A 57,671-nucleotide genomic window follows, 5' to 3' on the forward strand; every position below is an offset into this window, starting at 1 on the left:
GCTTCTATTGAAGATTTGGGCGATGGAATTATCAACTTTGAAATCCGTTCTAAAATGAATTCTCTTGGAGGCGAAGTTTTAGATGGATTAAACAGAGCGATTGATTTAGCTGAAAAAGAATATGACGGATTAGTTATTGGAAATCAAGGTGCCAATTTCTCTGTAGGAGCAAATTTAGCGATGATTTTAATGATGGCCATCGAACAGGATTGGGACGATTTGAATATGGCAATCGCTTATTTCCAAAAATCGATGATGAGGGTTCGTTATTCCTCAATTCCTGTTGTAGTAGCTCCTCACGGAATGACTCTTGGTGGAGGTTGCGAAATGACCATGCACGCTGACAGAGTTGTCGCAGCAGCAGAAACTTATATCGGATTGGTTGAAACCGGAGTTGGTGTCATTCCCGGCGGTGGCGGAACGAAAGAATTTGCTTTGAGAACTTCAAGAGAATTCCACAGTGATGATGTGAAAAACAACAGACTACGTGAAGCATTCATGAATATTGCAATGGGTAAAGTTGCTACGTCAGCGTACGAAGCATACGATATGGGAATTCTTGAAAAAGGAAAAGATGTTATCGTAGTAGATAAAAAACGTCAAATCATGACTGCAAAAATGATGGCGAAAAGTTTGGCAGAACACGGTTACACTCAACCCATCGAACAAACCGTAAAAGTTCTTGGAAAAGATGCTCTAGGAATGTTCTATGTTGGAACGGATCAAATGTTAACCGGAAATTTCATCTCAAAACATGATAAATTAATTGCTGATAAATTAGCTAATGTTTTAGTTGGTGGAAATCTTTCTGAACCTACTGTTGTGACTGAACAATATTTATTGAATCTTGAAAGAGAAACTTTCCTTCAACTATGTGGTGAAAGAAAAACTTTAGAAAGGATTCAGTTTATGTTGCAGAAAGGAAAGCCTCTTAGGAATTAGAATAAATGAAAAAGCGAGATATGACATTTCTAATTTGGGGAAGTCTGTTACTTATTAGTTTCACAACTCTTTTACTCTTCTTAAAATTTAAGGATACCAATGTCTTGGGTTCACTTGGGACAACAGGAGACTTTATTGGAGGTTATTTAGGAACTATTGTTTCAATTTTCGCCACATATCTAATTTTTATAACTTATTCAAGTCAAAAAAAAGAACTAAAGTTACAACGAGATTTATTTTCACAACAAAAATTTGAAACTACCTTTTTCAACATGCTTAATGTTCATAATGAATTAAAAAAGAATTTATTTTTGGATTATAGATTAAAAAGGGTTACTGGGGATTCTGCAGAAGAAGATTCAGAAAATATGCGAAAATTCGGAGTAGTTAAATACGGTTACTTAAACGGATTTGAAATTTTTGAATTCTTGAGAAATGATTTTACAAAATTTTACAGAGAGTTTCATATTCACGATGCAGGAGTATTTGATGATCAAATTAATTCAGAATTAGTAATCAAATCTTTAAAAGAAAAATTTGATGAAGACGATAATTTTTTTAAAAATTTAAATGAAGACAGTTTGAATATTAAACCTTCATTGGCATACATTGATGAATGGGATGAAAACAATAATAAATTAGAAACTCATAAAAATAAAATTCTATATCTGTTCAGTTTATATTTTGATAATTATCAAGAAATAATTAGTCATTATTGTAGAAATGTATATCACATATTAAAATTTATTCGAGAAAATGAAGAATTAGAATCAAAAAATTATAGTGACAAAAAAATGGCTTATAAAAAATACAAACAATATGCAAACATTTTTCAATCCCAACTAAATCTTAATGAACAATTTTTGTTATTCTATAACTTTATTCACTTTAATCAAGAAACACAAAATGAAACATATTGGACTGTTAATTTAGTAAATCATTATAAGTTTTTAGAAAATATTGGAATTAAAAATTTAATATTTAAAAAACATGAAGAGTTTTATAATTTTCAAATTAAGGGCTCAGATAGAATTATTTAAAAATTTTAAAAAATTAAAAAAATGTCAAAACAAGCATACATCATAAAAGGGTTCAGAACCGCCGTTGGAAAAGCACCAAAAGGTTCACTCCGCTTCACGCGTCCCGACGTAATGGCAGCAACAGTGATCGAAAAACTGATGGAAGCCGTTCCGCAGTTAGATAAAGACAGAGTTGACGATTTAATCGTGGGAAATGCAATGCCGGAAGCTGAACAAGGCTTAAACGTTGCCCGTTTGATTTCATTAATGGGATTAAATACCGACAAAGTTCCCGGTGTTACCGTCAACAGATATTGTGCATCAGGAAGTGAAGCGATTGCGATTGCTTCAGCAAAAATTCAGGCAGGAATGGCAGATTGTATCATCGCAGGTGGAACAGAATCCATGTCGTACATTCCGATGGGTGGTTATAAACCTGTTCCGGAAACGGAAATCGCAAAAACCAATCCCGATTATTATTGGGGAATGGGTTACACTGCAGAAGAAGTTGCAAAACAATTTAATATTTCTCGTGAAGAACAGGATCAGTTTGCGTTCGAATCACACCAGAAAGCTTTGAGAGCGAATCAGGAAGGGAAATTTGCCAGTCAAATTGTTCCAATTCCTGTAGAATATAATTTCTTGGATGAAAACCAGAAAATGCAGACTAAAAAGTTTGATTTTTCTGTAGATGAAGGTCCGAGATTAGATACCTCTTTGGATGGTTTAGCTAAATTAAAACCTGTTTTCGCCAACGGAGGAAGCGTAACTGCAGGAAACTCTTCTCAAATGAGTGACGGAGCAGCTTTTGTTATCGTAATGTCTGAAGAAATGGTAAAAGAATTGGGTCTTGAACCTGAAGCAAGATTAGTAGCTTATGCTGCAGCAGGTCTTGAACCAAGAATCATGGGAATGGGACCAATTTATGCAATTCCAAAAGCTTTAAAACAGGCAGGTTTAGAATTAAAAGATATAGAATTGATTGAATTAAACGAAGCTTTCGCATCACAATCAGTTGCAATTAAAAAAGAATTAAACTTAAATCCTGATATTCTGAATGTGAATGGAGGTGCAATTGCTTTGGGTCATCCACTTGGCTGTACCGGAACAAAACTTACCGTTCAACTTCTTGACGAAATGAGAAAACGCGGAAACAAATACGGAATGGTTTCAATGTGCGTTGGAACTGGGCAGGGTGCAGCTTCAATCTTTGAACTTCTATAAAATAATTTTGAATTTTGAATTTTAAATTTTGGATTAATGCAAAAGGAAAATTTAATTAAAGAAAAGACATTCAATTTTGCATTATCAATTATTGAGTTATATAAAATATGTAAATCTCAAAATGAATTTATTCTTTCAAAGCAATTATTGAGAAGTGGGACTTCTATTGGTGCAAATGTTCAGGAAGCTTTAGCTGGATTTTCAGAAAAGGATTTTCTTCATAAAATGTCCATAGCTAGTAAAGAGGCAAGAGAAACTCAGTATTGGATTGATTTATTATCACAGTCTCAATTAGTAAAATTTGATGAATCAAAATATAAAACAGATATACAAAGTATTGTAAATATTTTAACATCAATTGTTAAAACACTTCAAGTAAAATTGAGACCGAATGTATAATTCAAAATCCATAATCTAAAATTCAAAATTATATAACTAAATTTTAAAATAACAAATCATGAGTGATACACTTAATAAAACATTAAAAGGTGGTGAATTCCTTATCAAAGAAGTTGCTGCAAACGAAATCTTCACTTTAGAAGAACTTTCAGAAGAACAAAAAATGCTTCGTGATTCTGCGAAAGAATTTATTGACAGAGAAGTAATACCGCATCATGATCGTTTTGAGAAAAAAGATTATGCATTGACTGAAGAAACCATGCGCAAATTAGGCGAAATGGGACTTCTTGGAATCACCGTTCCCGAAGAATATGGCGGCCTTGGAATGGGATTCGTAAGTACAATGCTGGCTTGTGATTACGTTTCAGGAGGAAATGGCTCATTAGCAACGGCTTACGGAGCACACACAGGAATCGGAACACTACCTACTCTTCTTTACGGAAGTGAAGAGTTAAAAAAGAAATATCTTCCGGATCTCGCTACAGGAACAAAATTCGGAGCATATTGTTTGACTGAGCCAGATGCTGGTTCAGACGCAAACTCAGGGAAAACAAGAGCAAAATTGTCAGAAGATGGAAAACATTACATCATCAACGGACAGAAAATGTGGATTTCAAACGCCGGATTTGCTGATACTTTTACATTGTTCGCTAAAATTGATGATGACAAAAATATTACAGGTTTTGTGATCAACCGTTCAGAATTGGAAGATCCAAACAGCTTAACTTTTGGTGAAGAAGAGCATAAATTAGGGATCCGTTCTTCCTCTACCCGTCAGGTTTTCTTTAATGATATGAAAGTTCCGGTAGAAAATCTTTTAGGCGAAAGAAACAACGGTTTCAAAATCGCTTTGAATGCTTTGAATGTTGGAAGAATCAAATTAGCCGCTGCAAATCTTGACGGACAAAGAAGAATTTTAAACCACTCTCTGCAATATTCCAACGAAAGAAAACAATTTGGGGTTTCTATCTCAACTTTTGGTGCCATCAGAAAGAAATTGGCAGAAATGGCAACCGGAGTTTTCGTGAGTGAAGCAGGTTCTTACCGTTTAGCAAAAAATGTTGAAGATAAGATTGAAGAATTGGTTTCCGGAGGAATGAATCATCAACAAGCTGAATTGAAAGGTGTTGAAGAGTTTGCTGTAGAAGCTTCTATTCTTAAAGTTTTTGTTTCAGATCTTACTCAGGTTACCGCCGATGAAGGAATTCAGATTTATGGTGGAATGGGATTCTCGGAAGACACTCCAATGGAAGCTGCATGGAGAGATGCCAGAATTGGACGAATCTATGAAGGAACCAACGAAATCAATCGTCTTTTGGCCGTAGGAATGCTAATTAAAAAAGCAATGAAAGGTGAATTGGATTTACTTTCTCCGGCAATGGCAATTTCTAAAGAATTGATGGGAATTCCTTCATTTGAAGTTCCTGATTATTCTGAATTGATGAGCGAAGAAAAAGCAATTTTGGCAAATCTTAAAAAAGTATTTTTAATGGTTTCCGGAGCTGCACTTCAAAAATACATGATGGATATTGAGAAACAACAGCATTTATTATTAAATGCTTCTGAAATTCTTAACCAGATTTATATGGCGGAATCAGCAGTTTTAAGAGCTGAAAAACATTTTTCAGCAGATTCTGTAGAGGTTGCAATGGCTCAGCTAAATCTTTATAAAGCTATTGAGAAAATTATTTCCGGCGCCAAAGAAGGAATTATTTCTTTCGCTGAAGGTGACGAACAAAGAATGATGCTTTCAGGGTTGAGAAGATTTACAAAATATACAAACAATCCGAATGTAGTGGCTTTAACAGAGAAAGTAGCGGCACATTATATAGAAAAAGGACATTATTAAATCTTAAATTAAATTTGCTTTATTAAAAAAACCTGACAGACTTCCAATCTGTCGGGTTTTTTATTTTAAATATCTTAAGGATCAACTGATCTCTCGTATTGTGCACAAAAATTTTCTAAAAATATTAAAATTAAAACTCCAAAAATTTGCGTAGTTAAATAACTACATTTATATTTGTAGTCAAATAACTACATAAAAGGTTATTTTTAATTTAATTCAAATAAGTTAAACAGATGAATCTTAGAAGAGATGTTTTTCAGGCAATTGCAGATCCTACGAGGAGGGCAATTCTTCTCCTGGTGGCAAGCCAATCGATGACAGCAGGTGCAATAGCTTCCAATTTTGATACCGCAAGACCGACTGTTTCAAAACATTTGCAAATCCTTACTGAATGTGAATTATTAAAAAAAGAACAAAATGGAAGAGAAATCTTGTATCATCTCAATCCGAATAAAATGAAAGAGATTTCCGAATTCATAGAGCCTTTTAGAAAAATGTGGGATGATCGTTTCAATACATTAGAATCTGTAATGAAAAGCCATAAAAATACCAAATAAAATGGAACTAAAAACCAAAATCACAGCCCAAGATGATAAGCAAGAATTGATAATTACAAGAGTGTTTGATCTTCCTGTGGAATTATTATTTAAAGCTTATGAAGAACCTGAAATAGTAGAACAATGGATGGGAACGAGAGTAGATCAACTAGAGAATAAACCGCATGGAAGCTGGCGTTTTGAGACTTCGCATCATGGCAAAGTTGTATTTTCTGCCAATGGAGTTATTCTTGAGTTTGTTCAGAATGAAAAGATCACACGAACTTTTGAGATGGAAAACAGTCATTTTCCCGTTCAGTTAGAATTTTTTGAATTTGAAAAGATTAATGAAGAAACAAGTCAACTTACAATGCAGATTGTTTTTAAATCTGTGGAATTCCGGAATCAGCTATTAAAAATGCCTTTTGCTCAAGGTTTAAGCATGGCTCATGATCGTCTTCAGAATTTAATTTTAGATTTAAAAAAATAATGAATCATGAATCGAAATAAAATAATATATTGGATAACAACCATTTTCCTTTCCATTGGGATGTTGGCAGGCGGTGTACAACAAACTTTACAGGTTGGCGGCTACAATGAGATTGTATCTAAACTTGGTTATCCGTTATATCTTTTAAGCATTCTCGGCGTATGGAAAATTTTGGGAGTCATTGTCATTCTGCTTCCGAAATTGCCTCTAATAAAAGAATGGGCGTATGCAGGATTTTTTTTTGTAATGACAGGAGCGGCCATTTCACATTTTGCCGTTGGGCAACCATCTACGGAAGCTATTCCATCAATTGTTTTATTGACGGCCACTATTATTTCATGGCTTTTCTGACCATTAGAAAGGAAATTAGTTTCTTTAAAATTTTAGAATATGAATACAGACGCAGAAATATTTTTTGAAAATGCTAAAAAATGGAATCATGAATTTGATCTATTGAGAGAAATTATTCTTGAAAATAAATTGCTTGAAGAAGATTTTAAATGGATGCATCCGTGCTACACTTTTCAAGGGAAAAATATAGTTTTGATTCATGGGTTTAAAGAATATTGCGCATTACTTTTTCACAAAGGAGTTTTGTTAAAAGATGCTGCAAATATCCTGATTCAACAGACAGAAAATGTACAATCTGCAAGACAGTTGCGTTTTAAAAATCTTACAGAAATAGAGGAAATAAAATCTTTAATAAAATCTTATATCAGAGAAGCTATTGAGATTGAAAAATCAGGTGAAAAAGTAGCAATGAAGACGGTTAAAGATTATTCAGTTCCCGAAGAATTTAAACAGATTTTAGACAGTGACATAGATTTGAACAAAGCTTTTTATTCCCTAACGCCGGGACGTCAAAAAGCATATTTATTTCATTTTTCTCAAGCCAAACAATCAAAAACCCGGGAAGCAAGAATTAAAAAATATTTTCAGAAAATATTAGACGGGAAAGGAATTGATGATCAAAATTTTAAAATCTTCTGACTCCTGAACCATCTAAAAAAGAAATTAAAAAATATCACTTTTTTAGAAATGAATAATTTTAAAATTGTTGATAAATAATTCTAAAAACCGTTTGTTTTTTTGAACTGTTTTATATTTTTGTAGTCTATTATTGAGTAATGACAAAAGAAGAACTTTTACATAAAGCCATCAGAATTGCTGATAAAGCACATAAAGGTCAAAAAGATAAATATCATGCTCCGTACATCGCTCATGTAATGCGTGTGATGGAATATGGAAAAACAATGGACGAGAAAATCGTAGGAGTTTTGCATGATGTTGTAGAGGATAATCCTCAGGATTTCAGTATTGAATATTTAAGGAATGAGGGATTCCCTGAATATATTTTGTACGCAGTAAGCTGTCTAACAAAATATGATCCTGACGAAGTATATGATGATTTTGTCAAAAGAACCGAAAGATCTCCTTTAGCAGTCGCTGTTAAATTGAATGATCTTCGCGATAATATGGATCTACGAAGAGTGAACCGTGAGCTAAGTCCTAAAGATATAACGCGGTTTAACAAATACCTGAAAGCTTATCGCTATTTATCTGAAAAATATTAATCTGCCCCAGGGAAATGGTAGGTTTTGGTTTCCTGATCTTTCGTGCCGTCAATGTTGATATTCAGGGCTAAATAAATGAAATGGACATTTTTATTTCCTTTTGCATCAAACTCACGCTGCCAAAGATAGCCGCTTACAATTCCAAAATTTTCATCAGCCTGATATCCGAAGCCGCCATAAAGTCTGTTTCTGGCAAACGCAGGTTTTGTAGGTGTTACAAAAAAGACTTCATCGTAAACATTGGCAAATAAGGTTCCGGGTCCAATTTTTTTTGCATTCAGAGGCACCGAAATATTTAGACGGTAACGGTAACGCATTCTCTCAGAATTTTTATCAGCTTGAGGCTCATAAAACCATGATTTTTCTATTCTAAATCTGTTTTCAAATTTTACGATCCCTTTTTTGACATCAATAACATCCTGCAGCCAAACCCTGAATTCTTCTTTGTTGATAGCATGATCTTTATAAGTTGCATATCTCCCCAAACCGACAAAAGGTTTGTGGTTTTGGGTAAGATTATATCCTAAACCACCTTTTATTTCGTAATAATCAGGATAGGTATACTCTTCGATACCTCTCATCTGTCCTTCCGCATACAAGAAAAATTTCGGATGAAACTTATAGTTCACTGTCAACGCATTAAATGAGGATATATGTTCCTGAGCAAAAAAAAGATTCATCATCAAAACAAAAGCAAGACCTGTAATAAGTTTCATCCAAAAATTTTTGCAAAAATAACTGATTTAATGTTTAGTTCATATTAAGTTTACTTAATATTAATATTGTAAGTAAAACCAATGTGAAACCATCTTTGAGGCATCGGAACACCAAAAGTTTCTGTATAATCGGAATTGGTCACATTATTAATTAAAGCATAAATAGAAAAATTATCTTTATTAAAGCTTATTTTTTCATCCAGAAGATTATAGCTTCCTAAATTTACCCGTTCGTTGTATCTGTAAACTAACTCGTTTGTAAAATTTTTCAGAAATTTCGTTTGCAATTTCGCAACGAACTGATGTTTCAGATTATCAAGTACATATCTTGAATAACCTTCATTAAATTGTTTAAATTTATTATCTAAAAAAGTATAACCTAAACTATATTTCACCCAACCAAAAACTTGGTGATCAAATTCAGCTTCAATACCTTTTATTTCAGTATCTCCAACGTTTTTAGCGTACCAAACCGGATCTTGTAAAGAATTTTTCACCCAATCGATCGCATCTTTGGAGCCCCGGTAAAACCCACTGACCTTTGCTAATATATTTTTATTCTGAAACTGATATCCTACCTCTGCATACAATGCGCTTTCAGGAAGAAGTTCAGTATTTCCCTGTTCTGTTTTACTGGTATAATAAAGGTCTGTAAAAGTTGGAACACGGTGTACTTTCGAAATATTTCCGTAAATTTTATTGTTCTCAAAGAAAGAATATCCTACATCTAAACCCGGATAAAAGAAATTTCCTTCATTAGAATAATTTGCCCAGGAAATTCCAGGTGTTATATTTAATTTTTTATCCAACAAAGAAAAATGATGCTCAAAAAAAACCTGAGAAACAAATCGTTCCCTGTGACCCAAATTGTTGCTTGCTAAAAACTCTTTTCTCAACTCAATACCTAAACCGGTGGTACCTAGATTTGAAGTGTAACTTGAATTCACTTCTCCACCCACGTTGTTTCCGATATGCATGTTTCGGTAAATCTCAGGCTTTTCCCTGTTAAAAAGATACATATCCTGTCCTCTTCTCCAGTAAACATTTGAGTTTAATTTAAATTTGTCGAAACTTTGCTGGTAAGCCAAACTTACAATAGAAGCCTGAAGTTCCTCATATTGTTCTGTAGCATTGGGTGAAGAATAAAAACCGTTGGCTCCGAATTTTTTTTCAGAAATACCGGCTTGCAATCTGATGCTTCCGTCTTTTATTTTTAATTGATTCTGATAGAAAACATTTCTCATTTCAAAATCAGTATTGTGTCGGTAACCTTCTGAAGAATTTGTAGTCGCCTGTAAAAGATTAGAAAATTTTTCATTTCCAAAATTGGCATTTAAACCAAGCCCATACGTTTTGTAATCGCCTGCCTCCGCTCGTATTTTTACTCTTTTACCCGGATTTGCTTTCGTAATGATGTTAATAGCTCCTGCATATGCATTCTGTCCAAAACGTCTTGCTGCAGGACCTTTAATTATTTCAATCCGCTCAACATCTTCAAGATCTACGGGAACATTCAGCGAGTTGTGACCGGTTTGCGAATCATTTATTCTAATTCCGTTGAGAAGCAAAAGAACCTGCTCAAAAGAGCTGCCGCGGAAGCCAATATCACTTTGAACTCCATTTGCTCCTCTCCTTCTGATATCCATTCCAGGAATTTGCTGAAGAATTTCATCGATACTTGTTGCAGGTGAATTCAAAATATCTGCTCTCGTAATGACAGAAATATTTTGATTGGCATTTTTATAAGGAGTTGAAATAAATTTTCCCTGAATTTCTATAGAATCAATTTCTGAAGTTTTTTCCTGAGCATTCAGACTGTAAAATCCGCTGAGGAAAAAAGCTGCAAGCAGTTGCTTTTTCATATTTATTTTAGTTTTATTTAAAGCTTCCAAAATTAGAAGACTTTATCAAAACCAAAAAATGATACATATCATAAAAAAAAGACACAGTATTCTGTGTCTTTTTTTGAGGGCATTACGGGAAAATTTTATCTTTTGGTCATCAAATATGTAATAAAGTGTTTAAACAGTGTTTTCATATTTTAGTATTTTATGGTACATGCAATTTACATATTATTTAAACATAAAGCAATATGATACAACTAAATACATTTATTTTTTCGTAAATATATCTCACAGAATTGATAATTAGTGACTTAAATTTTAACATGGTCTAAAAAAATGTTAACAAAGTGAATTATTGTACGAAATTTAAACCATAAGAACTTAAAATTATTTTGAATTTATGATGCGTAAAAGTCATATTATGATCAAAATCGCTCTAAAATTACTTCGAAAATTCCGATTTAAAATTCGTATTTTTGTTAGTCTTAATTTTACTATGACTCCAATTACAGAAATAGATATAAAAAAACAGGTTTTCGTTAAGAATGCTCATCTTAACAATCTGAAACACATTGATGTATTAATTCCTAAAAATAAATTAATTGTCATCACAGGAGTTTCCGGCAGCGGAAAATCTTCACTGGCTTTTGACACGATTTATGCTGAAGGTCAAAGACGATATGTGGAAAGCCTGAGTTCGTATGCCCGTCAGTTTCTAGGCAAACTAGAAAAGCCTAAAGTTGATGACATTAAAGGTTTGGCGCCTTCGATTGCAATTCAGCAGAAAGTAATCTCATCAAATCCTCGCTCCACGGTAGGAACTTCTACAGAGATTTATGATTACATGAAGCTTCTCTTTGCAAGAATCGGTCGAACTTTTTCTCCTGTTTCGGGTGGGGAAGTAAAAAAAGATTCGGTTTCTGACGTCATTGATTTTATTAAATCAGCAAAAAGTGACACCGCATTTCTATTGACGGCACCTTTAGATTATGACATTGAGAATTTTACTGAAAATCTAAATATTCTGAAGCTTGCAGGTTTTACAAGACTTGAAGTCAACGGAAATGTTGCAGGAATCGAAGATTTGGAAAGTTTCGGGTTTACTCCTGAGAAAACAATGGTCATTAATCTGGTAATCGACCGTTTTTCGTATGAAGATGATGAAAATTTTCTTCAGCGTTTGGCAGATTCCATTCAAATGGCTTTTTATGAAGGACGTGGTTATTGTTCGTTAAAAAATATAGAAACCGGAGAAAAAAGAGATTTCTCCAACAAATTTGAGCTTGATGGGCTCGAATTTCTGGAACCGAATGTTCATTTTTTCAGCTTTAATAATCCTTACGGAGCTTGTCCGACCTGTGAAGGTTATGGTAAAGTTATCGGAATTGATGAAGATTTAGTGATTCCGAACAAAGCATTATCTGTTTTTGAAGATACTGTAGCTTCTTGGAGAGGTGAAACGATGAGCGAATGGAAAAAAGATTTCATTAAAAAAGCAAAAGACTTCCCTATTCATAAGCCCTATCATCAATTGACCAAAGAGCAGAAAAATTATCTCTGGAAAGGTGATGGAAGCAAAAATTTCCCTTCGTTGAATAATTTCTTCAATATGCTTGAGGAAAATTTATATAAAATTCAGTACCGCGTAATGCTGTCCCGTTATCGTGGAAAAACACTTTGCCCTACCTGTGAAGGTCTGCGTTTGCGTGAGGAGACTACTTGGGTCAGGATTGACGGACACAATATCCAGTCGATGATTGAACTGCCTTTGGATGAACTGTCACCTATGATCAGCAGTTTAAAACTGTCTCAGCACGATAAAGATATTGCTAAAAGATTGTTATATGAAATCACTACACGTCTAGAGTTTTTACTAAAAGTCGGTTTAGGATATTTATCAATTAACAGAACATCCAACACGCTTTCCGGCGGGGAGAGCCAGAGAATTAACCTTGCAACGAGTTTGGGAAGTTCGTTGGTGGGTTCTATTTATATTTTGGATGAACCATCGATTGGATTGCACTCTCGTGATACAGAAAACCTGATTGGCGTTTTAAAAAATCTTCGCGATTTAGGTAACACCGTTATTGTCGTAGAACATGACGAAGACGTGATGAGAGCTGCAGATTACATCATTGATATTGGTCCGGAAGCAGGTTATTTGGGTGGCGAATTAGTCTTTGCAGGAGATTATAAAGAATTAAAATCTGCTGATACATTGACTTCAAAATATTTAACAGGCAGATTAGAAATCAAAGTTCCCGAAAAGCGCAGAAAAGCAAAAGAATTTATCCACATCAAAGGGGCTAGAACCAACAATCTTAAAAATATTGATGTCGATGTTCCGTTAGAAAGTTTAGTGGTGATTTCAGGAGTTTCCGGAAGCGGAAAATCTACTTTGATGAAAGAAATCTTGACCAATGAAATTCAGATTCAGCTGGGAATGGGCGGCAAAAAAGGTGATTATGATTCTGTAGAGTTTCCTAAAAAACTGATAAAAAATATCGAACTGATTGATCAAAACCCGATCGGTAAATCTTCAAGATCAAACCCAGTCACCTATCTGAAGGCCTATGACGATATCAGAGATCTCTATTCTAAGCAAAAGATGTCTAAAATGATGGGTTACAAACCGAAACATTTTTCTTTCAACGTTGATGGCGGAAGATGTGACGAATGTAAAGGTGAAGGCGTAATCAATGTTTCGATGCAGTTTATGGCAGATATCGAGCTGGAATGCGAAACCTGCAAAGGAACCCGTTTTAAAAACGAAATCCTTGAAGTGAGATTTGACGAAAAAAACATTTCAGATATTCTCCACATGACCGTAGATGAAGCACTGACGTTTTTTAAAGATAATAAAGAAGATAAAATCGTGACAAAACTGACCCCTCTTCAAGAAGTCGGTTTGGGTTATCTGCAGTTGGGGCAAAGCTCTTCTACTCTTTCCGGTGGAGAAGCGCAGCGTGTGAAACTTGCTTCGTTTCTGGTAAAGGGTGTAACGACAGACAAGACGTTATTTATTTTTGATGAACCTTCCACGGGATTGCATTTTCATGATATTCAGAAATTATTAAAATCGTTGCAGGCATTAATTGATCTCGGACATTCAGTAATCGTTATCGAACATCAACCAGATATTATGAAATCTGCCGATCACATCATTGACATTGGTCCGGAAGCCGGAAAGTACGGTGGAGAGGTAGTTTTTGCAGGTACACCGGAAGATTTAGCCAAAAATAAAAAGTCGCATACTGCGAAGTATATCGCAGAAAAACTTTAAGTTTTATCTATGAAAATTTTCTTTCCAATACTTATGATTTTGGTCTTTTCATCCTGTAAAAATGATGGGAAAAACAGAGTTGAAAAGAAAATTTTCATTGTTTCTAAATTTAATATTGATATTGAAAAACATCATCAAAAAACCCTTGCTAAAAACCCTGAGTTATCAAAAATCAAAGAGATTAAACTATATGATTATCCGAAAGGAGGAATTAATTTTATTTTTTTAAAAGATGGTTCTATTTTTTATCATCAAGAAGAACTCTTGACATTTGTGTGTGGTAATGGTTTAGAAAATTTAAAACCAATTAACAGAACGCTCTCTGAAGACAGTTTACATCAAATTCAGCTTAGAGAAATTTATAATTTTTTAAAAGAAAAATCTGCAGATAAAGAATTGAAAAATAATTGGGCTAGGCTTCATCATTTATCCTTTTCGTTTGAAAATGACACGATTAAAAATTTTGACATTCATAAATTGCTGAAAGATATAGACAGTTTAGGTTATCAGTCTTATAATGTAAGAAGAATTGCACCATTTGAAAGTGAAGCTCTAAAAATAACTAAAAACAAAAAAACGAGTAAGCTATTTTGCTCCCTTTGTTTTACTTTACAGTCATTTTAAAAACCTTCATTTTCTCACCTTTTTCAGAAACTACTTCAAGCAGATAATTTCCTTTAATCAATTTATTATCTAAATTAAATTGATTGGTTTTCTTCTTTTCAAATGAGGCCTGATGAATCAGTTTCCCAGACATATCAAACACAGAAAGACTTGCTTTCTGCTTTTCTAAAATATTTCCTGACATGCTGAAGTTGCCATTGTTTGGATTGTCATAAAGCTGCAGATCATCTTCATTATCTAAATCTGTTGTTCCTAACTGATCTTTCAAATTAAATTTTGTTATAAAACCATAAGGTTGATATAACAAAGGATTTTGTACAAACTGAAATGAGGCACCTTCTGTACCTATATTGCTGAGCGAACCTGTAGTTCCCCATAAAACTAACGATCCGTTATTTAACAATTTAGCATTGAGGTATTCACCAAAAAAATTATTTCCTGTACTTCCGTAATAGGACGTCCATAATCTGTTTCCATTGGTATCAAACTCTGTAAAAAACATATTTGAATCTAGTGGAGAAGTGTTCGTATTCGGAATTGTAGTGAGGAATGCTCCTGTGGTAGATATATTATTTACTGCACCAACTTGATTCCCTGTAATGATAATTCTATTTCCTAAAACTGTAATATTATCTCTCCCTAAACAAGTTTCTTTGCCATTACTACCAAAATATGTACTCCAAATACGATTACCGGAAAAATCAAATTTGCTTAAAAATAAATCTCGTTCACCTGTTAATTGGCTTTTAAATGCACCTGCAGTTGCAAAATAAGTAGAATGATTAATATTTCCCGTCTGTCCGCTTACATATATACCTGTTTCATTAACCTCTATACCATTAATACCATCACCAGCAAATGATTGATTGATCGGCGGACCATAGAAAGTACTCCATATCTTTTGACCTGTATTAGCGTTTAATTTAAAAATTATGTCCGTTGACGCTAAATTGGGCTGAAAAGTACCGATACCGTCAAAATTGCCCGGTATTATTGGTGAATAGTTTGTCACCATATAAATTTCATTATTATAAATCTTATAGTCTCTAATTCCAGCAGCTGAGAATGTACCCCAAATTTTTTGACCAGATGAATTGAGCTTCACCAGGTAAGAATTACTCGCCTGAGAACCTGCGGCAAAATAGTTTACAAAACTTTCCTGCATCACTCCCGGAGTTCCCAAACCTGCTATATTTGATTGTGTTTGTCCTAGTAAATAAACATTTTGATTGGTATCTATTCTCAGATTTAAATAAGAATTATTGTTGTGATTTGGGATATATGTTGCCCATATTACATTATTATTGATATCGTACTTGGTAAGAATACTTGTCGAGGTATTTAACGGATCTGTATTTTGCGTGAGCCACACACCAGCAGTTGCAAGACCTGTTACCTGCCCAGGAATAATTTTTAAAGTATATTTATTATCTGATGAATCGATGCCGAGTGTTCTTTCAAAACTATTTGTTATTCCATCATAACTGCCTTTTAACATTTGACCACTTGTAGAGAACTTTGCCGAATACAAATTTTCTGATGTTGAGTTGAATGGATTTCCAGCTCCATTCACAAACTGATTATAATATGATGTTGAATATCCAAGAGGTGATGTCTTTCCATTCACATAAAGATTACTTTGAGTATCTGTAAAAAAAGCAATTTTAGGAAAATTAAAATCACCCAGATAAGTTCCTGTTGCTCCTACATAACTTCCCCACTCTCTCTCATATGGAAAATTAGACTGCGTATGATAAAAATTGCTAAAGCTAATTGCAAATAATACAAAAAATAGTTTTGTTCTCATGGTTAGTGATTAATTCGTGTGCAATTTAGTTAATTTTAGTATAATATTTATCCACAAAAAAATGTGGATAAGTTGTGAATTTTAACATTAAATTGTTATTGAATATGAAAAAAATTCTTACATTTACTATGTAATAAAACTGAAATGAAATCAATTTTTGCTCTCTTCGTTTTCGGAATTGCAATTAAATTTGAAATAAATTTAAAGCACAGCATCGTCGGCTGTGCTTTTTTGTTGTTGTCTAATTAAAAAAAATGAGATCTATCTACTGAGTCCACCTCTAAAGGGTGGATTCTTTTATTTCTCATTCTACTTTCTTTTGGCTACTTATAATCACAATTCTCTTGTCAGCTGATCAAGTTTTTTCAGCAATGTTGGTATTCTGTAAGATCCGTACATCTGTTCGACTTTTAATCTGATTTCGTCCACATCGGTTCCCATCGCTGTTACATATAACGGAGTTCTGCTTTCTCCGCGAAAAACATCTCTCCGTTTTGAATCCGGAGTAGAAAACCCGTTTTTGGCAATACCGACGATCGGATATTTCTGATCCAAAGCTTCATAAAGATATCCGCCCAAACCAAATTTTCCGTCATCATTCAAGGTTACATATCCATCGATGATGATAATATCGTAAGATTTTAGCTGAATCTTTTCCAATAAACTTAAGATACAAGGAAGTTCTCTTTTGTAAAACGCACCACTTTCGTAATCTGCTGTAATAGGAGTTTTCTCTGTAAATATTTCAACCTCATAATCTGAACTCCAGTCTTCAAACGAAATACAGACGGTCTTTGCAAAGTTGTCGTAATAATAAGTGTCGAAGGCGTAAATCATACAAGATTATTTATCGAAAAACTCTCCAAAATGCCACAAAACTCCTGCAGGATCATGTAGAAAGCATTCTTTCCCCCAATCCATTGTTTGAATCGGGGTCAGCTTTGCAGTTTCATATTTTCCGGGAAGATTGAGTGAAAGAAGTTCATTGTAAAATGCTTCTGTATCTTCTACTTCTACGAAAATCATGGTATTTTCTATCCATTCTTTGGCGTAGTAATCCTGTAAATAAAAAGCAATTTCATGTTTTTTAAAAACAGAAAAATTATGCTCCAGAACAATTTCTTCAAAACCTAAATCTTTATAAAATGCCCTGCTTTCCTCAAAATTTTTTACACCTATAAAAGGACGGATTGATTTTATATTTTGTTTCATAAGTTGGTGTTTTTCCAATGATCAAAAGTCATTTCAAATTTAATTTCTTTACCGTGTGTTCCTATTTCTTTCCAGCCGGCTTTTCGGTAAAAGTTTTCTGCTCTTGTATTTGGTGACGTTCCGAGCCAAACATTTTTATCGGTCTGATCAAAATACCAGTTGAGCATTACATGATGCAGTTCCCTGCCAATTCCCTGATTTTCAAAATCGGGATGAAGAAACAAAGCCCAAATATTATTTTCTTTTAAATCTACAATCGAAAATCCAACGATTTTATCATCAATTTCGCAGACCCAACTTTTACCTCTTTCAGTCAGAAATTCTTGACAATCTAGATCCGTAACCAAATTAGGATCTGATAAAGTATTTTCTTTTACAGAATTTCTTACAATCTGTATCTGCGAAATGTCCTCTTTTTTAGCTTCCCTGATAATCATTTTTAATATTTTAAAAAAACCTACAAGATTATTCTTATAGGCTTATAATAATGATAGTTATTACTTTTTATCTACTACAATTCTTGCGTCTCTGTTGGCCAATTCCCAAGCGGTCGCAAAAACTAATTGTGTTCTTTTTTGCAGCATAGAAAAGTCTATTTTTTCAACATCATCAGTTGATTTATGATAATCTTCATGAATTCCGTCAAAATAGAATGCTACCGGAATATTATTTTTAGCAAAATTGTAATGATCTGATCTGTAGTACAGTCTCTGCGGATCTTTTGGATCATCATATTTATAGTTCAATTCTAAATTAACGGTCCTTTTGTTGGCGGCTTCATTAATCATTTTTAGTTCAGAACTCAGCATTTCAGAACCGATCACATAAACATATTGTTTGCCCCTGTTTTCAGAATCATCACGACCGATCATGTCGATATTTAAATCCACAACCGTATTGGCTAACGGAAAAACAGGATTATCAGAATAATACTCAGATCCAAACAGTCCGTGCTCTTCACCGGTTACATGAAGAAATAAAATTGATCTTTTGGGTCCGTTCCCTGCTTTTTTTGCACTTTGAAATGCTTTTGCGATTTCCATCACGGCTACTGTTCCGCTTCCATCATCATCTGCACCGTTATAAACAACACCATTCTGTGTACCTACGTGATCGTAATGTGCGGAGATTACTATTATTTCTTCAGGTTTTTCGCTTCCTTCAATAAAGGCTAAAATATTTTCTGAATCAGGTAAATTTGAGCCCCCTCTCTTTTGCATATATTCTGCAGGGACTTTCTGATAATAGGATCCTAACGATTTAGGAAAAGAAACTCCCAGACCTTTATAAAAATTAATCATATATTCTCCCGCTTTCTTCTGGCCGGGACTTCCAGTGTCTCTCCCACCCATTTCGTCTGAGGCAATTACATATAAGTTTTTCTTTAAATCTTCCAGCTTAATGTTTTGATAGGCAGACTGAAAGGCTTTATCATTATTAAAAGGTGCTGATGTTGAATTTTTAACCGTACTCTGACTGTTTGTAGCCATTTTTGACGTTCCGCAACTTGTGAGAACAACAGCTGAAAATATAGGAATAAGAATTTTTTTCATTCGTAAATTATTTGTTTAAAAATAATAAAAATAATTTAACTTTAATACTGAATCTATTTTATTATAAAATTAGTAAATACTATGAAAAAAAATTACGGATTTAATGATTTCAAATTTTTTACAGAAATGGCTGAGCTTGCTTCAAGACATCAAAGCTACGATTTATCATTAGGTCTCCCCGATTTTGAAATAGATCCCCGTCTCAGGTGTTTTCTCAAAGAGTCTGCAGACATCATCAGTCACAGCTATGAATCTCTTGCGGGTAACTTCTCGTTGATTGATAATATTTTGATATTCAACCAAAATCGAAAACATAGTCTAAGATTAAAAAGAGAAGAAATTAATATTGTTCCGTGCTCTACTTTTGCATTGTATACTTCTTTAAAATCTATCCTGAATCCTAAAGATGAAGTGATCGTTATCCAGCCGTCTTACTATACTTATGCACCATCAATTGTAATGAATGGTGGTATTCCAGTTTATTATGATCTTGATAATGATTTTGTCGTTAATTGGGAAAAACTTCAAAACTGTATTTCAGAAAAGACAAAAGCAATTATCGTCAATTCGCCCCAGAATCCAACAGGAAAAATGTGGACTGCTGCAGATTGGGAAATGCTGTATCAACTGATTAAAAATCAGGAAATATATTTGATCTCTGAAGAAATTTATGATATTTATTGCTATGATGAATCAGACCATTATAGCCCTTTCCTTCATCCCGAACTCAAAAAAAGAACGTTTTCTATTTTTTCTTTTGGTAAAATGTTTCATTCTACAGGCTGGAAGGTAAGCTATCTATTAGCTTCCGAAGAACTGCTGGATGATTTCCAGGCTCACCAGCAATATATTTCTTACAGCTCCAATGCACCCTGCCAATATGCTATTTCAAAATATCTAGAAGTTTTTGATCCTTCAGAAAACCGTAAAATCATGCAGAATAAAAGAAATATCTTTAATGAATTGATTAAAGATACTCCCTTGCAAATAGAGCAAAAAGCTGAAGGAAGTTTTTTCCAGCTTGTAAATTTCAGAAACGTTTCAAAGACTATGACCGATGTGGAGTTTTCTAAATGGCTGACTGTTGAGAAAAAAGTGTCATGTTTACCGCTATCTGCTTTTTATCACTCAAAACAAGATTCAGACTATATAAGATTTAGTTTTGCAAAAAAAGATGATGTAATTATACAGGCTTTGGAGCATTTAAAAAAAAATCTGTGATTTGCTGATTTTCATCAATTTCATTTAAAATCAATTCCAAAAAAAGCACCGCAAAATTACGGTGCTTTTAAATTCGTTTAATGAAAGAACTATAAGGAAAGAACCCTTACATCAATTCTTCTGTTTTTGGCCATACATTCTTCCGTATCATTGGCTGCGCAAACAGGATATTGTGAGCCATACCCTTCAGCTTCTACTCTTTCACCTGCAATTCCTAATTCCAATAGCTTAAGTTTGGTAGTTTGTGCTCTAAGATTAGACAATTTCATATTTGATTCTTCACTTCCTGAGTTATCTGTGTAACCACCAAGTTTAATTTTTAAATTCGGATAGGCATTTAAAATTTCTGCAAGATTGGTCAGCTGCGTTTCTGAACCCGCTTTAAGATCACTCGAACCGGTTTCAAAATAGAGGTTTTCGATCGTGTACCATGTATTTGGATCTAAAACAGTCTGATTATTCGTTTTAACGTTATCATACAGTGTATACATGCGACTTTGTTCTCCTAAGGAAATTGTTTTTCCGTTTTCCAGTTTGATTTCTTTAATGCTTCCTGTATTATATACAAAGTCTCCGTTTTCATTCAGTTGACCAGCAATTTCCGTTGGAACCACCACTGCACTTGTACCGGCCACAGTTTTATTGACTGAATGAACTCCTGCCATTCTTGTAAGACTTTCAATTTTCGCCTGTCTGTTGGCATCAATTTTATCTTTATGCATTACCGCCAAAGTCGGTGCAATCACCAGTGAAACGATAGACATTAATTTAATTAAAATATTCATTGACGGTCCTGAAGTATCTTTGAAAGGATCTCCAACTGTATCTCCTGTTACAGAAGCTTTGTGAGGCTCTGAACCTTTGTAATAGGTCTCACCATTGATTTTTGCTCCTTTTTCAAAAGATTTTTTAGCATTATCCCAAGCTCCGCCTGCATTATTCTGGAACATTCCCATCAAAACACCGCAAACTGTGGCACCGGCTAAAAATCCTCCTAAAACTTCTGGTCCGAAAATAAATCCAACTAAAAGCGGAGAAATAATGGCAATCGCACCCGGAAGCATCATTTTTTTGATAGATGCGTCGGTAGAGATGGCGACACATTTTTCGTATTCAGGTTCTGCTTTTCCTTCCAAAATCCCGGGAATTTCTCTGAATTGTCTTCTTACTTCCTCTACCATTGCCATAGCAGCCTGTCCGACCGCGGTAATCGCTAATGACGAAAAGATAAACGGAATCATCCCACCGACAAATAATCCTGCAAGAACATCCGCCCTGTAAATATCTATTCCATCTATCCCAGCAATTCCTACGAAGGCTGCAAACAATGCCAGAGCCGTCAAAGCCGCCGAAGCAATGGCAAACCCTTTTCCTGTTGCCGCAGTTGTATTTCCTACAGCATCTAAAATATCTGTTTTTTCTCGAACTTCTTTTGGAAGTTCACTCATTTCTGCAATTCCTCCGGCATTGTCTGCAATAGGCCCGAACGCATCGATTGCCAATTGCATTGCAGTAGTAGCCATCATTCCTGCAGCTGCGATAGCAACTCCATACAATCCGGCACACAGATAGGAACCATAAATTCCGCCTGCCAAAACGATGATCGGTAAAAATGTAGATTCCATCCCTACAGAAAGTCCGCCGATGATATTAGTTGCGTGCCCTGTTGAAGATTGTTTCACGATACTTGAAACCGGTCTTTTTCCCATTGCAGTATAGTATTCTGTAATGATACTCATTAAAGTTCCTACAACTAAACCCACCATGATAGCTCCAAAAACTCCCATTTTGGTAAATTCAATTCCTCGTAAAACCATAGTTTCCGGTAATAGATAATTGACAAGAAAATACGAAGATATAGCCGTAATTACGATACTTCCCCAATTCCCCAGATTCAGAGCGTTCTGAACACTAGATGTTGAAGATTCTTCGTTATCACTTATTTTTACGAATAAAGTTCCTATCATTGAAAAGATAATTCCTGTTCCTGCAATCAGCATAGGTAAAAGTATCGGTGCAAAACCTCCGAAAGAATCATCTGACATGGTTTCTCTTCCCAAGACCATTGTTGCTAAAACCGTTGCAACGTAAGAGCCGAATAAATCGGCGCCCATCCCGGCAACGTCACCTACGTTATCACCCACATTATCTGCAATTGTTGCAGGGTTTCGAGGATCATCTTCAGGAATTCCCGCTTCAACTTTTCCTACTAAATCTGCTCCTACATCTGCCGCTTTGGTGTAAATACCACCGCCAACTCTTGCAAATAAAGCAATTGATTCTGCACCAAGAGAAAATCCGGTAAGAATTTCTATAGTTCTCTCCATTTCGTGAGAATCAACCATTGCGTCCGGAGCGAAGATTTGCTTAATAATTAAATAAAGTGATCCCAATCCTAAAACAGCAAGACCGGCAACACCCATTCCCATTACAGAACCTCCGGCAAAAGAGACTTTTAATGCTTTTGCTAAAGAAGTTTTGGCGGCTTCTGCTGTTCTGACATTGGCTTTCGTGGCAATTTTCATCCCGATAAAACCCGCTAAAGCAGAAAATACTGCTCCGATTACGAACGCAATACTTATGCTCCAATGAGAATTTTCATTAGTTGTTCCCATTACTGCGAGAAGAATGGCGACAATGACAACAAAGTAGGTTAAGATTTTGTATTCTGCTTTCAGGAAGGCCATAGCTCCGTCGGCAATGTGTCCGCTGATTACTTTCATGCGTTCATTTCCTGCATTTTGCCTGGTTACCCAGTTGCTTTGAAGAAATGTGTAGAGTAATGCAATGACACCAAAAATAGGTACTAAATAAAATAAGTTCATAGTTTAATATTTTTTGGTAATAGATTAATAAATATACCAAATAATTCTATTCGTAATATGAAAAATTTTAGAAAGTCCATAAAATCTTTAAGAATCAGTGTGAATTTAAAGTTGATTGTAAGAAAAAATCGTGAAGAATAATGTTTTAGCAACAGTCTAGGAATTTTGAGATAATAAAAGAAAATTAACGAAATGCCAATATCTGTAGATTTTCATAACAAAAAAAAAGCAAATGATCTTTCATTTGCTCTTATAATTTAAATTGAGAGAATCTTATCCTCCGAATTTACTTGCATAATCATTTTGCGAAGCGATAATTACCTTTCTAGCGTGATCAGCTCCGTAAACTTCCTGGATTCTGCATTTTGCAGGCTCATCCGGAAGATTTTTATACGTTAAAAAATAATGCATCAATCTTCTCACTTCAGCTTCCGGAAGCTCGGCAATATCTCTGAAATGTCCAAAAGCGTGGTCACTTACCATTACCGCAACGATCTTATCATCAGCTTCACCATCATCAATCATTTTGAAACCACCAATTGGAATGGCTTCCATCAGCAAACCACCGGAGTGAATATTGTGAGAACTTAAAACACATATATCTAAAGGGTCATGATCTCCCATTGTAACGTCGTCAGCTCCGCTTTCTACAGCTAATTTCATTACTTCGTCATTACAGTATGTTCTCGGAACGAAACCATATAACGCAGGAATAATGTTTGAGAATTTCTGAGGTCTGTCAACCTTCAGATATCCTGTAGCTTTATCTATTTCATATTTGATAGTATCGGAAGGAACAATTTCCACGAAAACATTAACAATATTTGGCGCATCTTCACCTGCAGAAATCCCGTGCCACGGATGTGCTTTAAAATTTGGAATCATTTATTTATCTTTATTTTTTTAGTTAAGCAATTATTAAAATTTCTCTACGCAGATCTTCAATAGTTGTACCGATATAATCGTCACCATTCATATAATTCATAATAAAAACGGTTTTAAACTCATCGAGATTAGGATTATTATTCAGGCTTTCATAAGTTTTATGGAGAAGACTGATAACAGCATTTTTAGAATCAACAATATTTTGCCATGCATTTTTTGTTAAATACAGCTGCTGCGAGGAGTTATAATCAAATTCTTCATTGATTGTACGTTCTGTTAAAAATACAAATTCGTGAGCGGCAAGGTCTTTATCAAATTTCTGAATAAGATTTGAAGGTTTCACACGCTCTAAGAACAGCGTCATTCTTTCATAGGAATGAGTTTTATTTTCGGAATTTGACTTTAATGAAAGTAGCTTGATTTCCTGATTCTTCAGGTTGATGTAGGTATAGACAAACTGTCTCAACAAAACCAAAAAAGGAATCGCCACAATTAATGCAAAAGCATACGGTAAATAGTCTGAAAAATCTGTCATAATTTGAGGAAGCAAAATTACTAAATATTTGTTATTTAATTATTATATTAATAGGAATTAATTAATGCAGCCTTATCAGGCATTTACAGTTGATAATAAATCATTGTAATCCTATAATTGTAGTGGTGAAATTAACTAATTTTATCAGCTAGAAAAGCAAAATTTTAAAATGTCTATCAAAAATTATTTCTCAAAATTGATTTTTACAGCCAAAATCAGCAATAGCCCAAAATCATGGATTTCATTCATCATAAATTCAAAAAGATACAGCTCGAAATTTAAAAAGGGCAATCTGAATTTAAAAAATAATGAGACTTTTGTATATCATAATAAAATTAGTAGGGAAAAATTTGATTTGTATCTCCGGACTTTTAAAGGTGATATTGATATTTTTTACGAAGTTTTTTGGAAGAAAACCTATTTTGATCATCTTAAATTTCTAAAAGATGACCTGAAAATAATCGTTGATTTGGGTGCCCACATTGGTATGACTTCTATTTATCTGTCTTTGAGATTTCCTGAGGCGAAAATATATGCAGTTGAAGCTTCTTTAGATAACTTTGAGCTTCTTTTGAAAAATACCAGTTCATTTAAGAACATAGTTTGTATAAACGCAGCGGCATACTTTGAGGATGGATTCGTTAATTTCAGCAACGATGATCTCTCATATAATCAGAGAATTTCAGAAACCGGCGTTTCTACAAAAGCTATTTCTATAGGAAGTTTAAAAGAAAACTTTGGTCTCACAAATATTGATCTGATGAAAATTGATATTGAGGGCGGAGAAATTGATTTATTATCTAAAAACAATTCGTGGCTTTCATCTGTTAATAGTATTATCATCGAAATTCATCATCCTTACTCATTAGCAGACTTACAAAATGACGTGCAACCATATGGATTTATAATCACGCACAATGAAGATTCTGTTTTGTCAGCGATAAAAAATTAAGGATTACTTACTTCATTCTGAAGATTTTTTTAATCAGCTCTTTTTTAGACTTACTTAGAATGGGATATTTTTTTAATATTGGTCGAAATCCCGAAAAAAACTCCTCAATGGATGGAACTTCGCTTCCTTCAAAATCAAATATTTTAGAGTCAATGTTTTCAGAAATGACATGATCTATTAAAACAGATGAACCGGAAAATTTAATATACTTTTTATCATTAAAGGTGCCCAATAAAGCTATTGTATGATGATCTGTGTATAATGCAAGAACATTAATAATCTCTTTGTTATAAATAAATGCTACTATCTGCAGGAGAGCAGCTTCATCCAGAGCATTAAATATTTTTAGGAATTTCGTCATATCATTTGCATCTCTTGCACCAATAGAATGTTTAACGATAAACTCTTTAGCTTCTTTAAAACTAATAAACTTTATTTCAGAATTGGCTGCAACTTCACTATCAAGTCTCAATTTTCTTTTTCTCTTTGGCGAATATCTTTGCCTTATCAATTCATAATTTTCAGGATATATTAAAAAATTTTTACGTTGCTTTAAACTTCGAGTAAAATGGTTGGTATCGTTGAATGCATAATGCCAGACAAGGTATTTTTTTTCAAAAAAATCTAAAAACATATTGTTTATTTCAATATCATCCCTTTCCGAAAATATTCCCAACTGTTGACAAAGCCTCGGATTAACGACCAATTTTACCCCAAATTTCGTGATAAACGGAACCGGCATTACTGCCTCATAATCATTGAAAATCAAAAGATCCCATTGTTTTGATGATGTAATATCGAGAAAATCTTTTGTAGCCGAATACTTTCGTTGCTCAGAATTTTCTAGACATCTTGTATATTTCTCAAAATCAATTTCGTTGTATTTTAATCTCCGGATCATAATATGTTTTCGTCTGCGAAGCTCAGGTATGAATTCTGTGTAATGATAAGATGATCCAGAAGCTGAATATTCATCATGTTTCCTGCTTCTTTTATCTGTTTTGTAATTTTGATATCTTCAGGACTTGGCTTTAGATTTCCTGATGGATGATTGTGCGAAATAATGAATCCTGTTGCAAAATGTTCTAAAGCTGTTTTAAAAACAATGCGGATATCCACAATTGATTGGTTGATGCCGCCCTGAGTAAGCTGCGCAATGTGAATAACTTTATTGCTTTGATTCAAATAAATTGCCCAAAATTCTTCTGTCCTTAGGTCTGCTAAATGAAGCTTCAGAATTTGGTATGCGTCATTACTTCCTGCAATCTGCGGTTTTTCAGGAATTTCCTGAGATGCCCTTCTGCGTCCGATTTCCAAAGCAGTTGCAATTGAAATGGCTTTTACCTCACCAACTCCTTTAAATTTCGTTAAATCTTTGATCGTCAGTAAACTCAACTGATGCCAACTGTTGTTTACAGAATTCAGAATTTTCCTGCCCAATTCTACAGCTGTTTCGTCTCTGCTTCCGCTTCCCATAATGATTGCCAGAAGTTCAGAATCAGAAAGTGAATTTTTACCTTTCAGTAAAAACTTTTCTCTGGGCCTGTCGTCTTCAGCAAGAAATTTTATGGACATTGATTGAGGTAAGGTATTAGGAATTATTTTTAGATTTAGTAAAACGCATACAAAATAATTGGTTTCTTCGATTGATCAATATATTTTGCAGTCTGATTCAATGCAGTTTTTGACAACATCGGGCAGCCCAAACTCAAGCAAGCAAGATTTTCTGATTCCTGATTTGGTATGCAATCGTAAGAGTGAAGAACAATTGCACGCTGCATTGCATTGCTGTTGGTAAAATCGACACCTTGCAGCCGGTAAGATTTACCGAATTTGCCTATATATTTTTCACGAATTTCATATTTTCCTAAAGAAGATTGAAAAGAACCTTCAACATTAGAAAATTTCAATGCATCTGATTTCGGAATCACAGATCCTGAACCGTGGGAGACAATTGCTTTTTGCAAAATCTTATCGTGTTTCAGATCGTAAACGAAATATCTATATTTACCCGAATGTATTTTAAAATTAATGAAAACAGCAATATCCTGATTGTAGTTTTTACTTTTCACAAAATCTTTGATCTCCAAAATTCTAGATACCGGCAAAACCGACTGGCTCTGCTGGGATTGGGTTTTGGAACAGGAAATAATAAAAAGAAATAGAAAAATAAATTGTTTCATCATCAAAGATTGTGTTTTTATTCTATAATCATCCCATCTCTCATAACGAGCTTTCGGTCTGTAATTTCTGCTAAATTGGGATTGTGGGTTACGATAACGAAAGTTTGATTGTACTTATCTCTCAAGTCAAAAAATAATCGATGAAGGTCATCGGCATTTTTAGAATCTAAGTTTCCGGTTGGCTCATCTGCATAAATGATTTTCGGAGAGTTGATCAATGCTCTCGCAACCGCAACTCTCTGAGCCTCACCACCAGACAGCTGATTGGGCTTGTGGTGTAATCTCTGAGCAATTTTTAAGTCTTCAAACAAATCGTATGCCTTTTCGATAGCTTCTTTTTCATTGGCACCAGCAATTTTGGTAGGAATCAAAACATTTTCCAATGCGGTAAATTCAGGAAGAAGCTGATGGAACTGGAATACGAAACCTATGTTCTGATTTCTGAATTTTGAAATCTGTTTATCATTCATATTGATAAAAGATTCACCATTCAAAGTAATTTCTGTATGATAATGATTAGGGTTTGTAGGGCTGTCTAATGTTCCTAAAATCTGCAAAAGTGTAGACTTTCCCGCTCCCGATTCACCGACAATCGAAACGACTTCACCCGTTTTGATGTGAAGGTCAACCCCTTTTAAAACTTCCAGGTTTCCATAAGATTTATGGATATTACTTGCTCTAATCATGTTCCAAAAATAGTGATTTTTTTTTGCTTTCGGCTTCTTGAGATGAGTTATAACATCAGTGATTACGGAAATTATGCTTTTTTAATAACAATTCTAAAAGTAGTTCCTTTTCCCACTTCGGTTTGTGAAATTCTAATGTCACCATTATGATATTCCTGCACTACTCTTTTTGCCAAGGACAATCCTAATCCCCAACCTCGTTTTTTGGTAGAATAGCCGGGTTTGAAAGCATTTTGCGCCTGATATTTTGTCATTCCGCTGCCACTGTCTTTTACTTCGACTAAAATATTTTTGTTGCGTTCAAAAACTGACATCTGCAAAACTCCCTGTCCTTTCATAGCATCAACGGCATTTTTTACTAGATTTTCGATCACCCAGCTCATCAGAATTTTGTTGTGCGGAACGAGAATCGTATAGGTAGGAAGCAAGAGTGTAAAGTCAATCTTTTTTGAAATTCTAGTTTTCAGATAGTCATAATTTTCATGAATGGTTTCATTAAAATTCTTGTCATTCAGCTCGGGAACCGAACCGATTTTAGAAAATCTTTCTGAGATGGTACGCAGTCTTTCAATGTCTTTTTCTATTTCGTTCACTCCGTCTGATTCTGGGTTCTCAAGTTTCATAATTTCCATCCAGCCCATCATTGACGATAATGGAGTGCCGATCTGGTGTGCGGTTTCTTTCGCCAAACCGGCCCAGAGATAACCTTCGTCGGTTTTTTTGACAGTTCTTAAAAACCAGAATGAAAACAAGAAATAGCAAAGTATAAAAGATCCAAGCAGAATGGGAAAATACTGAAGATTATTCAGCATTCTTGAATTGTCATAATACACAAACTGATCATTCCCACCTTGAACTTTTATTTCTATCGCAGGGTATTTTTTCCCCATTTTTTTTGCTAAAGCAATTATTTCTGTGGAATCATCGCCAACTTCTTTTGCTAAATGTTTATATTCTATGATCTGATCATTTTTATCTAAAATGATTACAGGAATTGTTGTGTTTGAGCTGTAGATAGCAAGAAGAAGTTCCTGAACTTCTAAACTTGGGGTCACATCCTGTTGAAATTTTATAGCTTTAACCAAAATATCAACTCTCTTAACTTCTTCTTTTTTTAAATAATTAACAACCAATGTTGAAGCAATAACGATCGCTACAACAACCAAAGTCATCAGAGAAAAAATAAACCAGTTATTGAATCTGGAAAATATGGATCTTTTTTTCAATTGAAATTTTATTTTAAAATATTCAGAATTTTCTGCAGTTCTGTACTGCCGCTTCCTTCATAATTATTGATAATGATCGAATAAACATACTTTTTACCATCTTTTGAGGTGTGATAACCTGCATAAGATTTTGTATCTCTCATTGTTCCGCTTTTCATCTTCATTCCGTTATCCTGGGTTGGAAAACCTTCATAATAAGATTCAAACCAAGCTTGTTTTTTAGCATAAAGCAGGGCCTGAACTTCTGCTTTTGCCGAAACATAATTTTGAGGCGAAAGTCCGCTTCCGTCAGCGAAATTAATCATATTGGGGTTGATGCCTTTCGACTTCCAAAATTCTTTAAGAAAAGCAATACCGCTTTTGAAACTTGGGTTTCCTTTTTTCTCCTTCCCTAAAGTTTTAATTAAATTTTCACCATATACATTTACGCTTTTTCTTAAAAACCAATAAATGATCTTATCTAAAGTCGGCGATTGATAAGTGAGGATGATATTGCCTTTAGGAAATTCCAAAGGTTTTTTGCCTTCAATCTCCATCTGAGAATTCGTCATTACTTTTCCGGAAAAATCAATTCCTGAATCTTTTAGCCAGCCCTGAACTTCAACTCCTAACTGCAAAGGAGGATTAGGAACCGAGCCTGAAACAGTCGTCACTTTTCCAGCTGGTAGATTTCCGTTAATTAGAGCCACCTCAGAATGTGGGGCGGTAAAAATCAGACTTTGATCTGAAGTTCCTGCTGCTTTCAGATCATTCAGCCATTTTATGTTCGCCAAAGGATAAGAAAAACTCTTAAATTCTGTTCCGTTGATATTGATATCAAACTGATTTTCGCGCCAATTGACTCCCCAGACTCCCGCTCCGTAATAATTGCCCAAATCATCCCAAGGCCATCCTCCGGGAATCGTCTGATGATCAAAATATGAATCATCAATGATCAAATCACCGGAAATCTTTGTAATCCCAGCTTTTTTGATGGCATCCAATAACTTTTGTTTAAAATTTTCGGGTTTGTAACCTTCATAACGCCAACTTCCTAAAGTAGGATCTCCGTTGGATGTGATAAAAAGATTTCCATTTAAAATTCCTCCTGAAATTGTTCCTGAATATGCTGAAGTAGTTTTGTAAGTATAATTTTTACCTAAAGTTTCTAAAGCTGCAGCAGCTGTGAAAATTTTCTGCGTCGAAGCGGTTGAGAGCCCTTTATTTCCCTGATAGTCGTAAACTAAGTTCCCGCTTTCATCAGCAACATACAGTGATAAACTGGATGAAACTGCCATTGGAGAATTCATTAGATTTTTTGTAGCATCATCAAGTTTTTGACTGACGTTCTGAGCAAAAATAACCTGTGTTGAAAATGCAAATAAGACAAACGTTTTTTTCATTTTAATTAGCTTATAAATCCTGAAATTTCTTTTTCAAATACCCACTTATCTTTAATTTTCTTTAGTATTATCCTTGAGCCTTGTCCACAAAGTCCACCACAATAATAGCCGTAATTTATAATAACTCTTTTTTTATCTAAGGAGAATAATGGTTTTCCAACAAACATAAAACCTGCATCGTCATGTTTTTCTTCAAATACAGACCAAAATCCCTTTCCTAATTTTTTATAAGCTAACAGCTTTTCTGAATGTATAATTTTTAAATCAGTAATGTATTTATAGCTTAGTAAAAAATCTTTCGAAGTTGCAAATTGGCTTAAAATATAATCTGAATCTTTCTCATTAAAATATTGTCTAAGAAATTCTTTGCCAATGTATTTATCAGTTTTGAGGTTAGGATCTTCGGTAATTATTGACAATTTTTTATGAAATTTTGTTTTTCCGTTCTTAACCACAAAATTAATTACTTCGTAAATTTCTTCATCAGAAATATTTTTTTTCTGACAATTTAATGCAATGGATAAAATTACAAAAGTAGTTACTAATATTTTTTTTATCATAGAGATGCTCCTGATTCTATCTCATAAGGTTCTTTTCCTTTTTCAAAAATTCTGGTTAATTCGGTGCCTTCAACAATAATTGTATCTCCGGTTCTCCTGATCCAGTTTCCTTCTCTTAAGCCAACAACTTTTACATCATTTTGAGTTAGAAATTCTTTAATTCTCGTTTCTCTTGTTTCGCCATTATGTTTTAATTCTGGATTTGGATCCAGATAATGAGGATTGATATTGAAAGGAACCAACCCCATACATTCAAAACTCGGAGGATAAACAATAGGCATATCATTGGTTGTTTTCATGTTTTTGCCGCCGATATTGCTTCCCGCGCTACATCCGAGATAAGGTTTACCATTTTCTACATTTTCTTTTAATACCATCATCAGATTTGCTTCGTGTAGAGTTTTAACCAACAAAAAAGTGTTACCACCGCCTGTAAAGTAACCTTTTGCATTGTTCAGTGCTTCAGTTTTATCTTTAAAGCTGTGCAAACCTTTCACGTTGATATTGATGGTTTCAAAAAAAACACGTACTTTCTCAGTATAATCATCATGGGAAATTCCGCCGGGTCTTGCGAACGGGATAAAGATAATTTCGTCAATTCCCGTATATAATTCTATTAATTCTTCTTTTAAATATTCCAAATAAGCTCCACCGAAAAGTGTGGAAGTTGAAGCCAGTATAATGTTCATTATTTTAATTCTAATTATTAATTGTCTTTCCGAAAAAATCTGTCTTGCCTTCCAGATGACTGATGATTTTTTCTATATTTTTTTTGATCGCAGCTTCAGTTTTAAGATGATCAATATATCTGATAAGCTCGCTTTTTCTTGAAGGAATCAGATTTTCAAAATTCTTTAACGCCACCGCACTTTCTTTTATTGCTTTATCTAAATCCGGATGAATGGTAAGACATCTTTCTGTATTATCGAATACTATTGAAACCTCAATCAACTCACCAATTCTTTTAGGTGAATTCTTTAACATTTTTAAATTAATATACAACCTCCATTCGCCAAGGTATTTCATTAAATTCTGTCTGAATTCCTGACCATTTACAAATCCCTTCACAGGAATCGGGCTTTTATTCTTACCCGATTGTTTAAAAATTTTATTTAAAATCTCATCAGGTATAAAAACAAAAGGATTGATGCCGATAATCTCCAGCTTTGCTGTAAACTTACTGTTTTCCATGATAAACAAAGTTACATTTTTTAAGCTTTATGTAGTCAATTTATGAGATCGGAGAAGTAAAATTGATACTTACAATGCAATTTAAAATTATAAAGTATTCATTATCTTTGCCGGAATAAATCTATTATACAAAATGAAATTTTTTATCGACACTGCAAATTTAGAGCAAATTAAAGAAGCTAAAGATCTCGGGATTCTGGATGGCGTTACTACTAATCCGTCATTAATGGCTAAAGAAGGAATCCGCGGAGCTGAAGCGATTAAAAATCATTATAAAGCTATCTGCGAAATCGTAGACGGAGATATTTCTGCAGAAGTACTTTCTACGACATTTGAAGAAATGATCAAAGAAGGTGATGAACTCGCAGCAATTCATCCAAATATCGTGGTGAAAATTCCAATGATCAAAGACGGGATCAAAGCATTAAAATATTTTTCCGACAAAGGAATCAGAACCAACTGTACTTTAATTTTCTCTGCAGGTCAAGCTCTTTTAGCTGCAAAAGCAGGTGCATCTTATGTTTCGCCTTTCTTGGGAAGACTGGATGATATTTCTACAGACGGATTAAATTTGATCCAGGAAATCAGATTAATTTTCGATAATTATATGTATGAAACTGAGATTTTAGCAGCATCGATCCGTCATTCAATGCATATTATTGATTGTGCAAAAATTGGTGCTGATGTGATTACTTCCCCACTTCCTCCAATCTTGAGTCTATTGAAACATCCATTAACTGACAGCGGATTGGCTCAGTTTATTTCAGATTCTGAAAAATTAGCTTAAAGATTTTTATTTTAAAATATAAACGCCCGAAACTAAGTTTCGGGCGTTCTCTTTTATTAGCAAACAAAAAGCCTCTCACAATGAAAGGCTTTAATACATTTATAAAAAAGAAAATTACAGTAACAAAGTTAGTGGACTTTCTAAATATGTTTTTAAAGTTTGTAAGAACTGAGCTCCTGTAGCACCGTCCACAACTCTATGATCGCATGCTAATGACAATTTCATAATGTTTCCTACAACGATCTGACCATTTTTTACAATTGGTTTTTCGATGATTGCACCTACAGAAAGAATTGCAGAATTCGGTTGGTTGATGATACTTGTAAACGTTTCAATTCCGAACATTCCTAAGTTGGAAATAGAGAATGTAGAACCTTCCATTTCATTTGCCTTAAGACCTTTAGATTTTGCTCTTCCTGCCATATCTTTTACAGCAGCAGAAATCTGAGTGTAATTCATCTGGTCTGTGTTTTTCAGAACCGGAACCACCAATCCGTCAGGAATTGCTACTGCTACTCCAACGTTGATATTACCTCTATGAATGATCTTATCTCCGGCCCAGCTTGAGTTCACCTGCGGATGTTTTCTCAAAGCAACAGCTGTCGCCTTAATAATCATATCGTTGAATGAAATTTTTGTATCTGGTAAGGAGTTGATTTCTTTTCTGGCTTCAATGGCTTTATCCATGTTGATTTCAACCATCAAGTAATAATGAGGCGCAGAGAATTTACTTTCAGCAAGACGTTTTGCAATAATGTTTCTAACCTGAGAGTTTGGTGTTTCTGTATCTTCGCCCTGTACAAAACTTAAAGCAACATGAGCCGCCGCATTGTTTTGTGCCGGAGCAGATTCTGTTTTTTGTGAAGGCTGATAATTTTCAATATCTTTTTTCACAATTCTTCCGTTCTCACCAGAACCCTGAAGACTATTGATATCAACACCTTTATCCTGAGCCATCTTCTTAGCTAAAGGAGAAATTGCTACTCTGTCTGACGATGAAGCACTTGCAGTTTGTGCAACCGATTTCTCTTCAATTTTCGTTTCAGATTTTTGTTCTGGAGATTTATCATCTGATTTGCTTCCAGATTTGGCAGCACCAACCTTGGAAACATCTGTTCCTTCAGGTCCTATCATTGCAAGAACTGAATCAACAGGTGCAGCACCTCCTTCTTCTACACCTTGCTTCAATAAAACGCCATTATATTCTGATTCAAAATCCTGAACTGCTTTATCTGTTTCAATTTCAGCAAGTAGATCGCCTTCTTTTACGGGATCTCCCACGTTTTTGTGCCATTTGGCCACTTTACCTTCTGTCATTGTATCAGAAAGTCTTGGCATCGTAATCACTTCTACCCCAGTAGGTACTTCTGCTGAAGTTTCCTCAACATCTGCAGATTCTTTTTCGGTTTCAGATTTATCGTCGGATTTTTTTTCTTCAGAAGCACCTTCAGCTGCCGGAGAATTTCCTCCTTTTAATGAAGAAATATCTTCACCTTCCTGACCGATAATTGCTAAAATAGAATCGACGGCTGCTGCTGAACCCTCTTCAACTCCTACAAATAAAAGGGTACCCTCAATTTCAGATTCAAAATCCTGAACTGCTTTATCTGTTTCGATTTCAGCTAAAATATCTCCTTCTTTTACTTGATCCCCTACTTTTTTATGCCATTTTGCCACCTTACCTTCCGTCATCGTGTCGGAAAGACGTGGCATTGTAATCACTTCTGCCATAATCTATATTGATTTGAGATTCGAAATTCGTGATTTGAGATCAGATAGACTCAAATTCAAATATCAAATTAATTATTAATTTTTAGTTTTCTAATTTATCTAAGAACGGATAATCTTCCTGAGCATAAACATACTCGTAGATTTTTTCTGCAGTCGGGTATGGTGAGTTTTCCATAAACTCAATGCACTCTTCCACAAAATCTCTCGATTTGTTGTCTGTGGCTTCAAGTTCTTCTTCTGTTGCCCAGCTGTTTTCGAGAATTCTTGCTTTGATCAATTCAATCGGGTCGTCTTTTTTTGCAATAGCCACTTCATCCTTTGATCTGTAAGGCTCAGCATCAGACATAGAGTGTCCTCTGAAACGATACGTTCTTGCTTCAATGAAAGTCGGCCCGTCTCCTCTTCTTGCTCTTTCAATCGCTTCATAAGCAGCTTCAGCCACTTTTTCAGGATCCATCGCATCTACAGCAAGACAAGGCATTTCATAGCCTAACCCTAATTTATAAATATCTTCGTGGTTCGCAGTTCTTTTTACAGAAGTTCCCATTGCATACTGGTTGTTTTCAACTACAAATACTACCGGAAGTTTCCAGTTCATAGCCATGTTGAAAGTTTCATGAAGAGAGCCCTGTCTTGCTGCGCCATCTCCGAAGAAACAGATATTGACAGCTTTTCTGTCAAAGAATTTATCCGCAAAAGCTATACCCGCACCTAAAGGAATCTGACCTCCTACAATACCATGACCGCCATAGAAACGGTGCTCTTTACTGAAAATATGCATAGATCCGCCCATACCACCAGAAGTACCTGTAGCTTTACCACAAAGTTCTGCCATGATTCTTTTGGGGTCTACTCCCATTGCCATTGGATGTATATGACATCTGTAAGCGGTGATCATGCTGTCCTTGGTTAAATCCATTGCATGCGTAAAACCAGCAGGAATAGCTTCCTGACCGTTGTACAAATGTAAAAAACCTCTGATTTTTTGTTTTAGATAAAGAGAACGGCATTTGTCTTCAAACCTTCTCCACATTGTCATATCTTCATACCACTTAAGGTATACCTCTTTAGAAAATTCTTTCATGTGCTAGCTTCTTGCTTATTTATTATGAAATAGTTGAGCAAAATTATAAAAAAAACTTCATTTTTATTGTATACATACCAATTGTTTTTTTAGTTATAGTGTTATATTTACATCACAAACTTCAATATGGAAGAAAAAAAGGCCTCGTTATTACAAACCGTTTCAAGAATTATCTCAGATTTTTTTAATCCACTCGTTTCGCTGTTTATCTACTTTGTGTATTTCAGCATCCAGAATTACACTTTTAAGGAGGCTTTTACCCACTTTTTACCTATTCTGCTTATTACCATTCTTCCGGTTATAAGCTGGATTATCTGGAATGTCAAAACCGGACGTTATACCAATATCGATGTCTCAAACAGAGTGCAGAGAAAGAGCTTGTATATATTCATTGCTGTTTGCATAGTATCTTATATAATATTTAATTTTATTAGAAACGGATTTATAGATTTTGTAATGCTGTTTATTTTGATTCTGCTGTTTGCTTTACAATTCAGCAATTTATACATTAAAAGCTCAATGCATACGGCATTTAATGTTTTTGTAGCTACTTTGTTTTTTGCCTTTGATGTGGAAATAGGATTTGTATGGTTAGCGATTGCAGTTTTGGTAGGAATTACACGGGTTATTTTAAAACGGCATACCGTAAAGGAAGTATTTATGGGCGCCGGGATCGCTTTTTTGGTTTCTTTTATTTATCTTTATTGCAATAATAAGTATCAACGTAATGATCTACCTACTGAAGTTCCAGTGGAAACCACCATCAATTAATTAAGGTCACGAAAAATTGATACAATTATCATTATCTAAATTTAAGCTCAAATATGAAAATAAATCATCTTACATCAGCAGAAGAAAATTTAATGAAGCTTTTCTGGGACTTAAATTCTTTTTATCTAAAAGATGTCATGGAAAAGCATACGGAACCCAAACCGCATCAGAATACCGTTTCTACTTATCTGAAAATACTTGTTGAGAAAGGCTATTTATCTACTGAAAAAGTAGGCAGAATTTTCAGATACAGTGTGATTTTTCCTTTTGACGATTATAAAAAATTTTTGCTGAAAGATCTTACACACAATTTTTTTAATAATTCGGGAAAAGAAATTTTAGAATTTTTATTTAAAGAAAACTTGGTTTCTCAAAATGATCTTAAGGAATATCTTGATCTTGAAATTAACATAAAGCCGGTAAAAGTAAAAGCTCCCACATTAGAATTCGCAGAAGAAATTCTCAATCCAAAAAAAGACAAAAAAGGAAAGAAGAAAAAGAAGAAGAAAAAAGATTAACAGCTGCAAATTTTGATTCTAAATATGTTTTATGCTGTAGAACTTCTGTAAAATAACTAATTTAAAATAAAGACATAAAAAAAGCGGCTTAAAAGCCGCTTCATTTTTTTTACCAACGACTTCCGCCGCCTCCGTTACCTCCACGGTTGTTGTTGTTTCCGTAACCGCCACCGCTGTTACCTCCACCACCAGTACGGTTGTTACCATAACTTCCACCACCGCTTCTGTTATTATCAAAGCTTCTTCTTGGTTTTTCTTCTCTTGGCTTAGCCTCAGACACGTTAAGAATCTTACCGTTAAGTTCTTTTTGGTTAAGAGCTTCAATAGCTTGAGCTCCTTCTTCGTCACCCATTTCTACGAAACCGAAACCTCTAGAACGACCAGTTTCTCTGTCTGTAACAATTTTAGCAGATGATACATCGCCAAATTCTGCGAATAAATCGTGCAACTCATATTCTTTAGTTGCGTAATTGATGTTTGAAACAAAAATGTTCATTTTGAAAAAAAATTAAAAATTAATATAAATTCTGGTATAAAAGAAAAACAACATAATAATGAACATAATATTGATTCCTGATATAAACGCTTGCAAGATACAATTAAAATAAGTAAATCAAAACTTTTTTTTAAGTATTTCATTGATTAAAGAAAATTTAATATAAGAATGTGATAATTTAGCTTAAATTCAACGTTTTAGATGAATGATTGACAATCATTGTTACCTAAAAACCGTATTAAAAATGTATAAAAAACAGTAAAAAATGCATACTACTAATTACATCAATACATTAATTGAAACAGCAGATGACTGCCCTGTTTCAGAAGGTCAGATTCCGCCGGAAAAGAAAGAAAAAACATTGGCCAATCTGCAATATGATCTTTTAATAAAAAGCCCTTATCGATATACTTCTGACGACATCATTTTTAGATGCTATATGATCAAAAATGACATTTCAGGAGAAGGAAAAGCCGAAAGGGAAAACTTCTTTTCAAAAGGTCAGGCCTGCCTTCGTTCATCACCTTTAGCGAAAAGATATGGCTTCGGATTTCATCATAATGCCGACAGTAAAGTTGCCATTTTTCCTATTGAAAGCGATCAATATCAAAATTTAGTTCAAAATGAGTCGGTAAAAAAAGTTAAAGCAATGCGCTCAAAAAGAAAATAATTAAAATGATAAATACTCCTTGTTTGATTAATTCATGATGAACACTCACCTTTTTCAGTTTTAAACATTAAATTTGTGCTGCAAATATTACGTATATGAATTATCATACCAGAAAATGGGTAAAACCTGAAGATTTAAATCCCAACCAATCTCTTTTTGGAGGAAAATTATTACAGTGGATTGACGAAGAGGCCGCTCTGTATGCCGTAATTCAGCTTGAGAACAAAAAAGTGGTAACAAAATACATCTCAGAAATCAACTTTGTGAGTTCTGCAAAACAGGGTGATATCATTGAAATTGGGATTGAAGTTTCAGCTTTCGGTTCTACTTCCCTTACCTTAAAATGTGCAGTGCGAAACAAAATGACGCATCAAACTATTATTACAGTTGAAAAAATTGTAATGGTAAATCTTGACGAAAATGGCAACCCATCGCAACACGGGAAAACCAAAGTAGAATTTGTAAAAGACAGGTTGAGCGGTCAATTATGAAAATTTTTATAAAAAATATGGTTTGTGACCGTTGCATTGCAGCAGTTGCAGGTATTTTTGAAAAACTTGACATTCGGTTTAAAGATATTCGGTTAGGAGAAGTTGAAACAGAAGCAGACATTTTAGAAACTGATTGGATTCAGATAGAAAATAAACTTGAAGAAATTGGCTTTGAGATTATAAAAAATCCTTCTCAGCAACTGATCGAGAATATTAAAAATCTTATTATTTTAAAAATAGGAAGATTAGATACAGATGAAAACTTTGTACTATCAAATTTCCTAAGCATTGCGCTTCATAAAGATTATAGCTCTTTGTCTAAGGTGTTTTCGCAAAACGAAAATTTCACATTAGAGCAATATTATATTCTTCAAAAAATCGAGAAAGTAAAAGAACTCTTGTTCAACAACGATTTTACTTTAACTGAAATTGCCGGACACATGGGTTACAAAAGTGTACAGCATCTCTCATCGCAATTCAAAACCACGACAGGCTACACTCCTACTGAGTTTAAAAAATTAGAAGTTCACAACAGAAAACCGCTTGATCAGGTTTGAATTAACAGTTGTAGAGTATTAAGTCATTCAGTTATTAGTTTACAATTTAACCGCTTAACTAACTAACTAACTAACTAACTAACTAACTAACTAACCATCCAAATTCTATAAACATTATCCTTAAATTTATAACAGTCTTTAGCTTTGATTATAGAAATTTGCACAATAAATTTAAGCATCATGCAAGAGCAATATAAAATAATTGGGATGACCTGCTCAGGTTGTCAGAAAAAAATTTCAGACAAGCTCAATAGCCTAGAAAATATAAATGCTGATATTGACCTCGAAAATCAAATAGCTATCATAATTTCTGATAAAGCGATTGATGTGAATCATTTAAATAAAGCTTTAGAGGAAATCGGGGATTACAAATTGGAAGATCTAAACAATCCCGAAAAGTCTTTTATAAAACCCCAGGACAGAGTTTCTGTATCATCAGTTTATTACTGCCCGATGGAGTGTGAGGACGAGAAAGTATACTTTAAACAAGGTGAAAGATGTCCGGTGTGCAATATGTTTTTAGTTCCGATAGAGGAAAAACTGGCACAGGATCCAGATTTCAAACCTGCATTTTCAAAAGCCCATTTACCTGAATCTTTTAAACAACACATTGGAGATTATTACTGTCCGATGTTCTGCGAAGGTGAAAAAGTGTATGATAAAAAAGGTGATTGTCCGGTCTGTTATATGCATTTAGAGGAAATTACTGAAGAATTAGTCAAACATTCAGAATGGAATCATTCACATACTCATGATCATGAACATCTAGAAGTTCCTACAGTCACTGACGATATGGCAGGAAAATACTATTGCCCTATGTTCTGCGAAGGTGATAAAACTTACGACAGCAATGTAGGATGCCCTGTCTGCGGAATGGATTTGGTACAATATCCCGACAAAAAAAGTAATAGCGGAGAAGATGATACATTCAATATTTTAAAAAGAAAATTTATTATTTCTTTAATTTTTACAATTCCCGTTTTCATTCTTTCGATGGGCGGAATGTTGATTGATTTTACTTTTTCACATCAAATCCAGGGCTTTATTGAACTTATTTTAACCGTTCCCATATTGTTCTATTCCGGATGGTTTCTGATGAAAAGAGGTTTTATTTCTTTTAGAACTTGGAATTTAAATATGTTTAGCCTAATTGCTTTAGGAGTTTCTGCAGCATTCATTTTCAGTATTGTTGCTTTACTGTTTCCTGATATTGTTCCACATGAAATCCGTGGTCACAGCCATGATAGTCCGCTATATTTTGAAGCGGTTTGCGTAATCATTACATTAGTCATTTTAGGGCAATTAATGGAAGCTTTGGCCCATAAAAAAACAGGAAACGCTATTAAAGAGTTAATAGATCTTTCTCCGAACGATGCCAATTTAATGATCAATGATGAAGAAAAAATAGTTCCGCTGTCAGAAATAAAAATAGGAGACCTGTTAAAGGTAAAACCCGGTGAAAAAATTCCGGTTGACGGAAAAATCATCGAAGGAAACTCTATAGTTGATGAAAGTATGATAACCGGAGAGCCCATTCCTGTAGAGAAAAAGATAGGTGATAAAGTAAGTTCCGGAACCATCAACGGACACCAGGTTTTCATTATGAAAGCAGAAAAAGTAGGTAACGAAACCTTGCTTTCAAAAATTATTAAAATGGTCAACGATGCAAGCAGAAGTCGGGCCCCGATTCAGAAACTGACTGATAAAGTTGCTAAAGTTTTTGTTCCGATTGTTATTTTGACGGCGGTCATAACATTTTTTCTGTGGCAAATTTTCGGTCCTGAAGGCAAACAAAGTCTTTTCGCATTCGTAAATGCGGTTGCGGTTCTCATCGTGGCTTGTCCTTGTGCTCTGGGTCTTGCAACTCCAATGTCTTTGATGGTAGGGATTGGTAAAGGAGCCAAAAATGGTATTCTCATTAAAAATGCTGAAGCACTTGAACAAATGAATAAAGTAAACGTTTTAATTACTGACAAAACAGGTACTTTAACGGAAGGAAAACCTTCGGTTGTGCATATTGAAAATTTAAATAATGAACCCAATTTAATTTTAAAATTGGCCTACTCACTAAACCAAAATTCAGAACATCCACTGTCAAATGCGGTCATTAAAAAAGCTAAGGCTGATAATATTTCGGCAGAAAAAGTTGAAAAATTTGAAAATATTTCCGGTAAAGGCGTAAAAGGGTATATTAATGGTAAAATGGTTTATTTAGGAAACGAAAACCTCTTAGTTTCAAATGAAATTAAGATTCCTGAAAATTTAAAACTGAAAGCCAATGAAATTCAATCAAAAGCCCATACCATTTCTTATGTTGCGCAGGAAAATGAAGTGTTAGGACTAATAAGTTTTACTGATAAAATAAAGGAAAGCTCGAAAAAAGCAGTAGAATTACTTATGAGTGACGGTATTGATGTTATTATGATGACCGGCGACAATGAGCACACCGCAAAAGCTGTTGCAGACGCACTAGGAATTAAACATTTTAAAGCCAATTGTCTTCCTGAAGATAAGTTGAACGAAGTAAAAAAGCTTCAGCAGCAAGGAAAAATCGTGGCGATGACCGGAGATGGAATTAACGACTCTCCCGCTTTAGCTCAGGCAAACATTGGAATTGCAATGGGAACAGGAACAGATGTTGCCATAGAAAGTGCAGAAATTACTTTATTGAAAGGTGACCTTGTTGGCGTAGCCAAAGCAAAAATTTTAAGCGAAAAACTTCTCAGAAATATCAAAGAAAATCTATTTTTTGCCTTTATCTACAATATTCTGGGAATACCGATTGCGGCAGGATTGTTGTATCCTTTTTTTGGAATTTTATTGTCACCAATGATTGCTGCGGCGGCAATGAGCTTCAGTTCTTTATCTGTGATTTTAAATTCACTACGATTAAATTCTGTGGATGTAAATATTAAATAAACCCCCGCGTTGTTTGTCACTGACAAATGATTAAAAGATTAAAAGATTAAAGGTGTTTTTAAATATTACTCAAAATGAAAAAAGATCAAGTTTATATTGGCTGCTCCGGTTTCTACAACAGTGATTGGAAGGGTTCTCTGTATCCGGAAGATGCGAAGAGCAAAGACTTTCTAACCTTATATTCTCAGCAATTCAATTCAGTTGAGATCAATTCAACCTTTTACAGAAAACCGACGGTAAAAACTTTATTGAAATGGTTCGACGAAACACCTGATGATTTTAGATTTTTCATTAAAATACCAAAGACGATTTCTCATGAAAAACGTCTGGAAAGCTGTAAAGAAGAAATTACAGAATTTTGCAATCATATTGAAGCTAATCTGAAGGAAAAACTTGCCGGATTTTTATATCAGTTTCCGCCTTCGTTTAAAAATACAACCGATAATTTAAACCTTATTTTAGAAAATCTTGATTTTCAATTTTTAAATGTGATTGAATTCCGACATTTTTCATGGTGGAATGATGAAATCTTTAAAGTTTTGAAAGAAAACAACACTATTTTCTCAGGAGTCAGTTTTCCGGGAAATCTTCCTGAAGACGTTATTATTAATTCGAATGACACACTTTACTATCGTTTACATGGGAAACCTATACTTTATAAGTCAGAATATTCAGAAGAATTTTTGAAAAGTTTAGCCGAAAGCCTGAAAAATTTACAAAAGAAATCCTATATATTCTTCAACAATACCTGGGGAACAGCAGCTGTTAAAAACGGATTGTATTTAAAAGAACAATTGGTAAAATAATTTATTAATAATAATCGAAATTTGCTGAAATACTGGAATAAAATTGTTAACTTTAATTTGTAAAATTTAACATTTTTTAACAATTTAATTTCCATTATTTTTATGAAGAAAAACTTTGCGGAAAAGTCTTTAGACAAGGCTTTTCTAGGGATGTTTGCAACGATAAGCGCAGCATCATTTATGTTCACAGGTTGCAATCAGAAACAAGAAATCAAAACGTCTGAAAACAATATTTTAAAAGAGCATCCCGTCGCACCACTCGTCTCAGAAATTAATGATAAAAATATCATCTCAGACAGAAGAGTAATTTATCTAACGTTTGATGACGGTCCCAATCGCGGAACTGAAAATCTACTTAAAATTCTTCACAAAAGAAATGTCTGTGCAACAGCATTTTTGGTCGGTCAGCACGCCACCGGAAGTCAAAAGCAAAAAGATGATCTTGAATTACTGAGAAAAGACTCACTGATAGAATTAGCCAACCACAGCTATACACACGCTCATAATAAATATACAGACTTTTACAAGAATTCTGCGATTGTAATTCATGATTTTGATACTGCAATAGACAGTTTAAAATTAAAAAATAAAATTGCAAGAACACCCGGAAGAAACATCTGGAGACTCAATAATATTACAAGTACCGATATTAAAACTTCAAACGAAGCTGCGAATAATCTTTATAGTGCGGGTTACAAAATAATTGGATGGGATCTTGAGTGGAAGCCTACTAATAAAATGGGATTAAAAGGAAACCATCAGATTATGCTGAAAAAAGTAGACAGCATTTTTTTTAACGACCTCGAAAAAACCTCAAGACATCTGGTTTTTCTTACCCATGATCAATATTTGACAGACGAAGACTCCGTTAATGAACTGGAATTGTTTATTGAAAAGCTGCAGAAAACAAATCGCTTTGTGTTTAGAAAAATTTCGGAATACCCGAGAATCAATGAGGTTTTAAATTAAAATCGTAATCCTAGGTTGAATTGTCATTCTGACGAAGGAAGAATCTCATTTGAGAGTACTATAAAAAATTCTTCACTAGATTTCATTTCGTTCAGAATGACAGTCAAACTTATTTTGTATTAATTAAAGAAACTAATAATTAGTTTTTCTATTCTAAATTTCAGAAATTTGCAGCTATGAGCATTCAGGAAAATTACGGCAATATAAAAAATCAGCTTCCGTCAACAGTTGAGTTGGTTGCAGTCTCAAAAACGCATTCTGTTTCAGCAATTCAGGAAGTTTACGATTTGGGACAGAGAGTTTTTGGTGAAAATAAAGTTCAGGAACTGGTTGAGAAACATCCTTTACTTCCCAAAGATATTCAATGGCATCTCATCGGACATCTTCAGACCAATAAAGTAAAATATATTGCAGAATTTATTGATACCATCCAAAGTGTAGATTCTGAAAAGCTTCTTAATGAAATCAATAAAGAAGCCGCAAAGCATCACCGAAAAATAAAAGTTCTGCTTCAGGTAAAAATTGCAGACGAAGAAACAAAATTCGGACTGGAAATAGACGAAGCCAAAAATATTTTTCAAAAGTTTGTTGATGGTGCTTATTCAAATATCGAAATTACCGGATTGATGGGAATGGCAACTTTCACGGACGATAAAGATCAGGTAGGGAGAGAATTTCAAATTTTAAAAGATCTTTTTGATGAGTTAGATAAAACAAAAACATTAGAAACGCTTTCAATGGGGATGAGTGATGACTTCCCAACTGCCATTAGTTGCGGGGCCAATTCTGTACGTGTTGGATCGGCTATTTTCGGAAGAAGAGATTATTCTCAATAGCACATTTAGGAACAGTTTTTGATGCAAATTGACGAAAAAAAACCTAAATTTGCGACTATGCAAAAAATCCTTATTGTAGAAGACGAAAAAGCAATCTCCGGAGTACTCCACAGTATTCTATCGGATGAACTTCCCGATTATGAATTTTTAATTGCCGAAGATGGCCTTGAAGGTTATAAATGTGTGGAAAAAGAAGACTTTGCCTTAGTAATTTCAGATATCAAAATGCCTAAAATGTCGGGCACAGAGTTTTTGAAGCAGAGTTTGATTTTAAAACCTGAAACTACATTTATCATGATTTCAGGACATGCCGATATCGATTCTGCAGTAGCTTGCTTAAAGGATGGAGCTTACGATTTTATCTCAAAACCAATCGACATCAACCGATTGATTACTAGTGTAAAAAATGCCTTGGTAAAGGAAACTCTAAAGAAAGAAAATAAAAATCTTCAGACCGAAAATAAAACTCTTAAAAGAAAAGTCAACAAGAAATACCAGATGATTGGTGAATCTGCTCCGTTGAAAAAAATTCAGGAGATGATCGAGAAAGTTGCAGTTTCTGACGCAAGAGTTTTGATTACAGGACCTAACGGCGCCGGTAAAGAACTTGTAGCCCATGCGATTCATAATTTAAGTGAAAGAGCTAGAGGTCCGATGGTAGAAGTAAACTGTGCAGCAATACCTTCTGAATTGATCGAATCTGAACTTTTCGGTCATGTAAAAGGATCATTTACAGGCGCTATCAAAGACAAGCAGGGAAAATTTGAACAGGCAAACGGCGGTACAATTTTTCTGGATGAAATCGGTGATATGAGTTTGATCGCTCAGGCAAAAGTATTGAGAGCACTTCAGGAAAGCAAAGTTTCTCCGGTAGGAAGCGACAAAGAGATAAAAGTTGATGTGAGAGTACTTGCGGCAACCAATAAAAATATGGCTAAAGAAATCGATGCCGGAAGGTTCAGAGAAGATTTGTATCACAGGCTTTCTGTTATTGAGATCTACGTTCCGCCATTGGATGAGCGAAAAGAAGATATCAAATTATTGGTGGATCATTTTTCTACACTGATTTCTGATGAGCATGGTACTGCTTTAAAAAAATTCGATGATACTGCGATTGATGCTTTAAAGGCACTTTCATGGACGGGAAATATCAGAGAATTGAGAAACGTTGTTGAGAGATTAATTATTCTGGGAGGAGCTACGGTTTCTGAAGAGGATGTTGCAAGTTTTGTAAGAAAATAATTTAATTTTAAATTAAAATAAATACTAAAAATTTGCAGTACTATTACTGCAAATTTTTTTTGAACGGTTATGAGATTTCTAGATAAAAACTATACGAAAGAAGCGTTGACATTGGCGCTTCCGGTTATGCTGACGCAGGTGGGTCAGGTCTCGGTGAACTTATTCGATAATATCATTGTAGGTAAACTATTGGGTGCAGATGCGCTGGCTTCGGTTTCATTAGGAAATGCAGTGTTCTTTTCGATGTTTGTATTGGCATTGGGGTTTTCATTTGCTATTCCGCCATTGGTTTCTGAAGCGCATTCTCAGAATGATCATAAAACTATCAATTCGGTTTTCAGTCATGGTTTTGTCATCAATATGTCTGTCGGAATTCTATTGATGCTGCTGTTGTTTTTAGGATTACCACTGCTTTATCATTCTGGTCAGCCTGCAAAAATTATCCCGGATACCGTAGATTTTTTATGGATTATGGCGGTCAGTATTGTCCCTTTCATGGCATTTCAGACTTTAAGAGAAGTTTCAGAAGGGCTTTCTTATACCATTGGGGTGACCAAAGCTACAATCATTGCCAATATTATCAATATTATTCTCAACTATGTCTTCATTAAAGGCATATGGATTTTTCCTGAAATGGGCGTAAAGGGTTCTGCCTTAGCAAGTTTAATAGCAAGAATCTTTATGGTTATTTTCCTTTATTATGTTTTAGTAAAAGAGAAAAAGACAAGACAGTATATTAAGGATTTTTCATTAAAAATTACGGTTTTTTCAAAGAAGATGTTTGAAAAAATGATCAGGATTGGTTTTCCCACAGCATTGCAGATGTTTTTTGAAGTAACTGCATTTGCGGGTGCCGCTTTTATTTGCGGATTGATCTCGGCACACGATATCGCCTCACACCAGATTGCACTGAGTATGGCATCTTTTACCTTTAATTTATGCATTGGTTTCAGTGTTGCCTCAACCGTGATGATTGGAAGGAAACTAGGCGAAAAGAATTTCGTAGAACTTAAAAAAGTCGGCATCAATAATCTTAAAATTGCCTTTATATTTATGGCGATCTGTGGAATCATATTTATCCTCGGCCGAAATATTCTTCCTACATTTTTTACGAAAGGTGAAGAAATAGAAGTGATCACTTTAGCCTCCAAACTAATGATTATTGCTGCCCTTTTCCAATTATCAGACGGGATTCAGGTGACTGCTCTCGGATGCTTGCGAGGATTGCAGGATGTAAAGATCCCTTCTATTTACACATTTCTGGCGTATTGGGTTTTTACGATTCCGTTAGGATATATACTTTGTGTAACTTTGGAAATGGGTGCTTTCGGAATGTGGATCGCGCTTGGATTAGGATTGACGATTTCAGCACTGATGCTTGTAAAAAGATTTTTGAATTTGTCTGCAAGACGAATTAAACAAAATTCATAATTTTTGGTATATGGACAGCATAGAAATAAAGAAAGTAAATCTAAATGACTTAAGTAAACTACAGGTCATTGCAAAACAGACATTCTTCGATACATTTTCACCCGACAATACAGCGGAGAATACCGAAAAATATATGAATGAAAGCTTTACAACCGAAAAGCTGACTTCAGAAATTGAAAACAAAAATTCAGAATTTTACTTTGCCATTTCAGAAAATGAGGTTATTGGTTACCTGAAAGTAAACAGCGGAGATGCGCAGACAGAACTCAAAAAGGAAAATGCATTAGAAATAGAAAGGATCTACGTTTCAAAAGATTTTCACGGCAAAAAAGTCGGGCAGATTCTCTACGATAAAGCTTTAACTATTGCAAAAGAAAAAAATGCTGACTACGTCTGGTTGGGTGTCTGGGAAAAAAACACGAGAGCTATTCAGTTTTATAGTAAGAATGGCTTTGCAGAATTTGATCAGCATATTTTTATGTTTGGTGATGAGAAGCAGACGGATATTATGATGAGAAAAGAAATATGAATAACTCTTGGTAAAACTTTTTTAACAAAAAATCCTCGCTCTTTCGAGCGAGGATTTCATTTATTTCTTCAGACATTTTTCCAAAAACTGATCTTGTTCCCAAAGTAAATGCAGAATATTTTCCTTTGCCACATAGCCATGAGCTTCTTTTGGCAATAGAACCATTTTTACGGGAGCTCCGAGGTTTTTTAAAGCCTGGAAATATCTTTCAGTCTGTAAGGTAAAAGTTCCCGGGTTATTGTCTGCATCACCGTGAATCAGGAGCAATGGGGTCTTCATTTTATCGGCGTTCATAAAGGGAGACATGGTGTTGTAAATTTCAGGGACATCCCAGTAATTCCTTTGTTCGCTCTGAAAGCCAAATGGAGTCAAAGTTCTGTTGTACGCTCCACTTCTTGCAATTCCGCAGGCATAATCTTTAGAATGCGTTAATAGATTTGCGGTCATAAAAGCACCGTATGAATGTCCGCCAACCGCCACTTTAGCTCGGTCTATATAACCCAATTGATCAACAGCATCAATAGCAGCTTTTCCGTTAGCTACCAATTGGGTAATAAACGTATCATTCGGTTCGGTTTTTCCTTCTCCTATGATCGGGAATGCAGCATCATCAAGTACGGCGTAACCCTTCGTTGTCCAGTAAACGAAAGAGCCATAATAAGGGAAGGTAAAATCATTCGGGTTCTGGGTATTCTGCCCAGCTGTATTTTTATCTTTATATTCTGTAGGATAAGCCCAGATCAATAACGGAAGCTTTTCTTTTTTTGCTTTGCGGTCATAATTTGCTGGCAAATACAGTGTACCCGTCAATGTAACGCCGTCATTTCTTTTGTAGGTAATCACTTCTTTGTACACATCTTTTATGCTTTCAAAAGGATTGGCAAATAGAGTGACCGGTTGAGATGTATTAGATTTAATATTTTTTCTGTAGTAATTGGGATATGCATTGGCAGACTGCTGAATCGTCAGAATCTCCCCTTTTGAGGGATTAATAATATCAATGATTTCTTCTTTTGCATTTTTGAGATTTGAAGTATACAGCCTTTTCTTCTTTAGAGATTTCATATCCATCTCGTCGATAAAAGGATGCTGACCTTCTTTAGTAAATCCGGCCCCGATAAGATATGCTTTGTCACCTTTCATATCTAAAACATATCTTCCAAACTCATTTTTTGTGGTGTTAAAGCTTCCCGGATCACTGTAAACATCCTGATAATTGCGGTCTTCAATAATCTGAGATTTCCCGTCATTTAAATCTACCAGATAAGATTTTGTATTTCTCGTATCGTACCAACCTTCAGAAATAACTGCGTAATGATTATTAGTCCAGCTTGTTCCCTCATATCTCTGTTTTGTTTTAAAGAAAGATTTTGGCTGATTACTAAATGGGGCATCCCAGGTAAAAATCTCATCTCTGACATCAGCGGTCTTAGACTGATCTCCACCATCTAAAGCTTCTGCAAATACTAAGGTTGCGGGTTGATCGCTTCTCCAGGCCATGTCCCTTTTGCCTGTTCTTACCGATGAAAATCCTTTGGGCATAATTTCATTCAGAGGAACTTCATTTACTTTTTTTACGGCGTTTCCTTGAGCATCGTAAATCGTAGTTACACTTGGAAATCTACTCAGCGGAACAATATAAGAAAAAGGCTTCCTAATGGTTGTCAGCATCAGATAATTTCCATCAGGAGAATAACTTACTCCGGCAAATAGATCCTGATCTTTTATCTTCTTCACATTTCCGTTCATATCGACAGTATATAATTCGGAAGCAGTGAGAATTTCGAAATTCTTTTCATCCTGCGGGTTTTTAAGCAAATCCTGATACGTCCTGTTCTGAGAAACTTTTCCGTCTGATGTAGAAACAATTGGCCCGGTCGGTAAATCTTTTGAAGCATCTGTCAGCTTGGCTCTGTTCTCAGGAAGAACTTTTAATAAAAAGCTCTGTGAATCTTTGATCCAGGTGTAAGGATTACCCAAATTGGCATTCAGATTATCTTTGGTTATTTTCTTTGCTGTTGCAGTTTCAAGATCAACAACCCAAAGTTCTACTCCGCGGTCTGTGGTATTGGTAAAAGCTAATTTTTTTTCATCGGGTGAGAAAGAAGGATTGGTGATTTTCGGATTTGTTGGCAAACCTTTTACCTGAAATTCATTTCTATCGTTCATTTTACGAACTTTTAAATTGTTCGCATAAGTCACCGAACTTGATATGTTGGTGACCGGGTTGATTCGTAAGCCTCCCAGTTTCATTTCCTGCTGATTAAGATCATCCAAAGTTTTGTAGGTCGGACGGTAAACAAAAACTAACCAATCTTTTTTTGAATTGGTGATAACACTTGGAGGTCTGTCGTAATCTGCCAGTTTTAAAATTTCTGCAGATGGCTTTTGGTAAGAAATATTTTCCTGTGCATCGTAAAAATTAAGAAATGCCAGCAAACAAATGGTCAATTTGATTTTCATATTTTTTTGATTTGTCACGAATTTAATGAAAAGTAGTTAACCAAAAAAGATTGTCAGAAATTCTTTTGAAAACTTAAAATATTTTTCCTTGGTATTATCTAACAAAAAAGCAGTAAAAAAATTACTGCTTTATATATTTAAAAATAAAAATATTACCATTCTGAGCTTCTTCTTCTCTTCTCAATCATCCAATCGACAGAAAATCTGCCAGCTCCTAAAACCAGAATAAGAACATAAACTGCAAGATAAAGTAAACTCAACTCTCTTTTATCAAAAGAATCTGAACCATGAACTACAAGACTGGCTATAATCATTGTAAATGTGAGGAAGGCCACTGAAATTCTAGTAAACAGTCCCAAAATCAGAAAAATCGAGCAGACAAATTCTGCGAAAACTGTAAGACCTAAAGAAATTTTCGGGCCTAAGCCAAGAAAATCAAAAAACTTAATATCTCCACCTTCGAGCAACATTTGAAGCTTAGGAAAACCATGAGATAACATAGCAAAACCTACAAATAATCTTACTATCAATAATGCAATGTCTATAAAAATAGGATCCTTTTTTAAGTTTGAATAGCTCATTGATTAGAAATTTAGTTTAAAGATAATAAAATGTTTTCTTTACAACGATGAATATTGATTTTTTAGTCTATCTGTATCCAAAGTTTTTCAAATCCCGATCATTTTTCCTCCAGTCTTTTTTTACTTTAACAAACAAATTCAGATGAATTTTTTTTGAGAAAAATTTTTCGAGATCTATTCTTGCTTCTGTGCCCACTTTTTTAATAGCTTCTCCTTTATGACCGATGATAATCCCTTTCTGAGTATCTCTTTCTACATAAATGATAGAATCAATAAAAATAATTCCTTCATTTTCCTTAAACATTTCCGTTACCACTTCTACAGAATAAGGTATTTCTTTATCATAATTCAAAAGAATCTTCTCGCGAATTGCCTCGTTAACGAAAAATCTTTCCGGCTTATCAGTATACATATCCTTATCATAATATGCAGGACTTTCCGGCAACATTGATTTTAGTTTTGGTAAAATAACATCTGTGTTGAAAGCGTTCAGTGCAGAAATAGGAAGAATTTCTGCCTTAGGAATTCTTTCGTGCCATTCGGTTGCTATTTTTTCAAGACCTTCCTGATTGGTCTGATCAATCTTATTGAGTAATAATAAAACCGGCACCGGAATTTTGTTTAATTTCTCAATCAAAAATTCTGATTGTTCGGCTTTGTCGGTAACGTCTACAATGAAAAGAAAAACGTCAGCATCCTGTAAAGAATCTTTTACGAAATCCATCATTTTTTCCTGCAAACCATATTTCGGATCTAAAACTCCGGGTGTATCAGAAAATACGATCTGTAAGTCTTCTTCATTATAAATCCCAAAAATTCTATGTCTTGTTGTCTGTGCCTTTTGTGTTACGATTGCCAGTTTTTCTCCCATCAATTCATTAAGAAGGGTAGATTTTCCTGCGTTTGGCTTTCCAACGATATTTACAAATCCTGCTTTATGCATATATAAAAATTAAGTCGCTTTTTATTACGATCTGCAAAGTTAGTAAAACAAAAACTGACTTCATCCAATATTACATTTAAAAGGTATATTTTTGCCATTTAAATTTTTATTATGAACTGGATTATTTTAATCATTGCGGGACTATTTGAAGTTGGCTTTGCCTCTTGTTTAGGAAAAGTAAAAGATACCTCGGGAAACGAAATGTATTGGTGGTTTGGTGGTTTCCTTGCCTGTCTTACAATAAGCATGCTCCTGCTGATCAAAGCTACAGAAACGCTTCCCATTGGGACGGCTTATGCAGTCTGGACCGGAATTGGTGCAGTAGGAACCGTTCTGATGGGTATCTTTGTTTTTAAAGATCCGATAAGCTTTTGGAGAATATTTTTTATTTGTACGCTAATCGGCTCCGTGATTGGTTTGAAAGCGGTTTCTTATTAAAAAAGATGATCATATTACAAGAAAATATATTCAGATAATATAAAAACGTCTTCAATAATGAGGACGTTTTATTTTTTACTTTTTATATACAACAGGTAAAATTTCGTTGTGATTGAGTCCGTATTTAAAAATTTCCGCTTCAGTGAATTGCTTCGAATAAAAGTTGGGTTCCGCATCAAAACCGGCATTTCTTAACCTGTCAAAATAATCCATTCCGTACCAGCGAACGTGATCATACTGGCCGAAATGTTTTTGGCGTTCTTTCGGATCTTTAATCGTAAAATCTTCATAGGTTTTCTCTAAAGAATTTTTCATAGGCACCTGAATAATACCCCATCCTCCAGGTTTCAGAACACGATACAATTCACCCATTGCTTTAGCGTCATCTTCAATATGCTCTAAAACATGATTGCAGAAAATTATATCAAAACTTTCTGTCGCGAAAGGTAAATCGAGAATGTCTGCTTTTACATCAACGATAGGCGAATAAAGGTCGGCAGAAATATAATCAAGATTTTTCATTTTTTTGAATTTCCTTAAAAATTCCTGTTCGGGTGCGATATGAAGAACCTTATAATTTTTAATAAAAAAATCAGTCTCATTCTGCAGATAGAGCCACATTTGGCGGTGTCTTTCTAAGCTTAACGTTCCGGGAGAAAGAGCATTTTCTCTTTGCTTTCCGTATCCGTAAGGCAAAAATTTGCGATAGGATCTCCCGTCGATAGGGTCGTAAAATTCATCACCTTTGAAAAACTGATAAATAAGCGGCCGTGCCCAAATGCTCATTTTGATCAGCACCGGACGTGGAATTTTATTTAATAAAAGTTTGGTTATCTTTTTCATTAAAAATCCATTTGAAATGGCTGTTCTTCATCACTTTCGATTCCTAAAGCTTCGTAAACATATTTAAAGGTAGAGAGTAAAACTGGTTTCCCATTTACCACCGCAACATCATGCTCAAAATGCGCTGAGGTAAGATTGTCAAGCGTAGTTACCGTCCAACCGTCATTATGAAATTTCACCTTTTCGGTTCCCATGTTCACCATCGGCTCTATTGCAATTGTTAAACCGTCTTTGATGACCTTACCACTTCCCTGTTTTCCGTAGTTTGGAACATTTGGCTCTTCATGCATTTTTCTACCTAGTCCGTGTCCTACCAATTCTCTTACAACGCCAAAACCCTCCTTTTCGCAATAGTTCTGAATAGCATGAGAGATATCTCCTATTCTTTTACCTCTTACACACTGCTCGATTCCTTTGTACAAAGATTCTTTGGTCACCCGCAGTAGTTTTTTGATCTCAGGTTTTACTTCTCCAATTTCAAAAGTGTAAGCATGATCACCTACAAAACCGTTCAAAACAGCGCCACAATCTACAGAAAGCACATCACCTTCTTTGATCTCATCTTTATTCGGAAAACCGTGCACCACCTGATCGTTAGGTGAGATACAAAGTGAATACGGAAAGCCTCCATATCCTAAAAATGCCGGTTCTGCACCGTGATCTTTGATAAAATCATGCGCCAATTTATCTAAATATAAAGTAGTAATCCCGGGCTTGATTTCTTTAGCCAGCATTCCCAGTGTTCTGGAAACCAACTGAGCACTTTCTCTCATCAGACGAATCTCGTCTATTGTTTTTAATTGAATCATTTTTTAAAATAGATATTAGACATTAGATATGAGAAGTTAGATTTACAACTTGTTCGATATTTAGTTTAATAGAACTTCAGCATCTAATATTCTTATGATAAACTAAAAAGCAGCGATAGACAAATTGCTAATTACTACCTTCTAATTTCTAAATTATTTTTTACCAGAAAAGCCCTTTTTTCTTTTCTTTCTTTAATTTTGAATAGGCTAAAACTTCTTTCCCTTCTACACGGAACTCTATTCTTTCGTTAATAATATTATAAATTTCACCCCAACCCGGAAAACCACCAAGATTTCGGTCATCAATAAACCAATCTGCATCTAATTTCCTTGATTGTGTTTCGGAGTCAAAAACTTCTCCTTCAAAACTTGAATTGATAGCGTAAAATTCGATTCCGTTTTTTCTACAGAATTCTACTGCTTCATCAAGGGTTTTGCCGTGTCTGTACGTCCAGAGAATTAATCTGTAACCTTGAGACTGCAATTTTTTCAAGGTTTCAAATGCGAAAATTTTAGTTTTTCCAATGCCGGGATATGCATCATCAACGATTGTTCCGTCGAAATCTACAGCAATTTTTTTATTACTTACCATTTTGTTGTTTTTTTTGAAGTGCAAAGATAATAAATAATTAAAGAGTGCCGAAAAAACGTCCGACACTCTTATTTATAGTTTAATATTAAAATATTGTCAGCACTTAGCTTCTTGCTATAGGCTTACAATCAGTATCTTTAAAAAATATAATAATCTTAATTTTGAAAATCAACAATGCTTATTTCTTTACCCAGCTGAACTGAAACTGCAAATCTGGCGTTGAAACTCTGTCGGTGATTTTTTGGAGTCGTGATGGAAGTTTCATCAAATATTCCTGGGCTTTTTCAGCTGTTTCAGTAAGGCCTGTGATATGTTCAATTTTCCATTCGTCTAACAATTCTTTCATGATGTTGATGTAATCCTGGCCTGTATACACCATACATCTCTGTGCTGCGTCTGAAAAATGACCCCAAAGCTCACCCGCTTTTTGTCCTGATTGTCTCATCATGTGCGCAGGCATTACAATTTTTTTTCGCATCATATCTTCAAATGCCAAAATCATTTCCGAAGGATCAAGTTCAAGAATTTTTGCTACAAAGTGCTTGTAAGCTTTAGCATGTCTTGCCTCATCTGCTGCAATTACACCGCACATTTTTGCTAATTTTCCGTTTCCGGACTGCTTTGCCAATGTTCCTACCCTTCTGTGAGAAATATTAGTTGCAGTTTCTTGAAAACTTGTATAGACGAAGTTTCTGTAAGGATCCATGCTTGTCCCCAAATCAAAACCATCGCTTATTAAATATTGTGTTGTGATCTCCACTTCTCTCATGTTGACTCTTCCACACAGATAAAGATATTTGTTTAATAAGTCACCGTGGCGGTTTTCTTCACCTGTCCATGATCTTACCCAGTTTGCCCAGCCTACTTTTTCTTCCTGATCTACACCGTCAACGCCCATTAACCAAGATTCGTAGGATGGCAGCGCTTCTTCAGTAATACAGTCACCAATTAAAGTTACAAAGAGATCATAAGGCATCTCACGTGCAAAAGTCTGGATTTCATCCAAATCATATTTAAAATTATCACTTGAAGGATCCGGTAAATAATCTGACGGCTGCCAGATTTTTTCAATTGGTGTTAAAAATTTATCCAGAAAAGAACCAACTTCCTTTTCCAAAATACTCATTACCTCTTTTCTTACAAGCTTATTGTACATTTCTTAAATACGTTTATAGTTCGCAAATATATTAAATTTTACTATCTGAAGCATAAAATCATATGCTTGTCATAACATGTGTGACATAAATCATACCGTTATCTAAAATATAACGGTATTGTTGAAATTATTTTTCAGTTTAGCTTACTAAGATATCTCCGGTCATCATTTCGGGAATCTCTATTCCCATTACTGATAAAATGGTTGGTGCCATATCACCTAGTTTTCCTGGTTTTAAATTCCATTGGTGATCTTTATCCATTACAATTAAAGGTACCAAATTGGTTGAATGCTGCGTATTTGGCGATCCGTCTGCATTGATCATTACATCAGAATTACCATGATCGGCAAGGATAAAAACAGCGTAGCCGTGTTCATAAGCAACTGTAGCTACCTGCTCGATACATTTATCTACCGTTTCAGCAGCTCTAACAGCCGCTTCAAAAACTCCTGTATGACCCACCATATCGGTGTTTGCAAAATTTAAACAGATGAAATCTGCCGTTTCATTCTGTAATTCAGGGAGAATTGCACTTGTAATTTCGTATGCAGACATTTCCGGTTTTAAATCATAGGTCGGAACATCTTTCGGGCTTGGACACAGCAATCGTCTTTCGCCCTCGAAAGGTTTCTCACGACCGCCGGAAAAGAAAAACGTTACGTGCGGATACTTTTCTGTTTCTGCAATCCTGATTTGAGATCTGCCATTTCTTTCCAGAATCTCACCCATTGTCTCCTTTAAAACTGCTTCGTCAAAAACAACATGCACATTTTTGTATGACTTGTCATAATTTGTCAAGGTAACATAGTGAAGATTTAATTTTCGCATAAAATACTCCGGCATATCATGCTGACATAAAACCTCAGTGATTTCTCTGCCTCGGTCTGTACGGAAATTGAAACAGATGACCACGTCATTATCAACAATTTTCCCGACAGGAACTACGTTTCCAATCTGAGTTTCTTTGACCAGAATAATCGGTTTAATGAACTCATCTGTAACTCCATCATTATAGGACGACTGAATAACTGAAACAGCATCTGTAGTTCGTTGCCCAATACCACTTACCATGGCATCATAGGCCAATTTTACACGTTCCCAGCGTTTGTCTCTGTCCATTGCGTAATATCTTCCGGTAACTGTTGCCAAAGCTCCGGTCGTTGTACTCATATGATCCTGCAGTTCATCAATAAAATTTAACCCTGAATGCGGATCACAGTCTCTACCGTCTGTAAATGCGTGAACATACACATTTTCGTGTAATCCGTATTCGCTGGCAGCGGTTAACAA

Annotated in this window: 58 protein-coding genes (2 of these 58 running past the window's edge); 28 read left to right on the top strand and 30 right to left on the bottom strand. The window is 34.7% G+C overall.

Going from position 1 to position 57,671, the window contains the following annotated elements; translation table 11 throughout:
• The 10 genes from K0U91_RS14650 to K0U91_RS14695 all read left to right on the top strand — a co-directional run.
• A protein-coding gene (locus K0U91_RS14650) for a 3-hydroxyacyl-CoA dehydrogenase/enoyl-CoA hydratase family protein (RefSeq protein ID WP_220179268.1) crosses the window boundary here: on the top strand, nt 1–942 show its end. Its footprint begins 1,452 nt before the window's first position; only the last 942 of its 2,394 coding nucleotides appear in the window; the start codon falls outside the window, past its left edge; it ends in the stop codon at nt 940–942.
• A 5-nt stretch (nt 943–947) separates the two neighbouring features.
• Nucleotides 948–1,982 (top strand): putative phage abortive infection protein, encoded by a 1,035-nt coding sequence (locus tag K0U91_RS14655; protein ID WP_220179269.1) that lies wholly within the window; start codon nt 948–950, stop codon nt 1,980–1,982.
• A gap of 21 nt (nt 1,983–2,003) precedes the next feature.
• Nucleotides 2,004–3,185: a thiolase family protein gene (locus K0U91_RS14660; protein WP_220179270.1), complete on the top strand. Its 1,182-nt coding sequence runs from the start codon at nt 2,004–2,006 to the stop codon at nt 3,183–3,185.
• Nucleotides 3,186–3,221: 36 nt separating this feature from the next.
• A complete protein-coding gene (locus K0U91_RS14665) occupies nt 3,222–3,584 on the top strand; it encodes a four helix bundle protein (protein ID WP_220179271.1) in 363 nt (120 codons plus the stop codon).
• A gap of 58 nt (nt 3,585–3,642) precedes the next feature.
• Nucleotides 3,643–5,433 carry an acyl-CoA dehydrogenase family protein gene (locus tag K0U91_RS14670; protein WP_220179272.1) on the top strand — a complete coding sequence of 597 codons (1,791 nt, stop codon included), beginning with the start codon at nt 3,643–3,645 and terminating at the stop codon, nt 5,431–5,433.
• A 233-nt stretch (nt 5,434–5,666) separates the two neighbouring features.
• A complete protein-coding gene (locus K0U91_RS14675) occupies nt 5,667–5,990 on the top strand; it encodes an ArsR/SmtB family transcription factor (RefSeq protein ID WP_219969006.1) in 324 nt (107 codons plus the stop codon).
• A 1-nt stretch (nt 5,991) separates the two neighbouring features.
• Entirely contained in the window at nt 5,992–6,459 is a 468-nt protein-coding gene (locus tag K0U91_RS14680) for an SRPBCC family protein (protein WP_220179273.1), read from the top strand.
• A gap of 6 nt (nt 6,460–6,465) precedes the next feature.
• A complete protein-coding gene (locus tag K0U91_RS14685) occupies nt 6,466–6,810 on the top strand; it encodes a DoxX family protein (protein WP_220179274.1) in 345 nt (114 codons plus the stop codon).
• A gap of 39 nt (nt 6,811–6,849) precedes the next feature.
• Entirely contained in the window at nt 6,850–7,449 is a 600-nt protein-coding gene (locus tag K0U91_RS14690) for a YdeI/OmpD-associated family protein (protein WP_220179275.1), read from the top strand.
• A gap of 137 nt (nt 7,450–7,586) precedes the next feature.
• The gene (locus K0U91_RS14695) at nt 7,587–8,033 is read left to right on the top strand and encodes a phosphohydrolase (protein ID WP_219969003.1); all 447 of its coding nucleotides are present in this window, start codon (nt 7,587–7,589) and stop codon (nt 8,031–8,033) included.
• Here the strand turns inward: K0U91_RS14695 and K0U91_RS14700 are convergent.
• A complete protein-coding gene (locus K0U91_RS14700) occupies nt 8,030–8,749 on the bottom strand; it encodes a DUF2490 domain-containing protein (RefSeq protein ID WP_220179276.1) in 720 nt (239 codons plus the stop codon). The genes K0U91_RS14695 and K0U91_RS14700 overlap by 4 nt on opposite strands.
• Nucleotides 8,750–8,799: 50 nt before the next feature.
• Entirely contained in the window at nt 8,800–10,611 is a 1,812-nt protein-coding gene (locus K0U91_RS14705) for a TonB-dependent receptor plug domain-containing protein (RefSeq protein WP_220179277.1), read from the bottom strand.
• A gap of 478 nt (nt 10,612–11,089) precedes the next feature.
• Between K0U91_RS14705 and uvrA the strand changes: the two genes are divergently transcribed.
• Both uvrA and K0U91_RS14715 read left to right on the top strand, forming a co-directional pair.
• On the top strand, nt 11,090–13,876 hold the full coding sequence (gene uvrA / locus K0U91_RS14710; protein ID WP_220179278.1) for an excinuclease ABC subunit UvrA: 2,787 nt from the start codon (nt 11,090–11,092) through the stop codon (nt 13,874–13,876).
• A gap of 9 nt (nt 13,877–13,885) precedes the next feature.
• Nucleotides 13,886–14,500, top strand: coding sequence for a hypothetical protein (locus K0U91_RS14715; RefSeq protein ID WP_220179279.1), 615 nt, complete (start codon nt 13,886–13,888; stop codon nt 14,498–14,500).
• On the opposite strand, the gene K0U91_RS14720 is transcribed toward K0U91_RS14715, so the two are convergent.
• The 5 genes from K0U91_RS14720 to K0U91_RS14740 form a co-directional block, all read right to left on the bottom strand.
• Nucleotides 14,481–16,307 (bottom strand): T9SS type A sorting domain-containing protein, encoded by a 1,827-nt coding sequence (locus K0U91_RS14720; RefSeq protein WP_220179280.1) that lies wholly within the window; start codon nt 16,305–16,307, stop codon nt 14,481–14,483. The genes K0U91_RS14715 and K0U91_RS14720 overlap by 20 nt on opposite strands.
• A gap of 333 nt (nt 16,308–16,640) precedes the next feature.
• The gene (locus tag K0U91_RS14725; RefSeq protein ID WP_220179281.1) at nt 16,641–17,144 is read right to left on the bottom strand and encodes an endonuclease V; all 504 of its coding nucleotides are present in this window, start codon (nt 17,142–17,144) and stop codon (nt 16,641–16,643) included.
• Nucleotides 17,145–17,150: 6 nt separating this feature from the next.
• Nucleotides 17,151–17,519 (bottom strand): VOC family protein, encoded by a 369-nt coding sequence (locus tag K0U91_RS14730; RefSeq protein WP_220179282.1) that lies wholly within the window; start codon nt 17,517–17,519, stop codon nt 17,151–17,153.
• Nucleotides 17,516–17,956: a GNAT family N-acetyltransferase gene (locus K0U91_RS14735; protein WP_220179283.1), complete on the bottom strand. Its 441-nt coding sequence runs from the start codon at nt 17,954–17,956 to the stop codon at nt 17,516–17,518. Before K0U91_RS14735 ends, K0U91_RS14730 begins: the two co-directional genes overlap by 4 nt.
• A gap of 60 nt (nt 17,957–18,016) precedes the next feature.
• Nucleotides 18,017–19,072 carry a M28 family metallopeptidase gene (locus K0U91_RS14740; RefSeq protein WP_220179284.1) on the bottom strand — a complete coding sequence of 352 codons (1,056 nt, stop codon included), beginning with the start codon at nt 19,070–19,072 and terminating at the stop codon, nt 18,017–18,019.
• A gap of 81 nt (nt 19,073–19,153) precedes the next feature.
• Between K0U91_RS14740 and K0U91_RS14745 the strand changes: the two genes are divergently transcribed.
• A complete protein-coding gene (locus tag K0U91_RS14745; protein ID WP_220179285.1) occupies nt 19,154–20,293 on the top strand; it encodes an aminotransferase class I/II-fold pyridoxal phosphate-dependent enzyme in 1,140 nt (379 codons plus the stop codon).
• A gap of 89 nt (nt 20,294–20,382) precedes the next feature.
• Here the strand turns inward: K0U91_RS14745 and K0U91_RS14750 are convergent, their stop codons facing one another.
• The 3 genes from K0U91_RS14750 to K0U91_RS14760 all read right to left on the bottom strand — a co-directional run bounded on the left by K0U91_RS14750 (nt 20,383) and on the right by K0U91_RS14760 (nt 24,538).
• Entirely contained in the window at nt 20,383–23,118 is a 2,736-nt protein-coding gene (locus K0U91_RS14750; protein ID WP_220179286.1) for a sodium-translocating pyrophosphatase, read from the bottom strand.
• A 273-nt stretch (nt 23,119–23,391) separates the two neighbouring features.
• Entirely contained in the window at nt 23,392–24,003 is a 612-nt protein-coding gene (locus K0U91_RS14755; protein WP_219968996.1) for an inorganic pyrophosphatase, read from the bottom strand.
• A gap of 22 nt (nt 24,004–24,025) precedes the next feature.
• Nucleotides 24,026–24,538, bottom strand: a complete 513-nt coding sequence (locus K0U91_RS14760) for a DUF7935 family protein (protein WP_219968995.1) — start codon at nt 24,536–24,538, stop codon at nt 24,026–24,028.
• 169 nt (nt 24,539–24,707) lie between these two features.
• Between K0U91_RS14760 and K0U91_RS14765 the strand changes: the two genes are divergently transcribed.
• Nucleotides 24,708–25,490, top strand: a complete 783-nt coding sequence (locus tag K0U91_RS14765; protein ID WP_220179287.1) for an FkbM family methyltransferase — start codon at nt 24,708–24,710, stop codon at nt 25,488–25,490.
• A gap of 7 nt (nt 25,491–25,497) precedes the next feature.
• On the opposite strand, the gene K0U91_RS14770 is transcribed toward K0U91_RS14765, so the two are convergent.
• The 9 genes from K0U91_RS14770 to K0U91_RS14810 form a co-directional block, all read right to left on the bottom strand.
• Nucleotides 25,498–26,391, bottom strand: coding sequence for a hypothetical protein (locus K0U91_RS14770; protein WP_220179288.1), 894 nt, complete (start codon nt 26,389–26,391; stop codon nt 25,498–25,500).
• The gene (gene radC, locus K0U91_RS14775; RefSeq protein ID WP_219968992.1) at nt 26,388–27,065 is read right to left on the bottom strand and encodes a RadC family protein; all 678 of its coding nucleotides are present in this window, start codon (nt 27,063–27,065) and stop codon (nt 26,388–26,390) included. Before radC ends, K0U91_RS14770 begins: the two co-directional genes overlap by 4 nt.
• Before the next feature lie 35 nt (nt 27,066–27,100).
• Nucleotides 27,101–27,673, bottom strand: coding sequence for a murein L,D-transpeptidase catalytic domain family protein (locus K0U91_RS14780; protein ID WP_258319555.1), 573 nt, complete (start codon nt 27,671–27,673; stop codon nt 27,101–27,103).
• 17 nt (nt 27,674–27,690) lie between these two features.
• Entirely contained in the window at nt 27,691–28,359 is a 669-nt protein-coding gene (locus K0U91_RS14785) for an ABC transporter ATP-binding protein (protein WP_219968990.1), read from the bottom strand.
• 71 nt (nt 28,360–28,430) lie between these two features.
• Nucleotides 28,431–29,585, bottom strand: a complete 1,155-nt coding sequence (locus K0U91_RS14790; protein ID WP_258319554.1) for a sensor histidine kinase — start codon at nt 29,583–29,585, stop codon at nt 28,431–28,433.
• Nucleotides 29,586–29,593: 8 nt separating this feature from the next.
• Nucleotides 29,594–30,967: a D-alanyl-D-alanine carboxypeptidase/D-alanyl-D-alanine endopeptidase gene (gene dacB, locus K0U91_RS14795; protein WP_220179289.1), complete on the bottom strand. Its 1,374-nt coding sequence runs from the start codon at nt 30,965–30,967 to the stop codon at nt 29,594–29,596.
• Nucleotides 30,968–30,972: 5 nt separating this feature from the next.
• Nucleotides 30,973–31,527, bottom strand: coding sequence for a hypothetical protein (locus tag K0U91_RS14800; protein ID WP_220179290.1), 555 nt, complete (start codon nt 31,525–31,527; stop codon nt 30,973–30,975).
• Complete coding sequence (pepE, locus tag K0U91_RS14805) at nt 31,524–32,216, bottom strand: dipeptidase PepE (protein ID WP_220179291.1); 693 nt, start codon at nt 32,214–32,216, stop codon at nt 31,524–31,526. Before pepE ends, K0U91_RS14800 begins: the two co-directional genes overlap by 4 nt.
• A gap of 10 nt (nt 32,217–32,226) precedes the next feature.
• Nucleotides 32,227–32,718, bottom strand: a complete 492-nt coding sequence (locus tag K0U91_RS14810) for a YdeI/OmpD-associated family protein (protein WP_220179292.1) — start codon at nt 32,716–32,718, stop codon at nt 32,227–32,229.
• 133 nt (nt 32,719–32,851) lie between these two features.
• Between K0U91_RS14810 and fsa the strand changes: the two genes are divergently transcribed.
• Entirely contained in the window at nt 32,852–33,505 is a 654-nt protein-coding gene (gene fsa, locus K0U91_RS14815) for a fructose-6-phosphate aldolase (protein WP_219968985.1), read from the top strand.
• Nucleotides 33,506–33,619: 114 nt separating this feature from the next.
• Here the strand turns inward: fsa and K0U91_RS14820 are convergent, their stop codons facing one another.
• Together K0U91_RS14820 and pdhA are read right to left on the bottom strand one after the other, a co-directional pair.
• Nucleotides 33,620–35,236, bottom strand: coding sequence for a pyruvate dehydrogenase complex dihydrolipoamide acetyltransferase (locus K0U91_RS14820; RefSeq protein WP_220179293.1), 1,617 nt, complete (start codon nt 35,234–35,236; stop codon nt 33,620–33,622).
• A gap of 82 nt (nt 35,237–35,318) precedes the next feature.
• Entirely contained in the window at nt 35,319–36,320 is a 1,002-nt protein-coding gene (gene pdhA / locus K0U91_RS14825) for a pyruvate dehydrogenase (acetyl-transferring) E1 component subunit alpha (RefSeq protein ID WP_219968983.1), read from the bottom strand.
• Between the two features lie 126 nt (nt 36,321–36,446).
• On the opposite strand from pdhA, the gene K0U91_RS14830 reads away from it, so the two are divergent.
• Both K0U91_RS14830 and K0U91_RS14835 read left to right on the top strand, forming a co-directional pair.
• A complete protein-coding gene (locus tag K0U91_RS14830) occupies nt 36,447–37,091 on the top strand; it encodes a phosphatase PAP2 family protein (RefSeq protein ID WP_219968982.1) in 645 nt (214 codons plus the stop codon).
• Between the two features lie 53 nt (nt 37,092–37,144).
• The gene (locus K0U91_RS14835) at nt 37,145–37,609 is read left to right on the top strand and encodes a BlaI/MecI/CopY family transcriptional regulator (protein WP_220179294.1); all 465 of its coding nucleotides are present in this window, start codon (nt 37,145–37,147) and stop codon (nt 37,607–37,609) included.
• A 109-nt stretch (nt 37,610–37,718) separates the two neighbouring features.
• Here K0U91_RS14835 and K0U91_RS14840 read toward each other — a convergent pair whose 3' ends face one another.
• Nucleotides 37,719–38,105, bottom strand: a complete 387-nt coding sequence (locus K0U91_RS14840) for an RNA recognition motif domain-containing protein (protein ID WP_219968980.1) — start codon at nt 38,103–38,105, stop codon at nt 37,719–37,721.
• A gap of 265 nt (nt 38,106–38,370) precedes the next feature.
• Between K0U91_RS14840 and K0U91_RS14845 the strand changes: the two genes are divergently transcribed.
• The 10 genes from K0U91_RS14845 to K0U91_RS14890 all read left to right on the top strand — a co-directional run bounded on the left by K0U91_RS14845 (nt 38,371) and on the right by K0U91_RS14890 (nt 48,555).
• Nucleotides 38,371–38,775 carry a DUF6157 family protein gene (locus K0U91_RS14845; RefSeq protein WP_219968979.1) on the top strand — a complete coding sequence of 135 codons (405 nt, stop codon included), beginning with the start codon at nt 38,371–38,373 and terminating at the stop codon, nt 38,773–38,775.
• Between the two features lie 95 nt (nt 38,776–38,870).
• Nucleotides 38,871–39,266, top strand: a complete 396-nt coding sequence (locus tag K0U91_RS14850; protein WP_219968978.1) for an acyl-CoA thioesterase — start codon at nt 38,871–38,873, stop codon at nt 39,264–39,266.
• Nucleotides 39,263–39,823: a helix-turn-helix domain-containing protein gene (locus K0U91_RS14855; protein WP_219968977.1), complete on the top strand. Its 561-nt coding sequence runs from the start codon at nt 39,263–39,265 to the stop codon at nt 39,821–39,823. Before K0U91_RS14850 ends, K0U91_RS14855 begins: the two co-directional genes overlap by 4 nt.
• Nucleotides 39,824–40,003: 180 nt before the next feature.
• Nucleotides 40,004–42,742: a heavy metal translocating P-type ATPase gene (locus K0U91_RS14860; RefSeq protein ID WP_220179295.1), complete on the top strand. Its 2,739-nt coding sequence runs from the start codon at nt 40,004–40,006 to the stop codon at nt 42,740–42,742.
• 74 nt (nt 42,743–42,816) lie between these two features.
• A complete protein-coding gene (locus K0U91_RS14865; RefSeq protein WP_220179296.1) occupies nt 42,817–43,548 on the top strand; it encodes a DUF72 domain-containing protein in 732 nt (243 codons plus the stop codon).
• Nucleotides 43,549–43,650: 102 nt separating this feature from the next.
• Nucleotides 43,651–44,517, top strand: coding sequence for a polysaccharide deacetylase family protein (locus K0U91_RS14870; protein ID WP_220179297.1), 867 nt, complete (start codon nt 43,651–43,653; stop codon nt 44,515–44,517).
• A 176-nt stretch (nt 44,518–44,693) separates the two neighbouring features.
• On the top strand, nt 44,694–45,353 hold the full coding sequence (locus tag K0U91_RS14875; RefSeq protein ID WP_220179298.1) for a YggS family pyridoxal phosphate-dependent enzyme: 660 nt from the start codon (nt 44,694–44,696) through the stop codon (nt 45,351–45,353).
• A gap of 57 nt (nt 45,354–45,410) precedes the next feature.
• On the top strand, nt 45,411–46,595 hold the full coding sequence (locus K0U91_RS14880; RefSeq protein ID WP_219968972.1) for a sigma-54-dependent transcriptional regulator: 1,185 nt from the start codon (nt 45,411–45,413) through the stop codon (nt 46,593–46,595).
• 69 nt (nt 46,596–46,664) lie between these two features.
• The gene (locus K0U91_RS14885) at nt 46,665–48,026 is read left to right on the top strand and encodes an MATE family efflux transporter (RefSeq protein WP_220179299.1); all 1,362 of its coding nucleotides are present in this window, start codon (nt 46,665–46,667) and stop codon (nt 48,024–48,026) included.
• A 10-nt stretch (nt 48,027–48,036) separates the two neighbouring features.
• Complete coding sequence (locus K0U91_RS14890; RefSeq protein WP_220179300.1) at nt 48,037–48,555, top strand: GNAT family N-acetyltransferase; 519 nt, start codon at nt 48,037–48,039, stop codon at nt 48,553–48,555.
• A gap of 60 nt (nt 48,556–48,615) precedes the next feature.
• Here K0U91_RS14890 and K0U91_RS14895 read toward each other — a convergent pair whose 3' ends face one another.
• The 3 genes from K0U91_RS14895 to era all read right to left on the bottom strand — a co-directional run bounded on the left by K0U91_RS14895 (nt 48,616) and on the right by era (nt 52,542).
• Entirely contained in the window at nt 48,616–51,018 is a 2,403-nt protein-coding gene (locus K0U91_RS14895; protein WP_220179301.1) for an alpha/beta hydrolase family protein, read from the bottom strand.
• Between the two features lie 152 nt (nt 51,019–51,170).
• Entirely contained in the window at nt 51,171–51,599 is a 429-nt protein-coding gene (locus K0U91_RS14900) for a DoxX family protein (RefSeq protein WP_220179302.1), read from the bottom strand.
• A gap of 67 nt (nt 51,600–51,666) precedes the next feature.
• Nucleotides 51,667–52,542 (bottom strand): GTPase Era, encoded by an 876-nt coding sequence (era, locus tag K0U91_RS14905; RefSeq protein WP_219968967.1) that lies wholly within the window; start codon nt 52,540–52,542, stop codon nt 51,667–51,669.
• A gap of 111 nt (nt 52,543–52,653) precedes the next feature.
• On the opposite strand from era, the gene K0U91_RS14910 reads away from it, so the two are divergent.
• Nucleotides 52,654–52,980: a DMT family transporter gene (locus tag K0U91_RS14910; RefSeq protein ID WP_220179303.1), complete on the top strand. Its 327-nt coding sequence runs from the start codon at nt 52,654–52,656 to the stop codon at nt 52,978–52,980.
• 75 nt (nt 52,981–53,055) lie between these two features.
• Here the strand turns inward: K0U91_RS14910 and K0U91_RS14915 are convergent, their stop codons facing one another.
• From K0U91_RS14915 to gpmI, 5 genes are all read right to left on the bottom strand, one after another.
• Complete coding sequence (locus tag K0U91_RS14915) at nt 53,056–53,823, bottom strand: class I SAM-dependent methyltransferase (protein WP_220179304.1); 768 nt, start codon at nt 53,821–53,823, stop codon at nt 53,056–53,058.
• Nucleotides 53,823–54,632, bottom strand: a complete 810-nt coding sequence (map, locus tag K0U91_RS14920; protein ID WP_220179305.1) for a type I methionyl aminopeptidase — start codon at nt 54,630–54,632, stop codon at nt 53,823–53,825. The genes K0U91_RS14915 and map overlap by 1 nt, the downstream gene beginning before the upstream one ends.
• Nucleotides 54,633–54,792: 160 nt before the next feature.
• Nucleotides 54,793–55,224, bottom strand: coding sequence for a BT0820 family HAD-type phosphatase (locus K0U91_RS14925; RefSeq protein ID WP_219968963.1), 432 nt, complete (start codon nt 55,222–55,224; stop codon nt 54,793–54,795).
• A gap of 178 nt (nt 55,225–55,402) precedes the next feature.
• On the bottom strand, nt 55,403–56,380 hold the full coding sequence (locus tag K0U91_RS14930) for an acyl-ACP desaturase (protein ID WP_219968962.1): 978 nt from the start codon (nt 56,378–56,380) through the stop codon (nt 55,403–55,405).
• Between the two features lie 139 nt (nt 56,381–56,519).
• Nucleotides 56,520–57,671, bottom strand: the 3' portion of a protein-coding gene (gene gpmI / locus K0U91_RS14935) for a 2,3-bisphosphoglycerate-independent phosphoglycerate mutase (protein WP_219968961.1). 390 nt of this gene lie beyond the right edge of the window; the window shows 1,152 of its 1,542 coding nt (coding positions 391–1,542); its start codon lies off the right edge, out of view; the stop codon is at nt 56,520–56,522.

The organism is Chryseobacterium sp. LJ668 (genome assembly GCF_019613955.1).
Lineage (GTDB): Bacteria > Bacteroidota > Bacteroidia > Flavobacteriales > Weeksellaceae > Chryseobacterium.

Excerpts from the sequence above, each read along its gene's own strand:
- pepE (WP_220179291.1), bottom strand. The coding sequence starts at position 32,216 with ATGAACATTATACTGGCTTCAACTTCCACACTTTTCGGTGGAGCTTAT.
- K0U91_RS14770 (WP_220179288.1), bottom strand. The coding sequence starts at position 26,391 with ATGATCCGGAGATTAAAATACAACGAAATTGATTTTGAGAAATATACA.
- K0U91_RS14840 (WP_219968980.1), bottom strand. The coding sequence starts at position 38,105 with ATGAACATTTTTGTTTCAAACATCAATTACGCAACTAAAGAATATGAG.
- K0U91_RS14800 (WP_220179290.1), bottom strand. The coding sequence starts at position 31,527 with ATGATAAAAAAAATATTAGTAACTACTTTTGTAATTTTATCCATTGCA.
- K0U91_RS14700 (WP_220179276.1), bottom strand. The coding sequence starts at position 8,749 with ATGAAACTTATTACAGGTCTTGCTTTTGTTTTGATGATGAATCTTTTT.
- K0U91_RS14835 (WP_220179294.1), top strand. The coding sequence starts at position 37,145 with ATGAAAATAAATCATCTTACATCAGCAGAAGAAAATTTAATGAAGCTT.
- K0U91_RS14880 (WP_219968972.1), top strand. The coding sequence starts at position 45,411 with ATGCAAAAAATCCTTATTGTAGAAGACGAAAAAGCAATCTCCGGAGTA.
- K0U91_RS14670 (WP_220179272.1), top strand. The coding sequence starts at position 3,643 with ATGAGTGATACACTTAATAAAACATTAAAAGGTGGTGAATTCCTTATC.
- K0U91_RS14910 (WP_220179303.1), top strand. The coding sequence starts at position 52,654 with ATGAACTGGATTATTTTAATCATTGCGGGACTATTTGAAGTTGGCTTT.
- uvrA (WP_220179278.1), top strand. The coding sequence starts at position 11,090 with ATGACTCCAATTACAGAAATAGATATAAAAAAACAGGTTTTCGTTAAG.
- K0U91_RS14730 (WP_220179282.1), bottom strand. The coding sequence starts at position 17,519 with ATGAAACAAAATATAAAATCAATCCGTCCTTTTATAGGTGTAAAAAAT.
- K0U91_RS14860 (WP_220179295.1), top strand. The coding sequence starts at position 40,004 with ATGCAAGAGCAATATAAAATAATTGGGATGACCTGCTCAGGTTGTCAG.
- K0U91_RS14680 (WP_220179273.1), top strand. The coding sequence starts at position 5,992 with ATGGAACTAAAAACCAAAATCACAGCCCAAGATGATAAGCAAGAATTG.
- K0U91_RS14900 (WP_220179302.1), bottom strand. The coding sequence starts at position 51,599 with ATGAGCTATTCAAACTTAAAAAAGGATCCTATTTTTATAGACATTGCA.
- K0U91_RS14740 (WP_220179284.1), bottom strand. The coding sequence starts at position 19,072 with ATGAAAAAAATTCTTATTCCTATATTTTCAGCTGTTGTTCTCACAAGT.
- K0U91_RS14870 (WP_220179297.1), top strand. The coding sequence starts at position 43,651 with ATGAAGAAAAACTTTGCGGAAAAGTCTTTAGACAAGGCTTTTCTAGGG.
- K0U91_RS14695 (WP_219969003.1), top strand. The coding sequence starts at position 7,587 with ATGACAAAAGAAGAACTTTTACATAAAGCCATCAGAATTGCTGATAAA.
- map (WP_220179305.1), bottom strand. The coding sequence starts at position 54,632 with ATGATTCAATTAAAAACAATAGACGAGATTCGTCTGATGAGAGAAAGT.
- K0U91_RS14780 (WP_258319555.1), bottom strand. The coding sequence starts at position 27,673 with ATGAAACAATTTATTTTTCTATTTCTTTTTATTATTTCCTGTTCCAAA.
- K0U91_RS14675 (WP_219969006.1), top strand. The coding sequence starts at position 5,667 with ATGAATCTTAGAAGAGATGTTTTTCAGGCAATTGCAGATCCTACGAGG.
- K0U91_RS14755 (WP_219968996.1), bottom strand. The coding sequence starts at position 24,003 with ATGATTCCAAATTTTAAAGCACATCCGTGGCACGGGATTTCTGCAGGT.
- K0U91_RS14915 (WP_220179304.1), bottom strand. The coding sequence starts at position 53,823 with ATGAAAAAGATAACCAAACTTTTATTAAATAAAATTCCACGTCCGGTG.
- radC (WP_219968992.1), bottom strand. The coding sequence starts at position 27,065 with ATGTCCATAAAATTTCTTGCTGAAGACGACAGGCCCAGAGAAAAGTTT.
- K0U91_RS14930 (WP_219968962.1), bottom strand. The coding sequence starts at position 56,380 with ATGTACAATAAGCTTGTAAGAAAAGAGGTAATGAGTATTTTGGAAAAG.
- era (WP_219968967.1), bottom strand. The coding sequence starts at position 52,542 with ATGCATAAAGCAGGATTTGTAAATATCGTTGGAAAGCCAAACGCAGGA.
- K0U91_RS14890 (WP_220179300.1), top strand. The coding sequence starts at position 48,037 with ATGGACAGCATAGAAATAAAGAAAGTAAATCTAAATGACTTAAGTAAA.
- K0U91_RS14735 (WP_220179283.1), bottom strand. The coding sequence starts at position 17,956 with ATGATTATCAGGGAAGCTAAAAAAGAGGACATTTCGCAGATACAGATT.
- K0U91_RS14820 (WP_220179293.1), bottom strand. The coding sequence starts at position 35,236 with ATGGCAGAAGTGATTACAATGCCACGTCTTTCCGACACGATGACGGAA.
- K0U91_RS14660 (WP_220179270.1), top strand. The coding sequence starts at position 2,004 with ATGTCAAAACAAGCATACATCATAAAAGGGTTCAGAACCGCCGTTGGA.
- K0U91_RS14725 (WP_220179281.1), bottom strand. The coding sequence starts at position 17,144 with ATGATTTACGCCTTCGACACTTATTATTACGACAACTTTGCAAAGACC.
- K0U91_RS14705 (WP_220179277.1), bottom strand. The coding sequence starts at position 10,611 with ATGAAAAAGCAACTGCTTGCAGCTTTTTTCCTCAGCGGATTTTACAGT.
- K0U91_RS14750 (WP_220179286.1), bottom strand. The coding sequence starts at position 23,118 with ATGAACTTATTTTATTTAGTACCTATTTTTGGTGTCATTGCATTACTC.
- K0U91_RS14855 (WP_219968977.1), top strand. The coding sequence starts at position 39,263 with ATGAAAATTTTTATAAAAAATATGGTTTGTGACCGTTGCATTGCAGCA.
- K0U91_RS14865 (WP_220179296.1), top strand. The coding sequence starts at position 42,817 with ATGAAAAAAGATCAAGTTTATATTGGCTGCTCCGGTTTCTACAACAGT.
- K0U91_RS14715 (WP_220179279.1), top strand. The coding sequence starts at position 13,886 with ATGAAAATTTTCTTTCCAATACTTATGATTTTGGTCTTTTCATCCTGT.
- K0U91_RS14785 (WP_219968990.1), bottom strand. The coding sequence starts at position 28,359 with ATGATTAGAGCAAGTAATATCCATAAATCTTATGGAAACCTGGAAGTT.
- K0U91_RS14830 (WP_219968982.1), top strand. The coding sequence starts at position 36,447 with ATGGAAGAAAAAAAGGCCTCGTTATTACAAACCGTTTCAAGAATTATC.
- K0U91_RS14850 (WP_219968978.1), top strand. The coding sequence starts at position 38,871 with ATGAATTATCATACCAGAAAATGGGTAAAACCTGAAGATTTAAATCCC.
- K0U91_RS14690 (WP_220179275.1), top strand. The coding sequence starts at position 6,850 with ATGAATACAGACGCAGAAATATTTTTTGAAAATGCTAAAAAATGGAAT.
- K0U91_RS14665 (WP_220179271.1), top strand. The coding sequence starts at position 3,222 with ATGCAAAAGGAAAATTTAATTAAAGAAAAGACATTCAATTTTGCATTA.
- K0U91_RS14720 (WP_220179280.1), bottom strand. The coding sequence starts at position 16,307 with ATGAGAACAAAACTATTTTTTGTATTATTTGCAATTAGCTTTAGCAAT.
- K0U91_RS14760 (WP_219968995.1), bottom strand. The coding sequence starts at position 24,538 with ATGACAGATTTTTCAGACTATTTACCGTATGCTTTTGCATTAATTGTG.
- K0U91_RS14875 (WP_220179298.1), top strand. The coding sequence starts at position 44,694 with ATGAGCATTCAGGAAAATTACGGCAATATAAAAAATCAGCTTCCGTCA.
- K0U91_RS14765 (WP_220179287.1), top strand. The coding sequence starts at position 24,708 with ATGTCTATCAAAAATTATTTCTCAAAATTGATTTTTACAGCCAAAATC.
- dacB (WP_220179289.1), bottom strand. The coding sequence starts at position 30,967 with ATGAAAAAAACGTTTGTCTTATTTGCATTTTCAACACAGGTTATTTTT.
- K0U91_RS14655 (WP_220179269.1), top strand. The coding sequence starts at position 948 with ATGAAAAAGCGAGATATGACATTTCTAATTTGGGGAAGTCTGTTACTT.
- K0U91_RS14895 (WP_220179301.1), bottom strand. The coding sequence starts at position 51,018 with ATGAAAATCAAATTGACCATTTGTTTGCTGGCATTTCTTAATTTTTAC.
- K0U91_RS14810 (WP_220179292.1), bottom strand. The coding sequence starts at position 32,718 with ATGGAAAACAGTAAGTTTACAGCAAAGCTGGAGATTATCGGCATCAAT.
- pdhA (WP_219968983.1), bottom strand. The coding sequence starts at position 36,320 with ATGAAAGAATTTTCTAAAGAGGTATACCTTAAGTGGTATGAAGATATG.
- K0U91_RS14745 (WP_220179285.1), top strand. The coding sequence starts at position 19,154 with ATGAAAAAAAATTACGGATTTAATGATTTCAAATTTTTTACAGAAATG.
- K0U91_RS14845 (WP_219968979.1), top strand. The coding sequence starts at position 38,371 with ATGCATACTACTAATTACATCAATACATTAATTGAAACAGCAGATGAC.
- K0U91_RS14885 (WP_220179299.1), top strand. The coding sequence starts at position 46,665 with ATGAGATTTCTAGATAAAAACTATACGAAAGAAGCGTTGACATTGGCG.
- K0U91_RS14925 (WP_219968963.1), bottom strand. The coding sequence starts at position 55,224 with ATGGTAAGTAATAAAAAAATTGCTGTAGATTTCGACGGAACAATCGTT.
- fsa (WP_219968985.1), top strand. The coding sequence starts at position 32,852 with ATGAAATTTTTTATCGACACTGCAAATTTAGAGCAAATTAAAGAAGCT.
- K0U91_RS14685 (WP_220179274.1), top strand. The coding sequence starts at position 6,466 with ATGAATCGAAATAAAATAATATATTGGATAACAACCATTTTCCTTTCC.